The 55,976-nt window shown below is 71.3% G+C and carries 55 protein-coding genes (2 of these 55 running past the window's edge); 33 read left to right on the top strand and 22 right to left on the bottom strand.

The window, feature by feature from the left end; genetic code table 11:
- Together ACN28A_RS34490 and ACN28A_RS34485 are read left to right on the top strand one after the other, a co-directional pair.
- Positions 1-672, top strand: partial view of a FecCD family ABC transporter permease gene (locus ACN28A_RS34490; protein ID WP_421402671.1) — the 3' portion only. Its footprint begins 384 nt before the window's first position; 672 of the gene's 1,056 nt are visible here — the last part of the coding sequence; its start codon lies off the left edge, out of view; it ends in the stop codon at positions 670-672.
- 46 nt (positions 673-718) lie between these two features.
- Complete coding sequence (locus ACN28A_RS34485; protein ID WP_421402669.1) at positions 719-1,675, top strand: ABC transporter ATP-binding protein; 957 nt, start codon at positions 719-721, stop codon at positions 1,673-1,675.
- Here ACN28A_RS34485 and aztA read toward each other — a convergent pair.
- Positions 1,661-2,299, bottom strand: coding sequence for a zinc ABC transporter ATP-binding protein AztA (gene aztA, locus ACN28A_RS34480; protein WP_421402667.1), 639 nt, complete (start codon positions 2,297-2,299; stop codon positions 1,661-1,663). The genes ACN28A_RS34485 and aztA overlap by 15 nt on opposite strands.
- Positions 2,300-2,350: 51 nt before the next feature.
- Here aztA and aztB point away from each other — a divergent pair, with 51 nt between their 5' ends.
- The 11 genes from aztB (at position 2,351) to ACN28A_RS34425 (ending at position 15,027) form a co-directional block, all read left to right on the top strand.
- Entirely contained in the window at positions 2,351-3,223 is an 873-nt protein-coding gene (aztB, locus tag ACN28A_RS34475) for a zinc ABC transporter permease AztB (protein WP_421404809.1), read from the top strand.
- Positions 3,220-4,410, top strand: coding sequence for a hypothetical protein (locus ACN28A_RS34470; protein ID WP_421402666.1), 1,191 nt, complete (start codon positions 3,220-3,222; stop codon positions 4,408-4,410). The genes aztB and ACN28A_RS34470 overlap by 4 nt, the downstream gene beginning before the upstream one ends.
- Complete coding sequence (gene aztC, locus ACN28A_RS34465) at positions 4,407-5,321, top strand: zinc ABC transporter substrate-binding protein AztC (RefSeq protein ID WP_421402664.1); 915 nt, start codon at positions 4,407-4,409, stop codon at positions 5,319-5,321. The genes ACN28A_RS34470 and aztC overlap by 4 nt, the downstream gene beginning before the upstream one ends.
- 79 nt (positions 5,322-5,400) lie before the next feature.
- The gene (gene aztD / locus ACN28A_RS34460) at positions 5,401-6,582 is read left to right on the top strand and encodes a zinc metallochaperone AztD (protein WP_421402662.1); all 1,182 of its coding nucleotides are present in this window, start codon (positions 5,401-5,403) and stop codon (positions 6,580-6,582) included.
- Between the two features lie 417 nt (positions 6,583-6,999).
- Positions 7,000-7,476, top strand: a complete 477-nt coding sequence (locus tag ACN28A_RS34455; protein ID WP_421402660.1) for a Fur family transcriptional regulator — start codon at positions 7,000-7,002, stop codon at positions 7,474-7,476.
- Between the two features lie 204 nt (positions 7,477-7,680).
- Positions 7,681-8,871 (top strand): WxL protein peptidoglycan domain-containing protein, encoded by a 1,191-nt coding sequence (locus ACN28A_RS34450; RefSeq protein ID WP_421402658.1) that lies wholly within the window; start codon positions 7,681-7,683, stop codon positions 8,869-8,871.
- A 68-nt stretch (positions 8,872-8,939) separates the two neighbouring features.
- Positions 8,940-10,520 (top strand): TIGR03773 family transporter-associated surface protein, encoded by a 1,581-nt coding sequence (locus ACN28A_RS34445; protein ID WP_421402656.1) that lies wholly within the window; start codon positions 8,940-8,942, stop codon positions 10,518-10,520.
- Positions 10,521-10,635: 115 nt separating this feature from the next.
- Positions 10,636-12,273, top strand: a complete 1,638-nt coding sequence (locus tag ACN28A_RS34440) for an anchored repeat ABC transporter, substrate-binding protein (protein WP_421402654.1) — start codon at positions 10,636-10,638, stop codon at positions 12,271-12,273.
- Positions 12,274-12,395: 122 nt separating this feature from the next.
- Positions 12,396-13,355: a choice-of-anchor M domain-containing protein gene (locus ACN28A_RS34435; RefSeq protein ID WP_421404807.1), complete on the top strand. Its 960-nt coding sequence runs from the start codon at positions 12,396-12,398 to the stop codon at positions 13,353-13,355.
- A gap of 26 nt (positions 13,356-13,381) precedes the next feature.
- Complete coding sequence (locus ACN28A_RS34430) at positions 13,382-14,095, top strand: anchored repeat-type ABC transporter ATP-binding subunit (protein WP_421404805.1); 714 nt, start codon at positions 13,382-13,384, stop codon at positions 14,093-14,095.
- The gene (locus ACN28A_RS34425) at positions 14,095-15,027 is read left to right on the top strand and encodes an anchored repeat-type ABC transporter permease subunit (protein WP_421402652.1); all 933 of its coding nucleotides are present in this window, start codon (positions 14,095-14,097) and stop codon (positions 15,025-15,027) included. Before ACN28A_RS34430 ends, ACN28A_RS34425 begins: the two co-directional genes overlap by 1 nt.
- On the opposite strand, the gene ACN28A_RS34420 is transcribed toward ACN28A_RS34425, so the two are convergent.
- The 3 genes from ACN28A_RS34420 to ACN28A_RS34410 all read right to left on the bottom strand — a co-directional run bounded on the left by ACN28A_RS34420 (position 15,024) and on the right by ACN28A_RS34410 (position 18,300).
- Positions 15,024-15,836, bottom strand: a complete 813-nt coding sequence (locus ACN28A_RS34420) for a class I SAM-dependent methyltransferase (RefSeq protein WP_421404803.1) — start codon at positions 15,834-15,836, stop codon at positions 15,024-15,026. The genes ACN28A_RS34425 and ACN28A_RS34420 overlap by 4 nt on opposite strands.
- Positions 15,837-15,946: 110 nt before the next feature.
- Complete coding sequence (locus ACN28A_RS34415) at positions 15,947-16,675, bottom strand: class I SAM-dependent methyltransferase (RefSeq protein WP_421402650.1); 729 nt, start codon at positions 16,673-16,675, stop codon at positions 15,947-15,949.
- Between the two features lie 164 nt (positions 16,676-16,839).
- A complete protein-coding gene (locus ACN28A_RS34410) occupies positions 16,840-18,300 on the bottom strand; it encodes a choice-of-anchor M domain-containing protein (RefSeq protein ID WP_421402648.1) in 1,461 nt (486 codons plus the stop codon).
- Between the two features lie 204 nt (positions 18,301-18,504).
- Between ACN28A_RS34410 and ACN28A_RS34405 the strand changes: the two genes are divergently transcribed.
- The 11 genes from ACN28A_RS34405 to ACN28A_RS34355 all read left to right on the top strand — a co-directional run bounded on the left by ACN28A_RS34405 (position 18,505) and on the right by ACN28A_RS34355 (position 28,566).
- On the top strand, positions 18,505-19,158 hold the full coding sequence (locus ACN28A_RS34405; RefSeq protein ID WP_421402647.1) for a choice-of-anchor M domain-containing protein: 654 nt from the start codon (positions 18,505-18,507) through the stop codon (positions 19,156-19,158).
- A 32-nt stretch (positions 19,159-19,190) separates the two neighbouring features.
- Positions 19,191-19,838, top strand: coding sequence for a choice-of-anchor M domain-containing protein (locus ACN28A_RS34400; protein ID WP_421402645.1), 648 nt, complete (start codon positions 19,191-19,193; stop codon positions 19,836-19,838).
- Positions 19,839-20,044: 206 nt separating this feature from the next.
- The gene (locus ACN28A_RS34395; protein WP_421402643.1) at positions 20,045-20,437 is read left to right on the top strand and encodes an SCO5389 family protein; all 393 of its coding nucleotides are present in this window, start codon (positions 20,045-20,047) and stop codon (positions 20,435-20,437) included.
- The gene (locus ACN28A_RS34390; RefSeq protein ID WP_421402641.1) at positions 20,427-21,479 is read left to right on the top strand and encodes an LLM class flavin-dependent oxidoreductase; all 1,053 of its coding nucleotides are present in this window, start codon (positions 20,427-20,429) and stop codon (positions 21,477-21,479) included. Before ACN28A_RS34395 ends, ACN28A_RS34390 begins: the two co-directional genes overlap by 11 nt.
- Positions 21,480-21,651: 172 nt before the next feature.
- Positions 21,652-22,638 carry an ATP-binding protein gene (locus tag ACN28A_RS34385; protein ID WP_421402639.1) on the top strand — a complete coding sequence of 329 codons (987 nt, stop codon included), beginning with the start codon at positions 21,652-21,654 and terminating at the stop codon, positions 22,636-22,638.
- Positions 22,639-22,933: 295 nt separating this feature from the next.
- Complete coding sequence (locus ACN28A_RS34380; RefSeq protein WP_421402637.1) at positions 22,934-23,989, top strand: FecCD family ABC transporter permease; 1,056 nt, start codon at positions 22,934-22,936, stop codon at positions 23,987-23,989.
- 2 nt (positions 23,990-23,991) lie between these two features.
- Positions 23,992-24,771, top strand: coding sequence for an ABC transporter ATP-binding protein (locus ACN28A_RS34375; RefSeq protein WP_421402635.1), 780 nt, complete (start codon positions 23,992-23,994; stop codon positions 24,769-24,771).
- Positions 24,772-24,800: 29 nt separating this feature from the next.
- Positions 24,801-25,805, top strand: a complete 1,005-nt coding sequence (locus tag ACN28A_RS34370) for an ABC transporter substrate-binding protein (RefSeq protein WP_421402633.1) — start codon at positions 24,801-24,803, stop codon at positions 25,803-25,805.
- A 36-nt stretch (positions 25,806-25,841) separates the two neighbouring features.
- Complete coding sequence (locus ACN28A_RS34365) at positions 25,842-27,116, top strand: MFS transporter (protein WP_421402631.1); 1,275 nt, start codon at positions 25,842-25,844, stop codon at positions 27,114-27,116.
- A gap of 29 nt (positions 27,117-27,145) precedes the next feature.
- Entirely contained in the window at positions 27,146-27,325 is a 180-nt protein-coding gene (gene rpmF, locus ACN28A_RS34360; protein ID WP_421402629.1) for a 50S ribosomal protein L32, read from the top strand.
- Complete coding sequence (locus tag ACN28A_RS34355; RefSeq protein ID WP_421402628.1) at positions 27,322-28,566, top strand: GTP-binding protein; 1,245 nt, start codon at positions 27,322-27,324, stop codon at positions 28,564-28,566. Before rpmF ends, ACN28A_RS34355 begins: the two co-directional genes overlap by 4 nt.
- A gap of 622 nt (positions 28,567-29,188) precedes the next feature.
- Here the strand turns inward: ACN28A_RS34355 and ACN28A_RS34350 are convergent.
- A complete protein-coding gene (locus tag ACN28A_RS34350) occupies positions 29,189-29,449 on the bottom strand; it encodes a type B 50S ribosomal protein L31 (RefSeq protein WP_421402626.1) in 261 nt (86 codons plus the stop codon).
- A complete protein-coding gene (locus ACN28A_RS34345) occupies positions 29,446-30,750 on the bottom strand; it encodes a CobW family GTP-binding protein (protein WP_421404802.1) in 1,305 nt (434 codons plus the stop codon). Before ACN28A_RS34345 ends, ACN28A_RS34350 begins: the two co-directional genes overlap by 4 nt.
- A 137-nt stretch (positions 30,751-30,887) precedes the next feature.
- Here ACN28A_RS34345 and rpmB point away from each other — a divergent pair, with 137 nt between their 5' ends.
- From rpmB to ACN28A_RS34320, 5 genes are all read left to right on the top strand, one after another.
- Positions 30,888-31,124 (top strand): 50S ribosomal protein L28, encoded by a 237-nt coding sequence (gene rpmB, locus ACN28A_RS34340; RefSeq protein WP_107258086.1) that lies wholly within the window; start codon positions 30,888-30,890, stop codon positions 31,122-31,124.
- Positions 31,124-31,291, top strand: a complete 168-nt coding sequence (gene rpmG / locus ACN28A_RS34335) for a 50S ribosomal protein L33 (protein WP_107258087.1) — start codon at positions 31,124-31,126, stop codon at positions 31,289-31,291. Before rpmB ends, rpmG begins: the two co-directional genes overlap by 1 nt.
- 122 nt (positions 31,292-31,413) lie before the next feature.
- Entirely contained in the window at positions 31,414-32,106 is a 693-nt protein-coding gene (locus ACN28A_RS34330; protein ID WP_421402624.1) for a hypothetical protein, read from the top strand.
- Between the two features lie 203 nt (positions 32,107-32,309).
- The gene (locus ACN28A_RS34325) at positions 32,310-33,380 is read left to right on the top strand and encodes a permease (protein ID WP_421402622.1); all 1,071 of its coding nucleotides are present in this window, start codon (positions 32,310-32,312) and stop codon (positions 33,378-33,380) included.
- Between the two features lie 43 nt (positions 33,381-33,423).
- A complete protein-coding gene (locus ACN28A_RS34320; RefSeq protein ID WP_421402620.1) occupies positions 33,424-34,200 on the top strand; it encodes a TIGR03943 family putative permease subunit in 777 nt (258 codons plus the stop codon).
- 55 nt (positions 34,201-34,255) lie between these two features.
- On the opposite strand, the gene ACN28A_RS34315 is transcribed toward ACN28A_RS34320, so the two are convergent.
- Positions 34,256-35,392 carry a hypothetical protein gene (locus ACN28A_RS34315; protein ID WP_421402618.1) on the bottom strand — a complete coding sequence of 379 codons (1,137 nt, stop codon included), beginning with the start codon at positions 35,390-35,392 and terminating at the stop codon, positions 34,256-34,258.
- Between the two features lie 158 nt (positions 35,393-35,550).
- Between ACN28A_RS34315 and ACN28A_RS34310 the strand changes: the two genes are divergently transcribed.
- Positions 35,551-36,729: a hypothetical protein gene (locus ACN28A_RS34310; RefSeq protein ID WP_421402616.1), complete on the top strand. Its 1,179-nt coding sequence runs from the start codon at positions 35,551-35,553 to the stop codon at positions 36,727-36,729.
- A gap of 117 nt (positions 36,730-36,846) precedes the next feature.
- Here the strand turns inward: ACN28A_RS34310 and ACN28A_RS34305 are convergent, their stop codons facing one another.
- The 5 genes from ACN28A_RS34305 to ACN28A_RS34285 all read right to left on the bottom strand — a co-directional run bounded on the left by ACN28A_RS34305 (position 36,847) and on the right by ACN28A_RS34285 (position 42,615).
- On the bottom strand, positions 36,847-37,239 hold the full coding sequence (locus tag ACN28A_RS34305) for a Fur family transcriptional regulator (protein WP_421402614.1): 393 nt from the start codon (positions 37,237-37,239) through the stop codon (positions 36,847-36,849).
- Between the two features lie 314 nt (positions 37,240-37,553).
- The gene (locus tag ACN28A_RS34300; RefSeq protein WP_421402612.1) at positions 37,554-38,180 is read right to left on the bottom strand and encodes a DUF1775 domain-containing protein; all 627 of its coding nucleotides are present in this window, start codon (positions 38,178-38,180) and stop codon (positions 37,554-37,556) included.
- On the bottom strand, positions 38,177-39,937 hold the full coding sequence (locus tag ACN28A_RS34295; RefSeq protein WP_421402610.1) for a copper resistance protein CopC: 1,761 nt from the start codon (positions 39,935-39,937) through the stop codon (positions 38,177-38,179). Before ACN28A_RS34295 ends, ACN28A_RS34300 begins: the two co-directional genes overlap by 4 nt.
- A 16-nt stretch (positions 39,938-39,953) precedes the next feature.
- Positions 39,954-40,661 (bottom strand): YcnI family protein, encoded by a 708-nt coding sequence (locus ACN28A_RS34290; RefSeq protein ID WP_421402608.1) that lies wholly within the window; start codon positions 40,659-40,661, stop codon positions 39,954-39,956.
- Between the two features lie 313 nt (positions 40,662-40,974).
- Complete coding sequence (locus ACN28A_RS34285; RefSeq protein WP_421402606.1) at positions 40,975-42,615, bottom strand: PepSY-associated TM helix domain-containing protein; 1,641 nt, start codon at positions 42,613-42,615, stop codon at positions 40,975-40,977.
- Positions 42,616-42,621: 6 nt separating this feature from the next.
- On the opposite strand from ACN28A_RS34285, the gene ACN28A_RS34280 reads away from it, so the two are divergent.
- Complete coding sequence (locus ACN28A_RS34280) at positions 42,622-43,074, top strand: DUF5134 domain-containing protein (RefSeq protein WP_421402604.1); 453 nt, start codon at positions 42,622-42,624, stop codon at positions 43,072-43,074.
- Between the two features lie 121 nt (positions 43,075-43,195).
- Here the strand turns inward: ACN28A_RS34280 and ACN28A_RS34275 are convergent, their stop codons facing one another.
- From ACN28A_RS34275 to ACN28A_RS34245, 7 genes are all read right to left on the bottom strand, one after another.
- The gene (locus tag ACN28A_RS34275; RefSeq protein WP_421402602.1) at positions 43,196-44,008 is read right to left on the bottom strand and encodes an ATP-binding cassette domain-containing protein; all 813 of its coding nucleotides are present in this window, start codon (positions 44,006-44,008) and stop codon (positions 43,196-43,198) included.
- A gap of 3 nt (positions 44,009-44,011) precedes the next feature.
- Positions 44,012-45,952: a dipeptide/oligopeptide/nickel ABC transporter permease/ATP-binding protein gene (locus ACN28A_RS34270; RefSeq protein ID WP_421402600.1), complete on the bottom strand. Its 1,941-nt coding sequence runs from the start codon at positions 45,950-45,952 to the stop codon at positions 44,012-44,014.
- Positions 45,949-46,965: an ABC transporter permease gene (locus ACN28A_RS34265; protein ID WP_421402598.1), complete on the bottom strand. Its 1,017-nt coding sequence runs from the start codon at positions 46,963-46,965 to the stop codon at positions 45,949-45,951. The genes ACN28A_RS34270 and ACN28A_RS34265 overlap by 4 nt, the downstream gene beginning before the upstream one ends.
- A 35-nt stretch (positions 46,966-47,000) precedes the next feature.
- Positions 47,001-48,452 carry an ABC transporter substrate-binding protein gene (locus ACN28A_RS34260; RefSeq protein ID WP_421402596.1) on the bottom strand — a complete coding sequence of 484 codons (1,452 nt, stop codon included), beginning with the start codon at positions 48,450-48,452 and terminating at the stop codon, positions 47,001-47,003.
- Between the two features lie 486 nt (positions 48,453-48,938).
- Entirely contained in the window at positions 48,939-49,730 is a 792-nt protein-coding gene (locus tag ACN28A_RS34255) for an ABC transporter substrate-binding protein (RefSeq protein WP_421402594.1), read from the bottom strand.
- On the bottom strand, positions 49,651-50,538 hold the full coding sequence (locus tag ACN28A_RS34250; protein WP_421402592.1) for a metal ABC transporter permease: 888 nt from the start codon (positions 50,536-50,538) through the stop codon (positions 49,651-49,653). The genes ACN28A_RS34255 and ACN28A_RS34250 overlap by 80 nt, the downstream gene beginning before the upstream one ends.
- A gap of 3 nt (positions 50,539-50,541) precedes the next feature.
- Entirely contained in the window at positions 50,542-51,201 is a 660-nt protein-coding gene (locus ACN28A_RS34245) for a metal ABC transporter ATP-binding protein (RefSeq protein ID WP_421402590.1), read from the bottom strand.
- A 449-nt stretch (positions 51,202-51,650) separates the two neighbouring features.
- Between ACN28A_RS34245 and ACN28A_RS34240 the strand changes: the two genes are divergently transcribed.
- Both ACN28A_RS34240 and ACN28A_RS34235 read left to right on the top strand, forming a co-directional pair.
- Positions 51,651-52,370 (top strand): DJ-1/PfpI family protein, encoded by a 720-nt coding sequence (locus tag ACN28A_RS34240; RefSeq protein WP_421402588.1) that lies wholly within the window; start codon positions 51,651-51,653, stop codon positions 52,368-52,370.
- Between the two features lie 199 nt (positions 52,371-52,569).
- On the top strand, positions 52,570-53,214 hold the full coding sequence (locus ACN28A_RS34235) for a DJ-1/PfpI family protein (protein ID WP_421402586.1): 645 nt from the start codon (positions 52,570-52,572) through the stop codon (positions 53,212-53,214).
- A gap of 46 nt (positions 53,215-53,260) precedes the next feature.
- On the opposite strand, the gene ACN28A_RS34230 is transcribed toward ACN28A_RS34235, so the two are convergent.
- The 3 genes in view from ACN28A_RS34230 to ACN28A_RS34220 are tightly spaced (at most 38 nt apart) and all read right to left on the bottom strand, a layout consistent with a single transcriptional unit that may run on beyond the window.
- On the bottom strand, positions 53,261-55,303 hold the full coding sequence (locus tag ACN28A_RS34230; protein ID WP_421402584.1) for a cytochrome c oxidase assembly protein: 2,043 nt from the start codon (positions 55,301-55,303) through the stop codon (positions 53,261-53,263).
- Positions 55,300-55,884: a copper resistance protein CopC gene (locus ACN28A_RS34225; protein WP_421402582.1), complete on the bottom strand. Its 585-nt coding sequence runs from the start codon at positions 55,882-55,884 to the stop codon at positions 55,300-55,302. The genes ACN28A_RS34230 and ACN28A_RS34225 overlap by 4 nt, the downstream gene beginning before the upstream one ends.
- Before the next feature lie 38 nt (positions 55,885-55,922).
- Positions 55,923-55,976 carry the end of a Dyp-type peroxidase gene (locus ACN28A_RS34220; protein ID WP_421402580.1) on the bottom strand. It continues 1,170 nt past the right edge of the window, so the window shows 54 of its 1,224 coding nt (coding positions 1,171-1,224); its start codon lies beyond the right edge, outside the window; its stop codon occupies positions 55,923-55,925.

Here is a 55,976-nt window from a genome sequence, read left to right as displayed (position 1 = left end):
AGCGTCATGCTGATCGGCCTGGCCCCACTCGGCCTCGTCTCGGTGCCGGCCGGAGCCTTCGTCGGGGCGATCGCCGCCTTCGCCGCAGTCCTCGCCCTCGGCCGCACCAGCACGGTCCGGCTGATCCTGGCCGGCGTCGCCGTCGCCGCGCTCTGCGAAGCCGTCACCCAGTACCTCGTGCTCACCACACCGGACCGGGACGTCCGCTCGGCGCTGCACTGGACCCTCGGCGGGCTGGCCGGCACCGAGTGGCGGCACCTGCCGGTCGCCGCCGCCGTGACCGGGGCGGCGGGCGTCTGGTTCGTCACCAACATCACCCGGCTCAACGCGCTGACCCTCGGCGACGACACCGCCGCCAGCCTGGGCGTGGACGGCGACCGGGTACGCCGCCAGCTCGTCGTCGGCTGCGCCCTGGTCACCGCCAGCCTGGTCTCGGTCACCGGCGGCATCGGCTTCGTCGCCCTCATCGTCCCGCACACCATGCGGCTGCTCGTCGGCCCCGACCACCGGCGCCTGCTGCCGGTGGCCGCGCTCGCCGGTGCGGTCTTCCTGGTCTGGGTCGACCTGGCCGCCCGCGTCGTCAACGACCCCGACGAGGTGCCGATCAGTGTCATCACCGCGCTCCTGGGCGCCCCCTTCTTCCTCTACCTGCTCCGGAGGGCACGCTCGTGACCGGGACACGCTCGTGACCGGGCAGGCTCGTGACCGGGGCACGCTCGTGACAGCGACCGACCTCACGCCGGACCGTCCCGTGCCGGACCACCGCACGCCGGCCCGGCTCGAGCTGGACGGCGTCTGCTGGGGACCCCGTGGCCGGACGATCGTCCGCGACGTGCACCTCGCCGTCGAGCCCGGCGAGATCGTCGGGCTGCTCGGGCCCAACGGCAGCGGCAAGTCCAGCCTGCTCCGCTGCGTCTACCGGCGGAACCGCCCCACCGGCGGCACCGTCCTGGTCGACGGGGCGGACGTGTGGCGCCAGCCCGCCCGGCAGGTCGCCCGCCAGGTGGCCGTACTCACCCAGGACATCCCGACCGACCTCGAACACACCGTCACCGGCCTGGTCGCGCTGGGCCGGGTGCCGCACCAGTCCGCGCTCGGCGGTGTCGGCGCCGACCACCAGCGGATCGTCGCGGAGGCGCTGCGGCGGTGCAGCCTGGACGACCTCGCCGACCGGTCGGTGGCCACGCTCTCCGGCGGGGAACGCCAGCGGGTCCAGCTCGCCCGGGCACTGACCCAGCAACCACGGCTGCTGCTGCTCGACGAACCGACCAACCACCTGGATCTCGCCCACCAACTGGCGGTCCTGGACCTGGTCTGTGGCCTCGGTGTCACCGTCGTCGCCGCCCTGCACGACATCGAACTCGCCGCCGCGTACTGCGACCGGCTCGTCGTGCTGCACCAGGGCACGGTCGCCGCCGCCGGCCCGCCGGAGGACATCCTCACCGACCGGCTACTGCACGACGTCTACGGTGTCGCGGCCGAGGTCGGCGTCGACGACAACGGTCGACTGCGCCTGCGGCTACCGGAACCGGCGCACCGCCGAGGCAGGCGGTCCGGGCAGGAAGCTTCCGTCCCGGTCCCGAAGCTCTCCGGGCAGGAAGCTCCCGTCCAGGTCCCCAAGCGGTCCGGGCAAGAAGGTTCCGTCCAGGTGCCGGAGGTTTCAGGTGGTGAGTAGGGTGCCGCCGGTGACGCCCGCCAGTCGGACGGTGCGGTCGGCGAGGGTGGCCTCGGTGGCGTCGTGACTGGCGAAGATCACCGCCGCGCCGGCCTGGACCCGTTCGGCGAGCAGGTCGTGGACGTGTAGCCGGCTTGCCTCGTCGAGGGCGACGGTGGGCTCGTCCAGGACGTAGATGTCGGCGACCTGGACGAGCGTCTGCGCGAGAAGGGTGCGTTGACGCTGCCCGCCGGAGAGTTCGCGGAGCCGCCGGCGGGCGAGGGGGCCCAGGTCCAGCCGCTCCATGATCGCGGCCACTGCGGCGCGGTCACTACGGCTGAGGCGTCGCCACGGAGTGAACCGTCCGATCTGTACGCATTCGGCCACGGTCAGCGGAAGCGCGTCGATGCCGCTGGTGCGTTGCGGGAGCAGGGCCAGTCGACACCCGCTTTGCCGCCGGATGCTGCCGGAGGTCGGTGTCTCGACGGCGGCCAACAGGTGCAGCAGGGTGCTCTTGCCGGAGCCGTTCGCGCCGGTCACGGCAAGCATGGACGCGGCCTGCACACGCAGGTTCACGTCGTGCAGCACCGGGGTGCCGGCGTACCGGAATGCCACCTGCTCGGCGGTCAGGATCTCGATGCTCAACGCCGCCCCTTAAAGATATCGATTTTCAGTTGCATTATAGTGGGCCGGGTGATGGCGTCACTGCTCGAACCGTTCGCCGTGTCCTTCGTCGTCCGCGCACTGGTCGGCGGGGTGCTGCTGGCCGCCGTCTGCGCGCTGGTCGGGGTGTGGGTGATCGCCCGCGGGATGACATTCCTCGGCGAGGCGATGAGCCACGGCATGCTGCCCGGGGTCGCCATCGCGTCGATCCTCGGTGGCAGCCTCGTCGTCGGGGCCGCCGCGAGCGCGTTCGCCATGGCGCTCGGCGTCAACGCGCTGCGGCACAGCCGCGAGTTCGGGCGCGACACCAGCATCGGGCTGCTCTTCGTGGGGATGCTCTCGGTCGGGGTGATCGTCGTCTCGCACTCGCGGTCGTTCGCGACCGACCTGACCGCGTTCCTGTTCGGCGACGTACTGGCGATCCGCTGGCCCGACCTGCTGCTACTCGCCGCCGCCTTCGCCGTGGTCGCGGTGGCCTCCGCCATCTGCTACCGGCCGTTCCTGGCGCTCACCTTCGACCCTCGCAAGGCCCGGACCCTCGGCCTGCGCCCGGACATCGCCAACGCCGTGATGCTGACCCTGCTCACCATCACGATGGCGGTCGCCTTCAGCGTCGTCGGCACACTGCTCGCCTTCGGCATGCTGATCGCGCCCTCGGCGGCGGCGATGCTCGTCGCGCGCCGTCTCCCGGCGGTGATGCTCACCAGCTTCGTTATCGGCTCGGCCGCGACCGTGATCGGCCTGTGGATCTCCTGGTACGCGGCGACCGCCGCCGGAGCCACCATCGCCGCCGTCGCCGTACTGATGTTCTTCGCGATTCTCGGCACGCGCCGGATCACGGCAACGGTGCGACGCCATCGGCCGCCGGCACTCACCGCCAATCCCGCGACGGAAGGAAGTCAGTGATCATCAGCAGGGCCGGGCAGCTTCTCGGCGCGGTCAGCCTGGGCCTCACGCTCGCGATGTCCGCGTGCGGCTCGACCGGACAACCACAGGATGTCGAGGAGACGCCGCACGGCTACGTCGAAGGCGCCGAGGAGCTGTCCGAGGCGCAGTCGGCCATCGCGTACGCCCCCCGCGGTTCCCAGCGGTTGCGCCTGTTCGACCTGGGCACCGGGTCGGAGAAGGAGATCGGGCTGTCGGTCGGCGCCGAGCGGCTCACCGAGGACGGCCGCTTCGTCTACGTCGACGACGGCGACCACGCGTTGGAGGTCGTCGACTCCGGAGTGTGGACGGTCGACCACACCGACCACGTGCACTACTACCGGGCGGCGGCCCGGTCCGTCGGCACACTGTCGCTGGGCGCCCCGATCAGGACGATCGCCGGCTTCGCGGCCCACACCACGATCGGCACCGCCGACGGACAGGTGACGGTCCTGGACCGCCGGGAACTCGAAGCCGGCAAGCTGGTCAGGCTGGCCACGATCGACTCGACCAGTTCCACCGCGCTGGCCGTACCCTACGCGGACCAGCTCCTCGTCGCCGTCGGCGACGACCCGCGACAGCCGGCCAACCGGATCGTCGCGATGGACGCGCAGGGCCGCCCGACCGGCGCCCTGCAGACGCCCTGCGCGGCACCGCGCGGCTGGGCAGTCCTGCGCGGCGGCGCCGTCCTCGCGTGTGAGAACAGTCTCGTACGCGTCAAGCGGGAAGGCGACAAGCTCACCGCCAAGGTGCTGGCCTCCCCGCGTACCCCGGTGTCGCCGAACGGGTTCGGGTACCGCCCGCGCAGTAACGAGGCCGCGCTGGCGGACCGCACCGGCATCTGGTCGGTGAACGCGGCCAAGGCCAGCCTGCGGTACGTGCCGGCCACCGGTCGCGAACTGGTGGCCGTCGCGTCGCCCGCGGACGGCAGCACGGTGCTGGCGCTCGACGCCTCCGACGTGCTGATCAGCTACGACCTCGAAACCGGCAGGGTCCTCGCCGAAAAGCCGCTGCGCGCCGCCAGCCTGACGCTGGACGTCAACCGCGCCTACCTCGCCGATCCGCAGGCCCGGGTCATCCACGAGATCGACTACCGCGACGGGCTGCGCACCGCCCGCACACTACGGGTCGCCGAACAACCGGATCTTGCCGTGGAGGTCGGCCGATGAGGACACGAAAACTGATGACGGCGCTCGCCGTCACCGCCGGCCTGCTGGCCGGCGGCGCTGCCTGCACCTCGCCGGATCGCTCGCACATCGTGGTGACCACGAACATCCTCGGCGACATCGTCACCGAGATCGTCGGCGACCAGGCCGAGGTGCGGGTACTGATGAAACCGAACGCCGACCCGCACTCGTTCGCCATCTCGGCCCGGGAGGCGCACGCCATGCAAACGGCCGATCTCGTCGTCTACAACGGTCTGGGGCTCGAGGAAGGCGTCCTGCAACACGTCGAGGCGGCGAAGGACCAAGGCGTCGACACCGTCGAGGTAGGTGCGGGAATCGAACCGATGGAGTACCAGGACGGCGACGCCGCCGGAGGACCGGACCCGCACTTCTGGACGGATCCGGCCCGGGTGGTCACGGCGGTGCGGCTGCTCACCGACGAGATCATCGGGCACGTCGACGGGGTGGACGCCGGCGTGGTGCGGGAGCGTGCACACGCGTACGCGAGCAGGGTCGGCGAACTTGACGAGAGCCTGGCGCGGCGCTTCGCCGACATCCCGGCGGAACGCCGCGTCCTGGTCACCAACCACCACGTCTTCGGCTATCTGGCCGAACGCTTCGATTTCAAGGTCATCGGCGCGATCATCCCCAGCGGTACGACGCTCGCGTCGCCGAGCGCCTCCGACCTCGCCTCGCTGGTCACCGCCATCAAGGCACACCGGGTGCCGGCGATCTTCGCCGACACCTCGCAGCCGGCGCGGCTGGCCGAAGTGCTCGTCTCGGAGGCCGGCATCCAGGTCCAGGTGATCGCCCTGTACTCCGAGTCCCTCAGCGAGGCCGACGGCGATGCCCCGAGTTACCTGGAGATGATGCGCTTCAACACCGAGGCGATCATCCACGGCCTCTCCGGCTGACCACCCCCTGAGTCGAGTCCGGGAACCCTCCGGTACTCTCTAATGAAAATCGTTGTCAGTTTCATATTGGGAGGATGTAGTGACCCATCGCAGAACGCGTGGCCTGGTCGCCTTGGTGGCCGCCTCGCTGGCGCTCACCGCGTGCGCTTCCGGCGCGGGCGGTGAGAACGGATCGCCGGCCGAATCGTCCGCCGAGGCCGCACTGAAGGAGCCGGTGGCGATCACCTACGAGGGCGGCATCTACGTGCTCGACGGCGAGGCGCTGGAGGTGGTGCACAACGTCGCTCTGCCCGGCTTCAACCGGGTGAACCCGGCCGGCAACGACACCAACGTCGTCGTCTCCACCGAGTCCGGGTTCCGGATGCTCGACGCGGTCGTCGGCAAGATGACCGACGTCACCTACCCGGGCGCCAAACCCGGCCACGTGGTGCTGCACGGCGACCGCACCATCCTGTTCACCGACGGCAGCGGAGAGGTGAACAGCTTCGACCCGAAGGCGCTCGCGGACGGCAAGCCCCACGGACGGCAGTACAAGACCGCCCAACCACACCACGGCGTGGCCATCGAACTCGCCGACGGCACCCTCGTGGTGACCCTCGGCACCGAGGAGTCGCGCCCGGGCGCGATCGCGGTGGACAAGGATGGCAAGGAGATCGCCCGCAGCGAGGAATGCCCCGGCGTGCACGGCGAGGCGGTCGCGCGGGGTGAGGTCGTGGCCCTCGGCTGCCAGGACGGCGTGCTGCTGTTCAAGAACGGCGCCTTCGTCAAGGTCAAGAGCGATCGGGCGTACGGCGCCATCGCCACCCAGGTCGGCACGGAGAAGTCGCCGGTCCTCCTCGGCGACTACAAAATCGACCCCGACGCGGAACGGGAGTTCCCCGAGCAGTTCGCGCTCGTCGACACCGCCGCCCAGAAGATCCAGGTCGTGCCGATGCCGGCGGGCGCCAGCTACAGCTTCCGTTCGCTGGCCCGTGGTCCACAGGGCGAGGGGCTGATCCTCGGGACCGACGGCAAGCTGCACGTGGTCGATCCCACCTCCGGGAAGCTGACCAACTCGTGGCCGGTGGTCGCCGCGTGGAAGGAGCCGATGAACTGGCAGGAGCCACGCCCGGCGCTCTTCGCCCGGGGGAACGACGCGTACATCACCGAACCGGCCACCAGGACGGTGCACCGGCTCGACCTCGCCACCGGCAAGGTTGTCCGTTCGGTGACGCTCGATGCGATTCCGAACGAGATCAGCGGAACGCTGTCGGCGCACTGACGTCCCGGTTTCCGGCGGTGGAGATCGTCCTGCCGGCCCGGTGGCCCCCTTCGCCGCCGACGTCGCCGCCCCGACTGTTTCACCCGGCCGGGGCGGTGACCCGGACCAAGTTGGCCACACCCTTGAGATCAGGGGTACCGGCGGAGATCAGCTACCTCGGACGTTCTGACCCGTGGGGACGCCGGCCCCCCGGAGTCGGGACGACCGGCGCCCCGACGGTCTCCGGCAGATATCCAGCAGAACCAGTTGATCCTGGTTTTCATTACCGTATAGCCTGTGCGCCATGGTCCCCAACCCCTGCCTGGCGTGCTGGCGCGCAGGCGGCGCCCTCGGGTTGTCGGCCGACCGGTACGGCCGAGTGGCTGTGCCGGTCGCGGGCGAGAGCCGGGCAACCCAGTCGACTCACCTCGTGACGCCATGATGAGCATCCACCAGCGGCGCGGGCCGGACCAGCAGCGTGAGCTGATCGGTGAGCTGCGGGCGGCCGGCCTGGCGCCGACGGCCCAGCGCCGGCTGGTGCTCGACGCGCTGCACGGTCATGACCACCCGGCGAGCGCGATCGCGATCTACCAGCGGCTGCGCGCGGACGGCCAGGCGGTCGGGTTGACCACGGTGTACCGCACCCTGCACGCGCTGGCGGACGCGGGACGGGTGCACGTCTTCCACCGCGACGGTGAGCTGACGTATCGGCACTGCCGCGACGGGCCGCACCACCACCTGGTGTGCGAGGTGTGCGGGTTGGTCGTGGAGCGGTCCGGCGACACGGTGACCCGCTGGCTCCAGCAGGTACGCGCGGACGAGGACTTCGTGCCCAACCCGCAGCACAGCGACCTGTACGGGGTTTGTGGCACGTGCCTGCGCGCCGATCGTCGCGCACCGGGCGACGGGCGGTGATCGGCATGCCGGCATGGCGGCACGTGCGAAGCCACGTGGTGCGCCGGTGACCTCAGTGGACGCGGCGGCACCCAGATGAAAACGAAAACGATTGCGCTTATAGTCTTGCCTGTGCCGGGAGCCGGACCGGCGACCACAGGCGCCCCGACACCGGGCGACCCCGGCGCCGGCCACGCCCCTACCCGAACGGATCCGTCACCCACCATGCGTCTGTCCATCGTCATCGCCGTTGCCAGCACCGTCGGCGCAGCCGTGCTTGGCGTGGTACCGGCGGCCGCCGCGCCCGGACCGTCGCCGTCGCCGTCGTCGCCGTCGCCGAGCGGCAGCGCGCCCGCCCGGGCGGCGCCGGTGACCTGGGGGGTGACCCCGTCGAGTCCGACCGGGCCCAACGGGCGGGCGAGCTTCGGCTACAAACTCGATCCCGGTGCCACGGTGACGGACTACGTCGCGGTGACCAACCACTCCGCGCGGCCGCTCACCCTGCGGCTCTACGCCAGCGACGCGGTCACGACACCGCAGGGCGGCTTCGACCTGCTGCCCGGCGGACAGCGGTCGGTCGACGTGGGCTCCTGGGTCCGGCTCACCACTCCGACGCTGACGATCCCGTCGACGTCCCGGATGGACGTGCCGTTCACCCTGACCGTGCCGGAGAACGCCACCCCGGGCGACCACGTCGGCGGCATCGTGGCCTCGCTCGCCGCCAACGCCAGCGACGGGCAGGGCAACCAGGTCGCGGTCGACCACCGGGTCGGCGCACGGATCTACCTGCGCGTCACCGGCGAACTGCGGCCGGCGCTGGCCCTGGAGGGCCTTCGGGTAGACCACCGGGCGTCCGGCAACCCGTTCGCCGGGGGTGAGATCGTCGCCACGGCATCGATCCGGAACACCGGAAACGTGCGGCTCGCCGGAGCCCCGACGGTCGAGTCGGCCGGGCTTCTCGGCCTGGGCGGCCGCAGCGCGTCCGGCGCGGCGTTGCCGGAGATCCTGCCGGGGCATGCGATCCAGACCACCGTCCGGCTCCCCGGGGTGGCGCCGTTCCTCCGGCTCACGGTCACCACCACCGTCGTTCCGACAGCCGTCGAAAATCAGGTGCTCGATCCGCCGCCGGTCGCGGTGTCGGAGACGGTCACCGTGTGGGCCGTGCCGTGGCTTCAGTTGGTGCTCGGCGCACTCGTCGTCAGTGCGGTCTGTGTCCTGCTGGTGATCCGTCGCCGTCGGCGCCGCCGTGCCGCCCGGCGCCTGGCCCAGGCCGTCGCCGAGGCTCGCGAGCAGGGCCGCGCCGAAGCCGCCGCCGTGCTGGCGGGACAACCGGATGGCGCGGACTCACCACCGCAGCCGGACAGGCGTACGCCGGTTGCCGCATCCGAGCCGCTGGCCCCGGGCGCCGAACCGTGACCCGGACCAGACGTGCCGGCGAACCGGCCGCGACATGGACAAATCTTCGAGTGGAGCGAGGCAGGGAGATGAGAAGAAGACCAGTGGTACGTGTCGGCGTGGCCGGGCTCGCCCTGGCCGTACTGTCGCTGGCCGGCACTGCCGAACCGGTGGGCGCCGCGCCGACGCCGGTCGACCCGGCGGGGGCGGATCTGGTGTCCCTCTCCGTCGTCGACGGTGACCTCTCGATGCGGGTACGTGACGCCAGCCAGCTCGCCCGGGACGCGGTCGGGCACGATCCGGCCGACGTGCTGCTGAGCGCGGAGGGCGGCCTGACGGTACGGGTGCCGGACAACCCGCGGTTCTCGTTCCTCGGTACGCCCGGTCAGCCGGTCTGGTCACTGACCTCCGGGGATGTGGGTATGCCCGGGTTCGACACCACGAGGGTGGGCCGGGGTGCCGTCCGGGGCGACGCGGTGACGGTGTCGCTGGAGGCGGTGCAGGGACCCGGCCGGTTCACCGCCTACACGGTGTCCGGCCTGGGCACGGCCCGGCAACTGCTCGGCGCGGGCGCCGGGGAGGCGTCGCTGCCGGTCGCGACCCGTACTCCGGTGGTCTGGGCGTTCGACGCGGCCGGTGACTACCGGCTCACCCTCGGCTCGTCGGTGACGTTGACGACGGGCGAGACGGTGACGGCCGAGGTGACGTACCAGGTGACTGTCCCGGCGCTGCGGCCGGGACCCGCGCTGCCGCCGCCCGTCGCGGCGGCCCCGGTCGAGACCGTCCGGCAGTCGCCGCAGACCAAGGCCAAGGCGCCCGCGCCGCCGCGGGCCGCACCGCTGCCGACGCCCTCGGCCACCCAGCCGGTGGGCGCGAACGCCGTCACGGCGGCCGGCGAACGCAAGCTGATCTCCGATGGGCACGTCGACATGGGGCCACAACTCGTGGGTGGAAACTGGACGATTCGAATCAAGGACGACACGGTCAGCCCGGCGGTGTGGCGGGAACTGGCCGACGTGGTCCTCCAGGTCAAGGACAACGCGAAGACGAAGGTCCCGGCCGGGAAGGATTTCCTCGGCGAGGAGGGCGACGAGGTCTGGGTGCTACCGCAGGTGCAGCAACCCGGGATTGTCTGGCCGGGTTGGAACACCCAGCACGAGTCGGTGGTCTCAAGTACCCGGGGCAATGTGACGTGGGCTCTTGCCGGAGTCGACGGTCCGGGCCGGTTCACGCTCTTCACGACGGACTCGTTCGGCGGCGCTGACGTGCTGTTCGACTCCAGCAAGGCGCTGCCGCAGCGGCTGGCGATCCCGCTGAACACGCACGCACACGGCAGCTGGGCGTTCAGCGAGCCGGGCCTCTACCGGCTGAAGGTGCAGATGAGCGGCACCACCACGGACGGCAGGGTGGTCACCGACACCAGGACCCTGGCGATAGCGGTGGGCGACGACACCGATCCGGGTCCGGGCTTCGGTGGCGGCTCCGGTGACGGATCGGGTGATGAATCGGGCGACGGTTCCGGTGGCGACGGCAGGCTGCCGCGTACCGGTGAGTCCTGGATCCTTTCGGCGGTGGGTGGCGGGGTCCTCCTCGTGCTGGCCGGTGTGCTGCTGCTTCTCGCCGCACGACGTCGTGTCAGGACCGGCACAGGGGCGACCACCACACCGTAGCCACCTCCTTTCAAATCTGATAACCGTTCCCATTTCCGTGTTATCGTTCGGCGCGACGCGCGGCACGGTGGCGGGGACCGACCGGCGCCGCAGCGCCGAGCGAGGAGGTGCGCGGATGCCCGCTGCCGCCGTCACCCGGGCCCGCCCGCATGCTCGCCACACCGCTCCGCGCGCCCGGCTGCTGCCGGCGGTGGTGTCGCTGCTGGTCGCGGTGCTGACCGCCGGCTGCCGGTCGGAGGTGACGCTGAGCGCGCACGACGAGCGGCTCCAGGTCGTCACCACCACCGGCATCCTGCGCGATCTGGTCGGCCATGTCGGCGGGGACCGGGTACGGGTCAGCGCGCTGGTACCGGACGGCGCCGACCCGCACAGTTACGAGCCGACCCTGCGCAACGTCCGCAACGTCGTGTACGCCGACGTCGCGTTCAGCAACTATCTGCTCCTCGAGGAGCAGGCGATCATCAAGGCCCTGGACGCGAACCTGCGCGACGGCGTACCGAACGTCTCGCTGGCCGAGGGCGCGGTGAAGTACGCGGCGGAGATCATCCCGCTGGTCGAGGACGTCTCGCTGGACACCATCTGGCTCGGTATGCGGGTCCGGGGCACCGGCGCGGCGCACGGCGCCAACCGTTCCTCCGACGTGCTGCTGCACGCTACCGGGGTGGAGGGTCCCGGGAAGCTCGTCGCCTATCTGACCGAGTCGTTCGGCGAGCCGTCATTCTATGTCGACTCCACCGACGGGTTCGACCCGGGCAACGGCTATCGGGACGACACCGCGACCCTGCCACCGGACGCGCACACGCACATGAGCTGGGCGTTCACCGAGCCGGGCGTCTACCGGTTGACCATGCGGGCAGAGCTCGCGGTCACCCCGGACACCGCGCCCGTGCCGATGGGGGAGCAGGTCTTCACCTTCGCCGTCGGGGTGGACCCGCACTCGGTGCCGGGGCTGGCGGGTGCGGCGGTGCTGAACTCGGGGCACGCGGACATCAGCGTCGACCTCGACCAGCGTCGGCTCGATCTGTTGGCCGATCCGGAGGGCGGCGGCACGGTCAACCAGCGGGTGTACGACCCTGCCGGCACCGTGATCGAGGTGCCGAACAAGGCACTGCGGGAGGTGCCGGGCGACCGCAGGTACCGGTTCCTCGGGCGGCCGGGCACCCAGGTCCACCAGCTACCCCAGGCGGTACTCGGCAAGCACGTGCACGGCGAGATCGACCCGCACCTGTGGCAGAACGTCCGCAACGTCATCGCCTACGTGGAACTGATCCGGGACACGCTGATCGGAGTGGACCCGCAGGGCGCGGCGGCGTACCGCGGCAACGCCGCGACCTACGTCGGCGAGCTCGAACGACTCGACGCCTTCGTCCGGGACACCATCGCCCGGATCCCGCCACCGCGACGGCACCTGGTCACCACCCACGACGCGTTCGGCTATCTCGGCCAGGCGTACGGGATCGAGATCTCGGGTTTCGTCACCCCGAACCCGGCCACCGAGCCGAGCCTGGCCGACCGGCGCCGACTCACCGAGACGATCCGCAACCTCGACATCCCCGCCGTGTTCCTGGAACCGAACCTGGCGGCCCGCTCCGCCACGCTGACCGAGGTGGCCCGGGAGGAAGGGCTGCGGATCTGCCGGATCTACGGCGACACCTTCGACGACGAGGTCACCGACTACCTGCAGATGATGCGGTTCAACGCCGAATCGCTCCACGACTGCCTGGGCACGCCACGACGAGGGAGGAAGCAGTGACGGCAGGACGAGCCCGATCGCGCCGCTGGGCCGGTCGGCAGCGCCGGGACGCGGCGCCGAGGCCGACGCGCGGGCGGAGCGCCCGCGCGGCGACGAGCGTGCTGCGGTGCGTCGCGGTAACGATGCTCCTGCTGGCGGCGACGCCCAGCCCGGCGCTCGCCGAGCGGCCGGGTGCGGTCTCCGCCGAGCGGCCGGGTGCGGGACCTGTCGCACAGCCGAGTCCGGGTCTCCGACAGTCGATCGCGGCGGACCAACCGCTGGCCACCGGCCGGGTGACCCTGGCGACCGGACACGTGGACATCGGTCCTCGCTTCGTCGACGACAAGTGGACCCTCCTGGTGCACGACGGCACCCAGGCCCAGCCGGTGTGGCGCGATCCCAACGAGACCGTGTTCCGGGTCTCCGACGCGGCGTTGCAACCCGTGCCGGACGATCCGGCGTACGCCTTCCTCGGCATCGACGCCGGGAAGCGGGTGCACGTGGTGCCACAGGTCCAGGACCAGGAAGTGGTATGGCTCGGCTGGAACAGCCAGGATCCCCGGGTGATGCAGACCATCGACCGGGGGATCACGCTGAGCCTGCTCGGCGTGCGCGGGCCGGGCACCCTCACCACGTTCCTCCAGTCCGGCAACTTCGCCGCGCCGAAGGTGCTGTGGCGCTCGGCCGAGCCGGCGGCCCAGCCGATCTGGGTTGAGGTCAACACCCACACCCACGCCAACTGGGTCTTCAGCACCCCCGGTGTCTACCTGGTCTCGGTCCAGGTCTCCGCCGACCTGATCAGTGGCGAGAAGGTCTCCGCCACCCGGACGCTGCGCTTCGCGGTCGGCGACGCGGCCAGCGCGGACGAGGCGTTCGCCGCTGTGGCGGACGTCTCCGCACCCGCCGGGCAGGGCGCACCGGGCGACGGGGCAGCCGAGGCCGGCGACGCGTCCGGTGGTCCCGGTACGACGCTGGTCGCCGCGCTGGTCGGAGTCGCGGTCCTGCTCGCGGCCGCCCTCGTGGTGGTGCTGGTCCGCGGCGCCGGGGCGAGGCGCCGGGCCGAGCGTGAACGCGGCACGCCGACGCCGGACGGTCGGTCGTGAGAGCGCTGGAGATCGCGAACCTGGACGTGGACCTCGGCGGCCGGCCGGTGCTGCGGGACGTACGGCTGCATCTCGAACCGGGGGAGTTGGTGGGACTGCTCGGCCCCAACGGGGCGGGCAAGACCACCCTGCTCCGCGCCGTCCTGGCGCTGGTCCGCGCCAGGGCCGGCCGGGTGCTGGTGGAAGGGAAGCCGTCCCGGCCCGGCCGGGCGGGCATCGGGTACGTGCCGCAGCGTCACGAGTTCACCTGGGACTTCCCCATTTCGGTCGAGCAGGCGGTGTTGACCGGCCGGACCGGGCGGATCGGTCTGCTCCGCCGTCCCGGTGTCGCCGACTGGCGTGCCGTCGGCGAGGCGCTCGACCGGGTGCGACTCGCCGGGTTGCGCCGGCGCCCGGTCGGCGAGCTGTCCGGCGGGCAACGGCAACGTGTCCTGGTCGCCCGTGCTCTCGCGCTGGCGCCGCGCATCCTGCTGCTCGACGAGCCGTTCACCGGACTCGACATGCCCACCCAGGAACTGCTCGGCGACCTCTTCGCCAGCCTCGCCGCCGAGGGGAGGGCGGTGCTGATGACCACCCACGACCTGGTCGCGGCGATGGAGTCCTGCACCCGACTGGTCCTGCTCAACCGCACGGTCGTCGCCGACGGGCGACCCGACGAACTCCAGGACGTCGAGGTGTGGATGCGTACCTTCGGGGTCAGCGAGACCTCCCCGCTGTTGAAACTCGTGAGGGCGGCCTAGTGTCGATCACCGACTTTCTCACCGACCTGTTCAACCCCGACCTCGCCTTCCTGCCCAAGGCGCTGGCCATCGCGGTGATGTCCAGCATCGTCTGCGGCGTCGTCGGCTGCTACGTCGTACTCCGGGGGATGGCCTTCATCGGTGACGCCGTCGCGCACGCGGTCTTCCCCGGTCTCGCGGTCGCCTTCGTGCTACAGGGCAGCCTGGTCCTCGGCGGTGCCGTCGCCGGGATAGCGACCGCTCTGCTGATCGCGATCTTCGCGCAGAACCGGCGGCTCAAGGAGGACTCCCTGATCGGCGTCTTCCTCGTCGCCGCCTTCGCCCTCGGCATCGTGATCATCTCGCAGGCACCCGGGTACGCCGGATCGCTGCAACAGTTCCTCTTCGGCTCGATCACCGGGATCCCGGACCGGGACCTCTATCTGGTCGGCGGCACCGGCCTGGTAATTCTTGGGCTGGTCTTCGCGCTGCACAAGGAGTTCGTGGCGGTCTGCCTGGACCGGGAGATGGCCCGCTCGCTGGGCATGTCGGTCTTCTGGCTCGACATCGTCCTCTACGTGCTGGTCACCCTCGCCGTGGTGATCTCGCTACAGACCATCGGCAACATCCTCGTGCTGGCCCTGCTGATCACCCCTGCGGCGGCGGCCCGGCTGCTCACCGACCGGCTCGGTGTGATGATGCTGCTCGCCCCCGTGATCGGCGGCACGTCCGCCCTGGTCGGGCTCTACCTGTCGTGGAGCTACGACACCCCGGTCGGCGGCACGATCGTGCTGGTCGCCACCGCCGTCTTCCTCGCCGCCTGGCTATTCGCCCCGAGGCATGGCCTGCTGACCCGGCGCTGGCGCCGCCGTGCAGCGGTCGAGCATGCCGGCGCGACGGGAACGGACGACCGCTCCGATCTGCCGACCGTAGGGTCGCCGGTCATGAGTTAGCTATCGGAGGGTGCGGGCGCAGCTACGCCGAAGGCGAACCGGACGGTGGTGGTCAGGACGAGGCCGCCGCCGGCCGGGGCCAGCACCCGGGCCGCGTCGGCGAGCGCGGCGGGCAGCCGGTCGGCCGGAATGCGTTCCAGCAGTGCGCGGGCGCCGTGCGACCACGCCCACGCCGTCCAGTGGTCGACGTCGCGGAACCGGCTCTCGAACGGCACCTCGTCGATCGTGACCTGCTGGAAGCCGGCGGCCTCGAGCGACGCGGCGATCGACTCGGCGGTGCCGAACAGCGGCTCCTGGCCGGCCGTCGGTGGCCGACGGTGCTCCTCGGGGAGGTGCTGCGCCAACGTGCGCAGCGCCTCGTCGAAGCGAGCGTCGTGGGCGGCGAAGGTGGTGAGGCCGAGCCGTCCGCCGGGGCGGAGCAGCCGCCGGTAGGCGTGCAGCGCGTCGAGGGGTGCGGGGAGCATGAAGACCACGAGTCCGGCGAGTACCGCGTCGAAGCTGGCCTCCGGCAGCGGCGGGGCCTCGGCGTCGGCGACCTCGACGCGTACCTGGGACAGCCCGGCGGCGGCCACGTCGGCCCGGGTCAGCTCGACCATCGTCGGGGCCAGGTCGATGCCGACGATGCGGCCGGTCGGCCCGACGGCGTCGGCGGCCGGCAGCAGCACGGCACCCCGTCCGCAGCCCACGTCGAGCACCCGCTCACCCGGACGGAGGCCGGCCCGGCGCACCAGTTCCCGTCCCATCGGGCCGAAGAAGTCCACGCCGGTCCGGTCGTAACTCGGGGCGCCACGATCGAACACCCCGGCCATCTCCTGTTTGACACGGGCCGCCTTGTCCGCTTCGGTGCTGTCGTTCACGTCGGTCTCCTTCCAGGGGTGTTTGCAGCAGGTGAGCGCCCGCCGAGCGGTCGGTGTCCGGGTCAGCCGTGCGGGGTGGCCACGACGACGTCCAGCTTCCCGACGGTGGCGGTGAAGCCGGCATCGGCGAGTTCGTCGAGCAACTCCGTCGTGGAGACGACGTGCCAGGGGTACGCCACGACGATCTCGCGTTCGACGTTGCCGTCCTGGCCGAGGGTGCGGTACCTCATCGTCCAGGTGACGGTGTTGTTGCCGGCGGGGCGGGCCTCGCCGCCGCCCTGGTAGGTGCGGCCGCCGATGGCGATGTCCGCGAAGGGGGTCGGTGGGATGGTGGTCACCTCGGCGGGCGGCTGCAGGTTCACGATCAGCGGCGCGGAGGGTGTCAGGCGTTCGTGCAGGGCGGTCCAGAGCGTCCGGCGCTGCTCCGGGGCGAGGTGGCCGAGCATGTTCATCGCGAGTACCCCGCCGAGGCGGGCCGGAGGCGTCCAGTCCTGGATGCCGGCGGCGACCACGGTCACCCTCGGGCGCCGCGACTCGTTGTCGAGGAGTCGGGACAGCAGGACCGCGCGGAGGATCGGCGACGGCTCCACCGCGACGATCTCGGCGCCTGGCAGCGTCTCTGCCACGAGCAGGGTGCCCAGCCCGGTCCCGGCGCCGATGTCGAGGATCGGCCCCTGGTCCGGGACGGCGCGGTGCAGTGCCGCGACGACCGGCGTCCGGAACGCCTGCCAGGCGTCCCGGCTGAACACGTCGATGAACTCACCGGATTCCGCATAGAGGTCGGCTGTCATCGGTTGTCTGCCTTTCTGTCAGGGTGGTGATGGTCGCACCGGCCCGCCCCCTTCGAGCGTGTGCTCCGGTTCGCCGCGGGCAGCGTCGGGAAGCGTCTCGGCAGCCGTGGTCTGTGCACCCACGGCTGCCGAGACGGGTTTCCTCCAGGCGGTGTTCAGGTTCCTCAGATGGCGGTCAGGGTCAGCGTCGCGACGTACTGACCGGCGGCGGTGTCGGTCGGCAGTTCCAGGCTCAGCCCGGCGCCGAGCCGCGCGGTGCCCCGGCCGTCGCCGGCCGGTGCGGTGCCGAGCACACTGCTCGCGGCCAGGCCGTTCCCGGTAGCGAAGCCGGGCGTGACGTTCGGACCCGCGACGACTCCCTGACCCTGGGCCTGGGCCAGCACCGTCGGTGCCCAGCCGAGGTACTTCCCGCCGACCCGGTTCTGCCCGGCGGTGAAGTCACCGAGCTGACCGGCGACGTTCCAGCCGGGTGAGCCGGGCCGGGTGTCGGTGACCGTGATCGGGCGCAGGTCACCCGTGCTCTGCCACCGGTCACCGGCCGGGGAGAGCATGGCCGCCGGCAGGTTCACCGTACGGTCGTCGGGGTCGACGCTGACCACCAACGAGCCCTGCGCCCCGACGGTGACCCTGATCGTCTGCGACGCCGCCGGTGTGCCGGCGTCCTCGACGTTCAGGGTCACCGGAGCGCTCGCGGCCACCAGCACGTTCCCGTCCCGGTAGAGGCGGACCAGGTACTGGCAGTCGTCCAGTTGCGCCGTGGCGGTGAACGAGTACGCCGCCGCCACCTCGCTCGGGATCTCGGTGAAGTCCGCCGCCCCCGGGCACCTGCTGAACCAGCGGTACTGGTCCAGGTCGGTGACCGGATTCTGCACGGCGCTCAGGGTCACCGCCGCGCCCGGGGCGTAACCGGGCTGCAGCCCCTGCACGGACAGCTCGACCTCCGGGTCCGGGGCCGGCAGGTCGCCGACCACGAACCGGTACGGCACCGGGCCGGTGGAGATCGGCGTGCCGTCGGCCAGTGTCGCGTCGGCCTGGAAGGTCAGCGTGTAGCTGCCCAGGGCGCTGAAGACCCAGTTGGCGTGGGCGTGGGTGCTGATCGGCACGTCGATCGCGTCCGGCAGCCCGTCGTCGCTGCGAAACTTGATCAGCGGCTGACCGATCGGATCGGTCATGAAGACCGACACCCGGCCCGGCCCGGCCACCTCGACCAGACTCAGCCGCACCTTGTCGCCCTGGAACACGCCGGATCGCAGCGTGGTGGTGTTCCAGCCCGGCCACAGCAGGTTCGGCTCCTGGGTCATCGGCAGCATCCAGATCGTCGAGCCCGCCGGCCCGAGAAACGCGTACGCCGGCAGGTCCGGCACCTCGACGGCGGCCTCCGGCAGGACCTGGAAGGTCACGTCCGCCGGATCCCGGGTGACCGACGGTTCCACCGTGTCGTCGTGCACCTTGAGCACGAGTTCGCCGTCCTCGTAGTGCACGTCGACCGCATCGGTGTGGCCGGTGGACAGCACGACCTTCTCCTGCGCCAGTGCCGGTGTGGCACCGGGCAGCAGTAGGCCGCCGAGGCACACGACGGCGGCCCCGGCAGCAGCGGCGAGGCGCTTGGGATTTCTCGTCGTCATCCCTCCCTCTACTCCTTCTATGAAATGAAAACGGGTTTCAGATTCGCCGGGAAGTTAGCACGCCCTCGGAGGCATGTCGAGTGGGCGATCGACCGTCCCCGGAAGGGCTCGTGGTGCCGGCGGCGTACACGCTTGACAGTTTACTGAAAATGGTTACCGTTTGCTTTGGCTGCGGCGCGGTGCCGTGGCGTGAGGAGGATTCGCATGCGAGCCAGGATGACCGCGTTGACCGGCGTCACCGCGGCGATCACGGCCGGCCTGCTGGTCGGGGCCGTACCCGCCCAGGCGGCTGCCGTGAAGCTGTCCCAGGGGCACGTCGACGCGGTGGACGTGGCCTTCGAGGACGGTGAGTTCGAGATCTCCGTCCACGACGAGACCGTGGACCCCGACGTGGAGCGCGACCCGGCCGACGTGATCTTCGTCGCCAGGCCGGAGGCGGCGGTGGCCGTGCCGGACGACCCGGCGTACGCGTTCCTTGGCGCACCCGGCGCGACCGTCCACATTCTCCCCGAGGTCCAGGACGAGAACCTGCTCTGGGCCGGCCTGGCCACCGAGGAGATCGAGGCGGGCGTCTTCGTCGGCGACAGCGTCCGGATCCGGTTCACCCGGGTGACCGGTCCCGACGGGTTCAGCATCTTCGTCACCGACCCGGTCGGCGCGCCCGACGTGCTGGTCGACAGCGAGGACGGCCTGCCCGACGTGATCACCCGGCCGGTCGGCGGCCACATGCACGTCAACTGGGCCTTCGAGACGGCCGGCACCTACCGGGTCAAGGTCGACGTCACCGGCAGGCTGGCCGCGACGGGCGAGCGCGTCACCTCCGACCCGGTGTGGCTCACCTTCAAGGTCCAGAGCTAGGCCACGACCCGAGAAGCGGAACTGGAGCAGCGATGAGACTCGTACACCGGACCCTGGCCCTCGTGGCGGCCGCGACCGCCACCGTCCTCGGCCTGACCGCCACCCCGGCGGCCGCGGCCACTATCGAGGCCGGCCACCTCGACGTCCTCGACGTCGACTACACCGCCGGAGCCCTCACCCTCGACATCAGGTCGTACAGCCCTGCCAACGACGACCTCTCCCCGGCGGGTACGACGCTGCGACTGCGGTCGACCTCGGCCATCGCGGTGCCGAGCGGATCCGCCTGGAACTGCCTCGGTGCCGCCGGGTCGACCGCCTACGTCGCGCCGCAGGCCGAGAACCCCAACCTGATCTGGCCCGGATGGAACACCGAGGACGTGCCGGCGGCCCAGGGGCCGGTGCGGATGGAACTGGTCGGTGTGTCGTCCGTGCCGGCCGGCGGGCGGTTCGCCCTCTACACCACCAACTCCTTCGGTACGCCGACCTTCCGGCTCAACTCCAACAGCGCCGCCGGCTGCCCGATCTCCGCCTGGCCCGGCAACATCGGCGCCGGAATCCATGCGCACGGCAACTGGGCGTTCTCGGCGCTGGGCACCTACACCCTCTCGTTCCGGGCCACCGCGAACGGTGGCGCCGGAGTTGCCAGTCCGACCGTCAACTACACGGTCCAGGTCGGCTGAGAGCGGCGCCCTGACCGCCGCGTCCCCGACGGCCCGCTTCGGACAGTCGGGGGCGCGGCCTCCGCCGCACCCCGGCGAACGCATCCGGCGACCAACGGGGACGGCACGAGGGCTGGACGGGCGAATGGCGATCAGGCAAGGTAGAAATCGCGGTTAGTACATTCACCAACACCGACGGTGATGCTTCCGACCATTGAGGAGTCTGCATGTCCCTCGACGTACCCACTGCCCTGCTGGAACGGGCCGAGGCCGGCCCGGTCGACGACGCCGAGTTCGTCGCCTGCGTACGCGACTCGCTGCCCTACGCCTGGGCGGTGGTCAACGAGGTCGCTGGCGACCTCGACCGCGACGGCGGCGACTTCGCCGACCACGCCGTGCCGCCACCGAGCGAGGCCGAGCGGGGCCAACTGCTGCGGGCGCTGGCCAGCGACGCGATCCGGGGAGCGCTGGAGCGCCACTTCGGCGTGAAACTGGCCTTCCAGAACTGCCACCGGGTCGCCGCGTTCACACCGTCCGCCGTGGACGGCGACCGCTATCGTGCCTTCATCTCGACCCGGGGACAACTGCTCAACCAGTCACCCGAGCTGCGTGACTGCTGACCCGCCCCTCGGCGACGCGCGGCCGTTCCGGCCGCGCGTCGACCTCTTTCTGCTCGCCGGCCAGTTCGCCGGCGCCGACCACGCCGCCATCCTCGGGTACGCGGTGGACTACGCGATCACCGCCGAGGCGGCCGGATTCGACGGGGTGTGGCTGGCCGAGCACCACTTCATCTCGTACGGCGTCTGCCCCTCGGCGACGACGCTCGCCGGCTTCCTGCTCGGCCGAACCAGCCGGCTGCGGGTCGGCACGGCGGCGGCGATTCTGCCCAACCGCCACCCGGTCGCGCTCGCCGAGGAGGCGGTACTGCTCGACGCCGTCTCCGGCGGGCGGTTCGACCTCGGCGTGGCCCGTGGCGGTCCCTGGGTCGACCTGGAGGTCTTCGGCACCGGACTGGATCGGCACACCACCGGCTTCCCGGAATCGCTTGACCTGCTCCTCGACGCGCTCTCCGGACGGCCGACCGTCGCCGGGAGCGGTCCGGTGCACCGGTTCCGGCAGGTCGCCATGGTGCCCCGACCGAGCCGGCCGCTGCCGGTGTGGCTGGCCGCCACCACGTCGCCGACCGTGGACCTCGCCGCCACCCGAGGGCTCCCGCTGCTGCTCGGCATGCACGTCGACGACGCAGCCAAGGCCGCCACCCTCGACCGGTACGCACGGACTGCCACGGCCACCGGCCGGAACACCACGGCGGCGGAGCACGTCAGCGCCCACCTGGCGTACGTCGCCGACACCGTCGCCGAGGCCGAGAAGGAACTGCGCGACACGCTGCCCGGCTGGCTCGCCCGCACCCGGGAGTACGTCCGGATCGACGGCAGCCCATCCGCGCACCGCGACCTGGACGCCTACGTCGAGCACCTGCTCGCGATCCATCCGGTCGGCCCACCCGACCGCTGCGTGTCGCGGCTGACCGCCACTCTCGCCGCCACCGGCGCCCGGCGCCTGATGCTGGCCGTCGAGGCCGCCGGGCACCCTGACCGCACGCTGGCGTCCATCCGGCGCCTCGGTGCGGAGGTTCTGCCGCACCTCGCCGTCTCCAACTGAGATCCGGGCCCGCCGGAACCTGCCGGCGTAGCCGCCTCGGGCGGCCCGGACGGCTGTACCGCTTTCGGGGAACATCTGTCCCACGTCGTGGCGGCTTTGTGGAAACGACTACCAAGTCCGCTAAGGTGTGGCCGGAACCACAGGAAACGTACCCATTCCCGGAGGATCAGCCGTGAAGATCGCATTTGTCGGCAAGGGAGGCAGCGGAAAAACCACGCTCGCCGCCCTGCTCGCTCGCCACCTCGCGGCGCAGGCGCCGGCCGGCACTCCGCTGCTCGCGATCGACGCGGACATCAACCAACACCTGGCCGTGGCGCTCGGCGCCGCGGAGGACGAGGCGATCACGCTGCCCGCACTGGGCGACCACCTGACCGAGATCAAGGAATACCTGCGGGGGACGAACCCCCGGATCTCCTCGGCCGCGACGATGGTCAAGACCACCCCACCCGGTCGCGGCTCCCGACTGCTGCGAGTCGCCGAGACCAACCCGGTCTACGACACCCTGGCACGCGAGGTCGGCGGCGTCCGGCTCGCGGTGACCGGGCCGTTCACCAGCGAGGACCTCGGGGTGGCCTGCTACCACTCCAAGGTCGGCGCGGTGGAACTGATCCTCAACCACCTGGTCGACGGCCCCGGCGAATACGCGATCGTCGACATGACCGCCGGTGCCGACTCGTTCGCCTCCGGCCTCTTCACCCGCTTCGACGCCACCTTCCTGGTCTGCGAGCCGACCCAACGCAGCGTCGGCGTCTACCGGCAGTACGTCGGCTACGCCGCCGACTACGGCGTCCGGGTGCACGTGGTCGGCAACAAGGTCGAGGACGCCTCCGACGTCGAGTTCCTGCACGAGCACGTCGGCGACGACCTGCTCACCTGGCTCGGCCGCTCCGGTTACGTCAAGGAGGCCGAACGGGGCACGCTGCGCCCGATCGACACGCTCGAACCGGCGAACCTGGCGGCGCTGGAGACGATGCGCGGCGCCGTGGACGCGGCGGAGCAGGACTGGGCCACGTACACCCGGCAGGCGGTGCACTTCCACCTCCGCAACGCCACCGCCTGGGCCAACGACCGGACCGGCGAGGATCTGGCGGCACAGGTCGACCCGGACTTCGTCCTCGGCCCCGAGGCACTGCGTTCCCCGCTGCTCCAACAGGCCTGACTTCCGCGACGACCGGGCGGCGGGCGGGTACGAGCGCCGCGTGCTCCTCCGCCATCACATGTGTCCTGGTCGATCGATTCGCGGGCGCGCAGGTTGCGGCGGAGCCGGCCGGCTCGACGTTGCGATCGAGCTGGTCGGGCGCCCGCTGGCGGCCGGCTCGATCGTGCTAGCCTCCGACATGAAAGCGAGAATCACTTTCATGTAACTGGGGGACTTCGTTGTGTCGACGCAGCCACTTCGGGACCGGGTGGACAGCCCTGACCCGGTGGATGCCCGCGCCGCGCCACACCGTGGAATGCGGCGTACGTCCGGGCCGGCGAAGCGGAGTCTGGTACTGCTCGTCAGTCTGCTGCTGAGCGCCCTGCTCGTTTCCGTGCCGTTGGTCATCGGTATCGGCGCGGCGGTTGTGCCGCCCGCGGACACGATCCGGTACCTCTGGGCGGGGCTGACCGCTGGCACCATCAGCGGCGACGACGTGACCCGCTATCAGATCGTCTGGCAGATCCGTACGCCTCGGGTGCTGCTCGCGGCGTTGGTCGGTGCGGGTCTGGGCGTGGTCGGGGTCGCGGTGCAGTCGTTGGTACGCAACGCGCTCGCCGATCCGTTCGTGCTCGGTGTCTCCTCGGGCGCGTCGGTCGGGGCGGTCGGTGTCACCGTCTCCGGCGGGCTCGCGTTCGCCGGTGTGTACGCGGTCTCCGCGGGTGCCTTCGTCGGCGCCCTCGTCGCCACCGCGCTGGTGTTCCTCGCCTCCTACAGCCGGGCCGGGCTCACGCCGCTGCGGCTGGTGCTGACCGGTGTGGTGATGTCGTTCGGCTTCCAGTCGGTCATGGCGATGATCGTCTACTTCTCGCCGGACAGCGAGGCGACGAGCACGTTGTTGTTCTGGTCGATGGGCGGCTTCGGGGCGGCCACCTGGGGCGTACTGCCGCCGGTCGCCGTCGCGGTGCTCGCCGGAACACTCCTGCTGCACCACCGGAGCCGAACGCTCGACGTCATGACCTTCGGAGACGAGACCGCCGCCAGTCTCGGCGTCGACAGCACCCGGGCCCGTACCGGCCTGTTCGTCGTCACCTCGCTGGTCACCGGCGCGATGGTCGCGGTCAGCGGGGCGATCGCCTTCGTGGGTCTGGTGTTGCCGCACCTGGTCCGCATCCTGGTGGGCGCCTCTCACGCCCGGGTCCTGGTCGTGACGCCGCTGGCCGGAGCGCTGTTCATGATCTGGGTCGATCTGCTCGCCCGAACCGTCGTCGCTCCCCGGGAGCTTCCGCTGGGCGTGATCACGGCACTGGTCGGGGTTCCGGCGTTCATCGCGCTGATGCGCCGGCGGGGTTACCTGTTCGGTGGCCGGTGACGATGGATCTGCGACTGGACGCCGTCACGGTCGCGGTCGACGGTCATCTGCTCGTCCGCGACCTGTCCTTGACCGTCGACCGGGGGCAGACGGTGGGGTTGGTCGGACCGAACGGCTCCGGCAAGTCCACCGCGCTGCGCTGTGTCTACCGGGCGTTACGGCCGAGCCGGGGCGTGGTGTGCGTCGGTGGCGACGACCTCGCCACCGTGCCACCGCGGAGGAGCGCCCGGTCGATCGCCGCACTGACCCAGGACGGTGGTAGCGACCTAGACTTCACCGTCGCGGAGGTCGTCGCGCTGGGCCGTACCCCGCACCTGCGCGGCAATCGGCCGCTCAGTGGCCGGGAGCGGGAACTGTGCGAGCAGGCGATGGCGCGGCTTGACATCGCCCATCTCGCCGACCGGGGCGTCCTCAGCCTCTCCGGCGGCGAGCGTCAACGGGTGCTCGTGGCCCGGGCGCTGGTGCAGGAGCCCGAGATCCTGGTCCTCGACGAACCGACCAACCACCTGGACATCCGACATCAGATCGAGCTGCTCTCCCTGCTCAAGGGCGTCTCGCTGACGGTCCTGGTGGTCCTGCACGACCTGAACCTCGCCGCCGCCACCTGTGACCGGATCGGCGTGCTCTCCGGCGGGCGGCTCGTCGCCGCCGGCACACCCGCGGAGGTCCTCACCGCCGACCTCGTGTGGAACGTCTTCGGAGTGGCCGCCACCGTCGTCACCCATCCCCTGACCGGCGACCCGCAACTGCTGTACTCCCTCGCGCCGCCCCACACCACGTAGTCAACTCCGACAGGTAAGTAGGTCCATCGATGTCCATCCCTCACCAGCGCTCCGCGACCATCCGCGGCACCGCGACTGCCCTTGTCGTCGTCGCGTTGTTGTCCGCCTGCGGAGCCACCGTCGACGACTCCGCCGCCCCCGACCGGAAGGTGGTCGTGCAACGCTGCGGCGAGGAGATCGAATACACCACCCCCCGCCGGGCCGTCGTCTACGAGGGCGGCAGTGCCGACAAGATGTTCGCGCTCGGCCTCACCGACCATGTCCACGGGTACGTCATGCCGCCGGCCAATCCACCCGTCACCGAGTCACCCTGGGCACAGGAGTACGCGAAGGTGGAATTCCTCAGCGACGACCTACTCAACCGGGAGCTGGTCGTGGACGCCAAGGCCGACTTCGTGGTCGCCGGTTGGGGTTCCGGATTCAGCGACAAGCGGGGAATCACCCCGGAGATTCTCGACGGCCTCGGCATCCAGAGCTTCATGCACACCGAATCCTGCTTCAACTACCCGGGCTTCCCGCAGCGGACGACCCCGTTCGACGGCCTCTACACCGACCTCGAGCGCCTCGGCCGGATCTTTGGGGTCGAGGCACGGGCAACCGAGACCGTCCAAGGCTTGCGGCAGCGCGTCGAGGCGGTGAAGGCACAGACGACCGGCACGGACCGGACGCCGGTGTTCCTGTACGACTCGGGCACCGACCAGCCCTTCACCGCCGGCCGTCAGGTACCGCCGACCGACATCATCTCGTTCGCCGGCGCCCGGAACATCTTCGCGCAACTCGACGCACGCTGGACCCAGGTGAGCTGGGAAGCCGTCGTCCAGGGCCAGCCGGAGATCATCGTCATCCTCGACTACGGAGACAAGCCAGCCCAGGAGAAAATCAACTTCCTGAAGACCTTCCCCACCACCAGGAACCTGCCCGCCGTGGTCAACAACCGGTTCTTCGTCCTCGACTACAACGAGGGAATCAGCGGACCACGCAACGTCGACGGTCTCGAGAAGTTCGCTGCCTACCTCCGAAACCTCCAGCCCTGACCTCGGCGACGAATCGGCAGAGGAGGAAACCCGCCCGTGACCGCAGCGCCCCGCCTTCCCGAGAACGCCGTCAGTCAGCCGTCCATCCTGCGGGATCAGGCGTTTCTCCGGCTGTGGTCGGGCACCACCGCCTCCGGGTTGGCGACCTGGGCACTGCCGTTCGTGCTCGGCCTCGCGGTACTCGACCATGAACTCTCCCCGGCCGGGCTCGGGCTGCTGCTGGCCGCCCGCACGGTGGGATTCCTCGCCGCGGTCGCCGTCGGCGGGGTGATCGCCGACCGCTACTCCCGCCGCAGGGTGGTGCTGTTCTCCGGGCTGGCCGCCGCTGCCGCGACGCCGGTGATCGCGGCAGGAACGGGCTGGTCGATGCCGTTGACAGCCGTCGCGGCGGCGGTCGCCGGGGCCGGACAGGGCGCATGCCGGCCGGCGTTCCAGGCACTGACCGCCGAGGTCGTCGACGAAAGACGACGCCAGCAGGCCAACGCCGCCATGACCCTCTCCGTCCGGGTCACCACGCTGGTCGCACCCGCCCTGACCGCGCTGCTGGCCACCGTCCTCGACACCAATGCCCTGCTACTCGGGATCGCCCTTCTCTGGCTGGCCACGGCCCTGCTACCGCCGGCGGGGGCACCCGCACCACCCACCGGACAGGACCATGGCACCTTCTTCGCCGAGTTCGCCGACGGAGTGCGCGAAGCCCGCCGACACCCCTGGTTTCTCGCCGGTCTGGGCGCGCTGACCGCCGTCATCGCCACCGGCTACTCCGCCACCGGGGTCGCCCTACCGCTGATCAGCCGAGACCGGTACGGCACCGAGGCCGTCCTGGCCGGGGCGGCCACCGCGTACACCATCGGCGCACTCGCCGGTGCGCTGTTGATCGCACGGTGGCGCCCGCGAAGCCAGGGCTGGGCCGCGCTCGCCGGCCTGGCCTGCTACGGCTTCGCCCCACTCGGCCTCATGCTGCCCGTGCACCCCCTCCTCGTGATCGCCGCGTACGCACTCGCCGGCATCGGGATCGAACTGTTCAACGTGCCGTGGTTCACCGCCACCCAACGCGAGGTGGAACCCCGCAAACTAGCCCGGGTTTCCTCGCTGGACTTCCTCACCTCCTACGGACTCGCCCCGCTCGGGCTCGCCCTTATCGCCCCCGCGATCCACACCTTCGGCGCGACCGCCGTACTCGGCACCACCGCGCTCGTCTGCTTCCTTGCCCCCGCACTCGCCGCAACCGTCCCCAGCGCCCGGCGTTTCGCCAACTCTCACCCTCACCGTCATCCGGCCCGTAATGACAACGAAAATCAGATCGGATAGCCTGGGCTTTCACGATGAGAGGATCGCCAGTGGCTGTACCAAAGCGGAGGATGTCCCGGTCGAACACCCGGCACCGACGCGCGCAGTGGAAGGCGAGCCTGCCGCCGTTGACCCCGTGCCCCTGCTCGCGCAAGGAGATGGTGCTGCCGCACCACGCCTGCGTGCACTGCGGGCTCTACCGGGGGCGCCAGGTGGTGGAGCAGCCGTGACCGGTCGGCTGCCGGTGACGGTGCTCTCCGGTTTCCTCGGTGCCGGCAAGACCAGCCTGCTCAACCATGTGCTGGCGAACCGGGAGGGACTGCGGGTCGCCGTCATCGTCAACGACATGAGCGAGGTCAACATCGACGCCGCGCTGGTCCGCGACGGCGGTGCGCTGTCGCGGACCGAGGAGCGGCTGGTCGAACTGACCAACGGCTGCATCTGCTGTACCCTCCGCGACGATCTGCTCGACGAGGTGGCCCGGCTGGCCCGGCAGGATCGCTTCGACTATCTGCTCATCGAGTCCAGCGGCATCTCCGAGCCGATGCCGGTCGCGGCGACCTTCGCCTTCGGGGTCGAGGACGGGCAGGTGCTCGACGACATCGCCCGGCTGGACACCACGGTCACCGTCGTCGACGCGGCCAGTCTGTTCGATCGGATCGAGGCGGGAGAGACGCTGGAGCAGCGCGGGCTGGCCGCGTACGACGGCGACGACCGCAGCGTCTCCGACCTGTTGGTCGATCAGATCGAGTTCGCCGACGTCCTGGTGGTGAACAAGACCGACCTGGTCGCGGCCGACGACCTCGCGGTGGTGGAGGCGTTGTTGACCCGGCTCAACCCGGCGGCCCGGCAGGTCCGCGCCGTACACGGACGGGTGCCCCCGGCGGAGATCCTGCACACCAACCGCTTCGACCTGGAGCGGGCGGAAACCGCACCCGGCTGGGTGGCCGAACTGAACGGCGGCCACGTCCCGGAGACCGAGGAGTACGGCATCTCCAGCATCGTGTTCCGCGACCACCGGCCGTTGCATCCGCAGCGGCTGTGGGACCTGCTCGGCGACGGGCTCGACCGGTTCGGCGTACTGCGGTCCAAGGGCTTCCTGTGGTTGGCCAGCCGCCCGGACGTGCAGGCGCTCTGGTCCCAGGCCGGCCCGTCCGGGCGCTGCGACCCGGCCGGCGTGCCGGTCGTGGTCTCCGCAGAGTGGCCGGAGGATCCGGCAGAACGGGCCGACCTCGAAGCCCGCTGGCATCCGGTCTTCGGCGACCGGCAACAGGAACTCGTCCTGATCGGCGTCGGGCTGGACGCCGACGGGCTGCGTACGGCGCTGGAGGGCTGCCTGCTCACCGAGGCCGAGATCGCGGCCGGCGAGGACGCCTGGCGAGACCTACCCGACCCTTTCCCGGCCTGGGACCTCGCCGACCTCGACCATCACGAGCACCCGGCGCCGGTCGGCGCCGCTGGCCCTCACTGACCATGCCCGGCGGGACGCTCCGGCGGAACGGCAACCGGGCGCTGCTGGCCTTCCGGGTCGCCGGGGAGGCGCCGTGACCACCTCTCCGTCGGGTCCCGGGGGCGTCGTGGTGGTGCTCTCTGCGACGGGCAGCGGTGCCGGGCATTACGCTCCCGCGCGGCGGTGGGATCGGTCGTTGCCGGCGGCGCTGACCTGCTCGACGTGCTCCGCGAGGTGGTCCGGGGCAGCAGAGGTGCCGTTCTCGTCCGGGGGCAGTGCCTGGGAGCCTGCCACCGAGCGCCGCTGGTTTTCTTGGTGCACAACGGGAGCCGCCCGGACGGCAGGGGCAGGCGCGGTTCGCTCGTCGGTCCGGTGGAGCGGGCGGAGCAGGTGGCCGAGGTTGTCAACCTGGTTCGGCAGGCTGACCGGCGGCCGGACTGACGACACCAGCCCGCGGTCGCGAGAGGGACCGCGGGCCGGTGGCGACCACCGGTCAGCGACGATGGCCGACGTACACGCTTCGTGCCTCGAGTGATTCCAGGTCGATTCGACGGCCCAGCCAGGTACCAGATGCGATCGTTCTCGGCCGCACCGACCAGGTGGCCTACCCGCGCCGCCCGGTCGATGCGTACCGTGCTGGTCGTCAGTGCTGCTTGGCGCCGTGTCGGGCGTACTTGGCGCGGAACTTCTCCACCCGGCCCTCGGTGTCGACAAAGCGCTGCCGGCCGGTCCAGAACGGGTGGCTGGCAGAGGAGATCTGCACGTCGATGACGGGGTAGGCGTTGCCGTCGGTCCACTCGACCGTCTGGTCGCTGGTGGCGGTGGAGCGGGTGAGGAAAGCGAAGTCGGCGGCGCGGTCGCGGTAGACGACGGGCCGGTACTCCGGGTGGATGCCGGGCTTCATGCGGGTTCTCCTTCGGTGTCGGTCGGGTTCTGGTCGGCTGAGTCAAGGTCGGGGAGGGGAAAGCAGCCGGCGAACGGGTCGGGGTAGCGGCGCCAGGTTTCCTCGCCGTCGGCGAGTTCGGCGTCGCTGAGCAGGCAGCGGTTGAGGGTGCGGTGCAGGTCGGCCGGGTCGAGGTCCAGGCCGATGAAGACCAGGTGCTGGTGGCGGTCGCCGTAGTAGGGGTCCCAGTCGAGGGTGGCGGCGAGCTGCCGGTGGACCGGCTGGTGCTCCCAGTGCTCCTCGGGCAGGGCGGTCAGCCAGTGCCCGAGGCTGCCGAGGCCGAGCCCGCCGCCCGCGAAGTCCCAGGCGACGGCGGTGTCGGGCTGGCTGGCCAGCCAGAGGTGGCCACGGGAGCGGATCGCCTCGGCCCCGAGGTCTTCCAGCGCGTCGTGCAGCCGCTCCGGGTGGAACGGGCGGCGGGCCCGGTAGACCACCGACACCACGCCGCAGTCCGGGTGCGGCTCGTGTACGCCGAGGAGGTGGCCCTGCAGGCCGCGGGTCAGCACGCCCGGGGTCTCCGGGTGGTGCCGGCCGGTGCCGCGCAGCTGCTGCCCCAGGGTGAACGCGTCGACGAGGTCGCCGTCGACGCGCACCTGCGTCGCCCACGGCACCATCCGCGCCAGCAGTACCGAGAGGCGATCGGTGTCGTACGCCCCCTCCGGGGACCGTCCCCACAGGACGACGGTGTCGGCGTACTCGAGTTGACGGACGATCACGTCGGCGAGCCCTCGGTCGTCGTTGTCGGCGGCGTGGATGTCGAGGGTCCTGAGGTCGTCGGTGCTGGCCAGTCCGTCGAGCAGGTGCTCGGCGTCGGCCACGGTGACGTACGAGTCGATCCGGAGCAGGTCGGTGATCGGGGCGCCGTCGACCAGGCAGTGCTGGCAGGCGGCGGCGACCGCCTCCGGCTCGACCACCTCGGGCAGCATCAGCACCAGGTCGCGGCCGGGATGGGTGTGGACCAGGCGGGCCAGGGTGGGCAGCACGTCCTCGCGCAGCGTGCAGGAGACGCAGCCGTGGGCCAGCGTGATCCGCTCTTCCTCCAACACACCCGTGCCGTCGCGGACCGTCCGGCGTACCACGCCGTCGCGCACGGCCGTCAGGTCGTGCCGGACCAGCAGCAGCGAGGGGTCCGCCGCGAGCAGTGTCCGGGCGACCGCGTACGTCGCGGACGGCCAGAAGCCGCTGAGCACGGTCAACGACGGGCGGCTGCCGGCCGCCGGTGTGCTGGTGTCGGCCGGGGCGAGTGGTGACGTCGACATCACGATCCTCACAGGTAAACGAAAACGATTGCCATTATAGTATGGCGGCCGGCGGCGATCCGGGTCCCGGGTCGTCGCGGTCGATCCGCGACAGAGTCGTCGAGCCGCAGAAGTCGTCCATCCGTAGCAGAGGAGATGCCATGTCCCGACGATGTGAGGTCACCGGCGCCGAGCCCAGCTTCGGCAACGCCGTGTCCCACTCCCACCGGCGCACCCGCCGCCGGTGGAACCCGAACCTCCAGCGGCACCGCTACTGGCTGCCCTCGGAGAAGCGCTGGATCACCCTCAGGCTCACCGCCAAGGCGCTGCGCACCGTCGACCGCAAGGGCATCGAGAAGGTCGTGGCCGAGCTGCGCGTCCGGGGAGCGAAGCTCTGATGGCCCGGCAGACCGACATCCGACCGGTGGTCAAGCTGCGCAGCACCGCCGGCACCGGCTACACGTACGTCACCCGCAAGAACCGCCGCAACGACCCCGACCGGCTGGTCCTGCGCAAGTACGACCCGATCGTCCGCCGGCACGTCGACTTCCGTGAGGAGCGCTGACCCGGTCGCGACGGCACCGGGGATCCAGCCGTATCGGCGGCGTACCCGAGGGTGACATGCTCTACCCCATCTGCGGGGCCGGCCAGGGGCGGTGGCCGCCCCGCCAGACTCGAAGGAGAGGGATGAGCAACCGAACCAAGCTGCGCTCCGGGCCGCGCGGGTCCACGCCGGCCGTTCCGACATCCGCCGGTCGCCGGCTGGCCATGCTCGCCTTGGCTTTCGCGCTCGGGGCGCTTCTCGCCGGCCCGATCGGTGCCGTGACGGCGGGCGGCGACGAGGCGCCGATGGGCGACGAAGTGGCGCGGCTACGCGCAGCAGAGGCACGGCGCGACGCCGCGCAGATCGTCGACCTCACTGCCCAGGCCAGGCAGGTGCAGCAAAGCCTCGTACCTGTACTCGACGGTTTCGCCGTGGCGGTGCCGGTGGCGGGCGCGGTGCCCGGTCCGCTCGCGGCCCGGACCGTCGTGACCGACTGGCAGACGGCGACCGGCGCGGCCGTCGAGGGCTTCGCCGATCCACCGTCAGCCGGCACGGGTGTCAACATCGCCCGTTCCGGCCTGGCGGCGGCGGTGCGGGCCCTCGACCTTGCCGTCGACACGTACGCGGCCGCGCTGGCCGCGCCGGACGCCGGACGACCGCCGCTGTTGGATCTGGCCGGGCGGCAGCGGGACGTGGCGGTCGCCACCTGGTCGACGGCGGCTACCCAGCTCGACGTACTCAACGTCGATGCCGGACACGGACACGCCCATGTCTTCCTGCCCGCGGTGCCGGGGCAGGGCGCGTTGACGTCCGACGGCGCGCCGGAAGGCAGGTAGTACGTGGCCGCTGCACTGATCGGGCTACGGCGTCGGAAGCCGCCTGGAAACTGGGGCCGCGGAGTGTGGTGAGGGATGCCGTGCCTCGGGTTAGAGTGACTGGCCCAGTTCTTCCGGGAGAGGCAGGTCGCTCCGTGACGGTACCGGACCGAGTAGACGCTCGGCGTGCCCCGTCGGAAGATGACGTCGACTCGGGCGTGTCCGTGAGCGAAGCGGATCCGGGCAGGGCACCGGCGGGCGACCGCGGCCAGCATGTCGACGCCGACGATGACGACCAGTCGGCTGAGTCCGGCCAGCCGGCCCGCTCCTGGCGGCGCCCGTTCGGGGATCGGGTCGGCTCGGTCGAGGTTCTCGCGCTGTTGCTGATCCTGCTGATCATGTTTCGGGAACCGGTGGCATCGCTGATTTCCACCCCCCGAATGCAGACCTGGACCACGGTCTTCGTCTCGGTGATGGTGCAGGCGGTGCCGTTCCTGGTCTTCGGGGTGGCGCTCTCCGCGGTGATCGCCGTCTTCGTGCCCCGGTCGTTCTGGGCGCGGGCGCTGCCCCGACATCCGGCGCTGGCCGTACCGGTGGCGAGCGCGGCCGGAGTGGTGCTGCCCGGCTGCGAGTGTGGTGCGGTGCCGATCGCCGGTTCGCTGATCCGGCGGGGCGTCACTCCGGCCGCCGCGCTGGCGTTCCTGCTCGCCGCTCCGGCGATCAACCCGATCGTGCTGGCCGCCACCGCGGTCGCCTTTCCGAACAACCCGGAGATGGTGGTCGGTCGGGCGGTGGCCAGCCTGGCCGTCGCGATGATCATGGGCTGGCTCTGGCTGCGGCTGGGCCGGGCGGACTGGATCCGGCTGCCGCGCCGGCCCGAGCTGGACGACCTGTCGAAGGCCCGGGCGTTCTGGGCGGCGGTACGGCACGACATCGTCCACGCCGGCGGCTTCCTGGTCCTCGGCGCGATGGCCGCGGCCTGCATCAACGTGCTGGTGCCCGAGCGTTGGCTGCAGACCCTGGCCGACAATCCGGTGCTGTCGGTGCTCGCGCTCGCGATACTGGCGGTGCTGCTGTCGATCTGTTCCGAGGCCGACGCCTTCGTGGCCGCCTCGCTGTCGCAGTTCTCGCTTACGGCCCGGCTGGCCTTCCTGGTGGTCGGTCCGATGGTCGACCTGAAGTTGATCTCGATGCAGACCGGCGTCTTCGGTCGCCGGTTCGCGGCCCGGTTCGCGCCGACGACGTTCGTCGTCGCCGTGCTGGTCGCGGTGGGAGTGGGGGCGGTGCTGCTGTGACCGGAATTCGCGTGCGGAGCACTGGTCGGGCCGGAGGTTTCCGGTGAACCGGCAGGCGCAGGCGGTTGTCCTGCTGCTGCTCGGCGGGTCGGTGCTCAAGGCCAGCCTCACCGACGTCTACCTGCGGTACGTCAAGGAGGGGCTGCGGCCGTTCCTGATCGCCGCCGGTGCGGTACTGGTGGTCGCCGCGGTGATGACGCTGCTGCACGATTTGGTGCGGCGTCCTGGCGTGGCAGGCGGGGCGGGTGACCACGACCATGGACAGGCTGGCGGTGGAGACGGAGTTGGAGACGGACCGGCCGACGACGGGCACGGGCACCACGAACCCCGGGTGGGCTGGCTGCTGATCCTGCCCGCACTCGGGCTGCTGCTGCTGTCGCCACCGGCACTCGGATCGTATGCGGCCGGGCAGTCCGGGACGGTGCTGGCCAATCAGGAAGTCGAGATCTATCCACCGTTGCCGGCGGGTGACCCGGTCCAGATCGGCCTGCTCGACTACGCCGGACGGGCCATCTTCGACGAGGGCGACACGCTCCGCGACCGGCGGGTGCAGCTCACCGGCTTCATCGCGTCCGGACCAGACGGTGAACCGATCCTGGCCCGGATGATTCTGTCCTGCTGTGCTGCCGACGGCCGGCCGATCAAGCTCGGCATGTCCGGGGACGTGCCGGCCGGCCTGCCGCCGGACAGTTGGGTCGAGGTGATCGGGCGGTACACCACGCAGGTCGGCAAGGATCCGGTGAACGAGGTGGAGATCCCCTACGTCCAGGTCGAGTCATGGCAGCGGATCGACCCGCCGAAGCAACCGTACGAGCAGTGACGTTCGTTCGGGCATTCCCGGGGTTGGTCCTCGTCAAGATGGACCGGCACCGGACCTAGATCGACCTCATGTCGAGGGTGTGCCAGACGGTCTCCTTGCCGACGCCGGTCGACCACCAGAGAAAGCCGCCGCGGGACTGCACCGTGCCGACGCCGCGCGCGATCTCGACAGTGCGCCGTCGGGTGATGTCATAGAGGTAGAGGACGCGACTGCTCTGCTCGGGATTGTCGGCGTTGCCCTCGGTCAGCACCTCGAAGCGATCCAGTGCGGCCACGTCGACGACGGACGGCAGCGCGGTGTCCGGCGAAACGACCTGACGGTCGCCGCCGTCCGGCCGCATCAGGACACTCTGCGGCTGTCCTTGCAGAGGCACGACGAGCAACCGGCACCAGCTCGGGCTACAGGTGACCACCTCGTCCGGGATGGCGGCGACCTGCGTCGTCCGCCGCTCCACCACGTTGTGCAACCGGATCGGCCCACCGCTGCCGATGCTGATCAGGTAGGGCCAGCGGGAGAGTTCCCAGTCGCCGGGCTGCGCCTTGACGGTCACCGGGCCACCGTCGATGGATACCGCACGTAGTTCCGTGTCGGTGCCCTGGTCAGGTGAGGCAGCGGCCCAGTGCAGCCATCCGTCGGCGATGGCGAGGTCGTACTCGGATCCGAGGTACAGGAACTGGCCGGTGTCAGCGGTCAACCGCCGGGCCGGCCGATCTCCGGCGAGGTCGGCGCTCCACAGCTCGGTATGCGCACGGCCACTGGCGTCGATGGTCGACTCGGCCCAGACGATCGTGCCCTTCTCGACGGCGATGGCGGCGAACTCCGGCCCGTCCACGTTCGGGAGGCGGCGCAGTTCGCGCAGTTGCCCACCCGGGGCGCGGTAGAGCAGCCGCAGGTGGGCGCCGCCTGGCTCGGGCGCCGTGCCGATCGAGGCCGTCGCGTCGAGAAAAAGCGTCGGATAGTACACCGTGCCATCAGGCAAACTGGCGTTGATGCTGGCGCGCTGGGCGTTCGGCCAGACCTCTGCCGCGTGGGGCGGCAGCGAGGCGGTGGGCCCGGCCTCGGGCGGTGGCGGTCGCCAGAGCAGCACGCCGGCAGCCGCGACCGCGACGACCAGGGCGGCCGACCCGCTGACCCGGCGGCTGCCCACCCGCCGTCCGGCGAGCGTGCTGGGCCGGGCAGCGACACGGCTCATCTCGAACATCCCATCTGGCCGTCCACCCGTACAGTATCGCGATCGAGTTCTCCGACGAGTTCTCCGATCGGGCACGATGGCGGCGGAGAGCGGTCGCAGCACGAGGACGCTGGTAGCCGGGCCGGGACCAGGTGGGTCTGGGACGACGGACCACCGGGATGCGGCATCCGCGGGGCCGATTACAGTGTCGGTCACCCGTACCGGATGGCCCGGTGCGGCCCCGTGCCCGTCGCCGGGAGGTGGGCTTGTCGAGCAGACCGGTTGTCGGCGCGCCCCGACGGGCGAGAACGCTGCTGAGCCTGACCGTTGCCGTGGCGGCGATCTGCGTGCTGCTGCTGGTTCCGCCCAGTGACCGACAATCCGCCGTCGCACCGGTGTCAGCGGTGCTCGCCTGGCCGGGCGTGCAGCGCGGAAGCGTTCCCGCCGACCTGCCTGACGGCACCTCCTACACCCCGGCCTGGTTTCTCGGCGCCCGAACGTCGATCGGCACCGCGCGGAGTCGTGACGGCGCCTACCTGCGGCTGCTGGTCCATCAGGCTGACGGGTCGCTGCGGCAGCTGCGACGTCTGCCGACCCGCGACGCCCCGTCGATCGCGGCGGTCACGGTCAGCGGCGAGGTGGTGGTCTGGGCCGAAGGCCGCGGGAATCGCAGTCCGCAACTGTGGGCGGTCAACCTCCGCGACGGACGACCGCCGTGGCTGGTGACCGTCGACACCGGCGAGGCCCGCTTCTACCAGTCGGAGTACGACCTGGTGATCGCGGACGGCCGGGTGCGCTGGGTAGCCACCGCCGACAACGACGTGACCGAGGTGCGGTCGGTGGCGCTCACCGGCGGCCGGGTGCAGATCACGGTGGAGACGGGTACGTGGCAACTGTCGGCGTGGCCGTGGCTGGTCGACGGCGCTACCTCCGTTTCCGGCTCGACCAAACTGAGAAACGTCGTCACCCGCCGCGACGTCGCGGTGTCGCCGAGCCACAGGGCGGTGACAAACTGCAGTCCACGCTGGTGTCGGGTCGTCTCGTTGACCGGAGACGGCTACCGCATCGATCTGATGAACCCTGACGGCACGGACCGCCGTAGAGTCGCCGAGGGCTCGGTGGAGACCGCCGTCACCGACGTCGGCGCGCTCGACCGCTTCGACGTGTACGCGGAACTCGGCGGCAACGGGGACCTGACCGGCAGTGTGCGGCTCTTGGTCTACGACATCGCCCGCCGGAGACCGGTCGAGGTCAGTCCCGCCGCCGCCGACGTCGTCTATCGCGGCGGGGTGCTGTGGTGGTCGACCGGTAACCAGGAGCTGTTCCTGCGACACAGCCTGGACCTGCGTACCGTCTGACCGCGGCTGCGGAGCGACGCCGTCCGGAGGTCGGGGAACGGTCAGATCCCGTAGCTGCGTCCTGCGCTGCTGTGTCGTCCGTGCCGATGCCCCGCGAGGTCCGGGTAGGCGGTGGGATCAGCGCGCGCAGGTGGTGCAGGTGCCGAAGATCTCGAGGGTGTGACCGACGTCGGTGAAGCCGTGCTGGCTGGCCACCCGGTCGGCCCAACGCTCGACCGCCGGGCCGGCCACCTCCACCGTGCGTCCGCAGTTGCGGCAGACGAGGTGGTGGTGGTGCCTGCCCTGGCTGCATCGACGGAACAGCTGCTCGCCGCCTGGTAGCCGGGTGGAGTCGATCTCCCCGGCGTCGACCAGCAGTTGGAGCGTCCGGTAGACGGTGGTGAGCCCGACCCGCGCCTCACGGGCGATCAGCATCTGGTGCAACTGCTGCGCGGTGTGGAAGCCCTCGACCTCACGCAGCAGGGCCAGCACCTCGGCCCGCTGCCGAGTGTTCCGGGTCACATTTGGCATCGTCTGGTTCACTGTACCGCCGTCTCCGCGAATGTCTCCACTGGCCGTGCCGCCAACCCTGGCCGCCTGGCACCCCGTCGATGACGCCAAATGGCGGGCGCATCCATTATGCGTCGTTGAGAAACTCGACGGTCCGCCGCATCTGGGGACGGGGCCAGACCCGGCATAGCGGAGTGAAGTGCCGTTACCGGACGTGAACGCCGACGAAGCTGATCCTCGGCGATGGGCAGCGAGTCTGGCGGCAGCAGGGTGGGCTGTTGCCGAATTCGGCCGACGGCGCCGCTGGCCCACGGCCCGGAGCGGATGACGGCCTGCTACACCCGCCGGGCGAGCCCGAACCCGGCTGCCGCAGCGGCGAGGACAAAGGCGGCGAGTACGGCCAGCGCCTGGCCCAGGGTGGCGCCGCCGCCCTGTTCCTGCGCCGCGCCGCCAGCGGCCACGGCCGGTGCGGGGGCAGTGGTCGTGTCGGGTGGGTTCGCCAGGACGGCGTTGGTGGCGATCAGCCGTGGGGCGGGGTGCTCGCTGTCGGCGGTGATGTCGATCCAGTCGTACGAGCCGCCGTCGGCGCACCGCTGCAGTACCGGAAAGAGCAACGTGTCGCCCGCTCGGGCGGTGATCCGGGTGGTCACGCCAACCTGGGCGGTCTCCAGGCCGGGGCCGGTGAACGTGACGCGGTCGTCGGCGACTGCGGCGGACCAGCGGTTCGGCGTGACGGTGGCGGTCGCGGTGACCCCGTCCGGTAGGGCGACGACCAGTTGCGTGGTGGGGGAGTTGTCGCAGCTGTGGTCGAAGCTGAGCGTGAGGGTGGTGGTGCCGTCGCCGTTCGGCTGCGCCTCGGCGATCTCGACGTGGGCGGCGGCGGGCGCGGCACCCAGTGCCAGGTATGCGACCGTGGCTACCGCCGCCGCGCCGACCGTCCGGGTCCACCGTCGCGCGTTCATCCGACGTCCACGGTGAACCGGGCGACCGGATTGTCGTACTTGGAGGTGCGTACGCTGACCTGCATCACCCAGGAGCCGGCCAGGGGCAGGTCGACGACCGCCTGGTACCGGCCGGGGCCGGTGCGCGCCAGCTTCCGCTCCAGCGGGCCGAGGTTCATCGCGGGCAGCAGCACCGTCAGCTTCGGATCGGCGACCGGGACGACGGGCTGACCGGCGGCGTCGAAGAGATCGAGTTCCATCGAGTTCACTCCTACCGTGCCCGGGGTGAGCCGGGCGACCGCCCGTCCGGGCCCCAGCGGCGACGCCAGCACGGGTGGGCTGTCCCCGGCGTCCGCTGCCGCGGGCCGGGGGGCGGTGTCGGGGGTGGGGCTCTGCGTGACCAGGAATCCGGTCGCGGCGACGACGACGACGAGCAGTGACGCCTCGAGCCGGACGGCGCGGCGCAGCAGCCGCCACGCGGCCGGGGGGCCGTCGTCGTGGTCGGCGGCCGTGACGCGGGGGACCAGGCGGAACCGGTTGTGTGCGGCGATGGCGAGGACCACTGCGGTCAGTCCGACCTTGGTGAGTAGCGCCAGGCCGTACGAGGTGCTCCACAGTGCTTCCCACGACCGCAGGATCCGCCAGCCGGTCAGCAGGCCGGCGACGCCGAGCAGACCGACGAGGACGGCGGCGGAGCGGGAGAACGCCGAAACGGTCCGCGCCGCCGCGTCGGCGGGCAGGTCGGCCGATCGGGTGAGTGTCCAGGGCAGCGCGGTCAGCCCGCCCAGCCACACGCCGGCAGTGGCCACGTGCAGGATGTCGGCCGGGACGACCAGCCACGCCGGGCCGTACGTGCGGGTGTGCCCGACCAGGGCGATCGCCCCCCAGGCGAGGGCGACGCCGGCGAACGCCACGGCGGTCAGCGCCGCGCGCCGGCTGGTGCGCACAGCCTCGGCGGCATCGCCGGATGTCGAGGGCCCGGCGGCGGCCGAGGTTGCCCACAGTCCGGCGCTCAGGCCGAGGACGACCAGCAGGGAGCTCAGTCCCTCCGTCGAGGTGAGGCCGGCCGCCCACAGGGAGATGTCGGCCAGGCCGGTCATGCCCCGGCCGTCCTGCCAGGCCGGGACGGTCGGCACCAGAACCAGCCGCGCCAGCACGGTCACGGCCGCCGACCAGGCGGCGAACCGCAGCAGCCGGCGCCGCAGGACCGGTGCGTCGGCGCGCAGCAGGACGAGCAGGAAGACCAGCAGCCCCGCGCTGACGAGCAGGCCGAGGTAGGCGGCACCCTCGGCCGCCTGACGCAGCACGTTCAGCGCGGGACCCGGACGGCTTTCCGGTAACTGCACGGCCGAGGCGCTCGGCGCACCGACGGCGAAGGTGAATCCGCCGGAGATGGGGTGACTGTCGGCTGAAACCACCCGGAACGCCACGATGTAGGTGCCGCCAGGAAGTTCCGGCGGTACGGCCAGGAGCACCTTCGTGTCCACTGACCGGCTGTCGCTGGAGAGCTCGTCACCGGCCGCGTCGAGCAGCCGGACTCCGCCCGCGCGTACCGTCACCGGCTCGTTGAAGGTCAGCGTGACCTCGGCAGGGGCGCTCGTCAGCACGGCCCCGTCCGCCGGGTCGGTGCCGAGCAGGACCGCGTGGGCGGCTGCCGGCGCCGCCGGTACGGCGGCCGCCAGCAGGCCGAGCAGACCGGCGAACGCGGTGGACGCAGCCCACCGCGCCCACCGAGCGGACTTCGACCGCCACGCCGCCGCCGTGTCGGACGCCCCCATCTGCACCGCCGGCCTGTCAGGCGGACTTGCGGGTACGCAGCAGCGCCAGCCCGCCGGCCACCAGACCCAGCGCGCCGAGCACCAGGCCGATCCAGCCGACCACACCATTGCCACCGCCGCCGGACTCGTCGCTGGACCGGGCCACCGGCTGCACGGCGGCGTCAGCGTCACCGGTGTCGGCCTTAGCGGTCAGCACGAAACTCGGCGCCGGGTGCTCCAACTCGTCGGCGTCCTGACCAGCGGCGGGCATCTCCACCCACGGCGTCTCACCCTGCTGGCAGCTCTGCACGGCCGGGAACGCCAGCGTCTCGCCGGGGGCGTTGGGCAACTTCAGCGACAGCTCGAACGTGTCCCGCAGGTCGTCCGGCAGCGGCGTCTTCGCGGTGTAGACGACCTCGGCGACCCGCTGGGTGAGCTCGTTGCCGTGGCTGTCCTTCACGGGCGGGTTCAGGTCCGCCATGACCTTCTGCACCGCCCAGTTCGGGTTCACCGTCGGGGTGACCGACACGATCTTCTCGGGGATCTTGATGGAGACCTTCGTCGTGGCGGAGCCGTCGCAGCCGTGTGGCACGCCGAACGTCAGCACGGTGTACGAGTCGGCGATGGTGACCGACGGGGTCACCGTGACATGCGCGGCGGCCGGTGAACCGCTGAGCGCCATCCCGGCGACGACGAAGAGCCCGAGCGCGCCGATCCTCACGACCTGGCGACGTGTGACACCCATAGCTGGACAACCTTTCCGGAGACAGTGCCACGACCGACGCCGCAGCACACCGCGATTCAGTAGTCCGCCACTGCCCGACGTTAGTTCCCGACCGTGCCCAGGCTCCCACGATCTGGGATAGGGCCTGAGTGTTGCGCTCTCGCGCCGACGAGAACCACCGACCGCACCGCGGTGCCGGCGGGCGGGCGCCGCAGAGTGCCGGGAGGTGGCGGCAGAGCCGAAGGTCTGCGCGAACAACTGCTCAGCGATACAGGTCGCCCGATCACCGTTGATGGTTGCCGAAACGCTGGACCGGCCGGTGTGCTGGGCGGGGTCAGACGGTGCCGAAGAAGCTCCTGAGTGCGGGAAGCCTGCGAATCAGGAGCTGGTCCAGGGCGAGGATGATCAGCAGGGACAGCCCGAACAGGGGCAGGAAGACGCCGAGTACGGCCATCGCGCCGAACAGGGTCCAGTTGCCCCAGACCGGGAGTTTCGCGCGGGGCGCGGCAAGGCCGGAGGCGGTGGTGCGGCGGGTCCACCACATCATCGGGCCGGTGACGCACATGAAGATCACAGCGAGGCAGAAGAGCGTGGAGAGGATCGTGTTGGCGGTGCCGAGGCGCCGCCCTTCGTGCAGGGCGATCCCCTGCGAGACCACCTTCGCCGCAGCGCTGTAGTCGTGGTAGCCGTACTCGCCGACCACGTCGCCGCTGTACTGGTCCACGTGGATGGTCGTTTCCTTGCTCACGTCGGATTCGGCGGGGTTGCCGACGTTGTACCACTGGCTGCTCATCACGCTGAACACGCCTTTTTCGCCCTCGGGATACATGACCAGGTACGGTCCGGGAGCGCCCTGGGCCTGAGCCGCGGTGACCGCCTTGTCGATCGAGATCGGTGTGCCGCTGCCGGTGCTGGTCCCTTGGGGGGCGTTTCCGGATGCCCATCCGGCGGGAGCCGACTGGCCGTCGGTCTCCTCGATCTGCTGCCGGATGGTGGACTCGGCGCCGGGGTCCTCGCCCCAGAGCGCGGAGCCACCCTGGGCGGTGACCTGCTGGGCCTTGGCGCCCCAGAAACCGGTCCACGGCAGGCCGGAGAGGACGAGCAGCAGGATGCCGAGGCCGACGGGGAGTCCGACGATGGCGTGCAAACTCCGGAGCCGGGCGCCGCGCTTGCCTTTGGCCTGTGCGCCGCCGCGGGCGCGGCGGCCGAGGAAGAAGATGATGAACCCGGTGATCGTCAGCACGATCGCCCAGGACGCGCCGAGCTCGACGATGCGGTCACCGACGCCGTCCTCGCCGATGAGCAGATCGCCGTGGATGCGCTCGGCCCAGGTGGAGATGAGCTGGTCCTGACGGAGCTCCCCGGTGACCGTGGAGGTGTACGGGTTGACGTAGATGTTGGTGCTGCTGCCGTCCTCGAGTCCGGCGACGAAGAGGGTCGCCCGCTCACCGGTGCCGTCCTGGACGGACAGGATCGGGCGATCCGGGAACTCCGCGCGGACGGCGGCCTCCTGGGCGGACAGCGCCGCCCGCTCAGCGCCGTCGGCCACCGGCACCTTCAGCACTCCGGGGTGGGCGAGGGAGTCCACCTCGGCCCGGAACATGTAGGTCATGCCGGTGACGGCGAGGCAGAAGAGCACGGGTATGACGATGAGCGATCCATAGAAGTGCCAGCGCCAGAACGCGGCGAACCAGTTGGTCTTCTTGGTTCTGGCCGGCGACGACGGCGATTCGGCGGGGGGCGCCGGGGTGGCTTCGGTGGCGGTCATCGAGGTTCGCCTCTTTCGATCGTCGTCGTTCTCTTTCCAGATCACGTGGTCTAGGTTGTAGTCGTGCTCGAGGCGCCATGGGTTCCCGCATTGACGATTGTCTTTTTGGTGACCGGCCTGGTCTGCGTCGGCGACCTCTTCATCCGCCGCCGTGGAACCCCCACTGACCAGGCATTTTCCGACGATGAGCTGATCGCCATCAACCACGGCGTGATGAGCGTGGCGATGATCCTGATGGCCTGGGTGATGGTCGAGGGCGTGGTCGCCTGGGCACAGGTCGCCATCTTCGCGATCCTCGCGCTCTCGCTGCTGCCCGCTTTCCTGCGGGCGCGCGGCGCGGTGGAGCGCGTCGATCTGCTCGGCCACGCGGCGATGGACGTGGCGATGATCTGGATGCTCGCGGCGATGCCGACGCTGATGTCGGAGATGGCTATCGGCGGCGGGGGCTCGGGACACTCGCACGGCGGGGGCGACTCCGCGTCGGCGCCCACGGCGACGCCGATGTGGGCGGACATCGTGAACGTCGGGTTCGTGGTGCTCGCCGCGGGCACGGCGCTGTGGTGGCTGTACCGCGCCGCGACGGCGGCCGGCCATCGGCTGCACCGGGCGAGCTACGCGACCATGGCCGCTGGCATGGGAACGATGCTGCTGCTGATGAACGGTTGACGCGCCTCCTGATCGAGTGATGGCCGCCGGCGTTGAGGCCGCTCGCATCGGCGAGGCCGGCCTGCGCGGCGGGCGGCCCCGCGCACCGTGTGGTTAACCGCGTGTCCGACCGTCCCGTACGTCACGCTCCCGGAGCGACTGACCCCGTCGCATGCCCGACCGGGATGTTGATGGTGGGGGTTGCCGCGAGAAGGGCGCGTGTGTAGGGGTGGCGGGGGCCGCTGGTGATGGGCTGGGACGGGCCCTGCTCGACTATCCGGCCGTGGCACATGACCGCGATTCGGTCCGCGAGTTGTCGGACGACGGCGAGGTCGTGGGAGATGAACAGGCAGGCCAGGCCGAGCTGCTGTCGTAGGTCGAGGAGAAGGTTGAGGATCTTCGCCTGGACCGATACGTCCAGGGCGGTGACGGGCTCGTCGCAGACGAGCAGGCGCGGTCCGAGGGCCAGCGCGCGGGCGATCGCGACGCGCTGCTGCTGTCCGCCGGACAACTGTCGGGGCCGCCGCGCGCCGACCTGGCAGTCGAGGCCGACGAGATCCAGCAGTTCGTCGGCGCGCGCGGACCGTGTCCGGGCGTCGCCGATGCGGTGGATGCGTAGCGGCTCGGTGAGGGCCTGCCGGACCGTCTGGCGAGGGTTGAGGGTGAGGTACGGGTCCTGGAACACCATCTGGACGTGACGCCGGTGCTCCCGCAGCGCTCGGCCTCGCAACCTGTGGACGTCGACTCCGGTGTACCGGACCACTCCGGATTCGGGTCGGTGGAGGCCGGTGACGACTCGGGCGAGAGTCGTCTTGCCGCAGCCGGACTCGCCGACGAGTCCGACGATCTCCCCCGACTCGACGCGCAGGCTGACGTCCTCGACAACGTTCGTCCGCCCCCGGCGTCCGTTCCGGCGGTGGGCGTACCCCGCGGTGACCTGCTCGATCTCCAGCATCGTTCAGACCCCCTTTTGTCCGGAGGCGGCTTCGTCCACCGCGAGGGTGTCGCCGGGCGGATGAGGGCAGGCTGCCCGGTGCGTCGGGTCCAGCGTCAGCAGCGCCGGCTGCGCGTGGCGACACTCGGCGACGGCGATCGGGCAGCGGGGGGCGAACGCACAGCCGTCGCTGTCGTCCGGGCCGCCGCCGGAGCGTCCGGGCATGGTGCGAAATCGGGTGCCGGGCGGTGTGTCGGGACGTGGTACGGCGTCGAGCAGGCCTCGGGTGTATGGATGCGCCGGGTTGTTGATGATGGCGGTGAGTGGTCCGAATTCCACGATCCGGCCGGCGTACATGACGGCGACCGTGTCGGCGAGCCGGGTGACGACGGCGAGGTCGTGACTGACGATGATCATGGACATGTGCAGTTCGGTGCGGAGCCGGGCGAGTAGGTCGAGCAGTTGCGCCTGCACGGTGACGTCGAGCGCGGACGTCGGTTCGTCCGCGACGAGCAGTTCCGGCTCGCCGGCGAGGGCGATGGCGAGCTGTGCGCGTTGCCGCATCCCGCCGGAGAGTTGGTGAGGAAACTGACCGGCGACCCCGGCGGGATCGGGCAGCCCGGCCAGTCGCAGCAGCTCCTCCGTGACGCGGCGGGTGGCAGCGCGACGGCCGCTGCGCCCGGCGTTGCGGACGGCCTCGTCGACGTGCGCGCCGATTGTCCGTAACGGGTTGAGCGCGGCGAGACTGTCCTGGAATACCACCCCCACGCGGCGTCCGTTGATGTCGCGCCGTTCCTTGTGCGCGAGTCCGACGAGCTGACGGGCGTCGGTTCCGGCCGCTGCCAGGGTCGCCGAGCCGGTGACGACCGCGCTGGGGTCGAGCAGGCCGAGGGGCGCCAAGGCGGAGGTGGTCTTGCCGCTGCCGGTCTCGCCGACGATGGCCAGGACGTGTCCCCGGGGCAGGTCGTAGGAGACGTCGGCGACGACCCGGCGGCGGCCGTCGCTGTGCGGGTAGCTGACGGACAGGTCCCGTACCCGAAGCAGCGGACCGGCCTCGCCGGGCGCCGTCGCCGACGGCTCGCCGGGCGAGCGCCCGGCTGTCGCACGGCGTAGCCGGGTCGGGAGTACCCAGCGCAGGATCGAGGGTCGTTCGTCGCCTGCGGCGAGGCGTTCGCCGAGGAGGTTGCTGGCGAACACGACGGCGGTGATCGCGATTCCGGGTGGGTAGGCGAGCCACCAGGCGGAGGCGAGGTGGGGGCGGCCTTCGATGAGCATCTGGCCCCATTCGGCGTGTGGTGGGGGGATGCCGAGGCCGAGGAAGCTGAGGGTGGCGATGCCGAGGACGATGGCGCCGACGTCGGTGCTGGCGTAGACCAGGCATGGTGCGACGGCTGGTGGGAGCAGGTGCCGGCCGATGATGCGGGTGGGTCCGGCGCCGAGCAGTCGCAGGGCGTCGAGGTGTGGGCTGTCGCGCAGGCTGGCGACGCGGGCGCGGGCGATGCGGGCGTACGGGGCCCAGGCCCAGAGCGACATCGCGATGATGAGGTTGTCGATTCCGGGGCCGCGTACGCCGATGACGGCGAGGGCGACGAGCATGCCGGGGAGGGAGACGGCCAGGTCGACGATCCGGGAGATGATCCGGTCGACCGGACCGCCGAGGTAGCCGGCGACGGTGCCGGTGAGGACGCCGACGGTCAGCGAGATCGTCAGGACGGCTGCGGTGACGGTGAGGGAGATCCGGGCGCCGTGCAGGAGTCGGCTGAGTTGGTCGCGGCCGAGTTGGTCGGTGCCGAGCGGGTGCTCGGCAGACGGTGGCAGCAGGCTTGCCGCCAGGTCGGTGGCGGTCGGGTCGGCCGGGGCGAGCAGCGGCGCCAGCAGCCCCGCGACGGTGAACGCGAGCAGCGGCAGCGCGACCAGCGTGGTCCGCACGGTCGCCGTCGGGATGCGCCGGTGGCGGGTGCTCATGCCGTCTCCGTCCCACGGCGCGCGGAGGTGTCCCCGGTACCGGTGCGGACCGGCCGGGCCCACGGCAGCCGGGGCGGGCGGCGCTGGCGGTCGGTGTCGCGGCGGACTCGGGGGTCGATGAGGATTTGTGCCACGTCGGCGAGCCGGTTGGCCAGGATGAACCCGCCGCCCAGGATGAGCGTACTGGCCTGCAGTGCCGGTATGTCGCGGCCGGCGGCGGCCTTGACGAAGTAGGCGCCGAGGCCGGGCCAGCCGAAGATCTGCTCCACCACGACGGTGCCGACCAGCAGGGTGCCGACGGTGAATCCGGCTACGGACAGGATCGGTCCGGCGGCGTTCGGCAGGCCGTCGCGGAGCACGATCGACGCCGGTCGGCTGCCGCGGGCCAGCGCGGCGAGCACGTACGGCTGGTCGAGGGCCTCGCGGAGTGTCACGGCCACCACCCGGCTCAGCACTCCGGCGGCCGGCAGGCCGAGCACCGCCAACGGCATCACCCAGGTCGCCGGACCCGCCATCCCGGAGGTCGGCACCAGACTCATCCGCAGGGCCAGCACCAGCACGAGGAGATAGCTGAGCCAGAACGCCGGCACCGAGGTGGCCAGCAGTGCTCCGGTGCGCAGCGCTCCACGCAGCAGGCCACGCTCCAACACCGCCCCGGCGACCCCGACGAGCACACCGACGATCAGCGCTACCACGGCGGAGCCGGCGACCAGCCACAGCGTGACACCCATCCGATCCGCGATCTCCGGGCCGATCGGTGTGTTCGTCCGCAGCGACAGTCCGAAGTCACCCGTCGCGGCGTCGGCGAGCCAGCGCAGATACCGCAGCGGGGCGGGGGCGTCCAGGCCGAGTTCGGTGCGGACGGCGTCGACCTGCTCGGGGGTGGCGGGACGGCCGGCCCGGGTCGCCGCCAGCATCGCCGCCGGGTCACCGCGCGCGAGCAGTACGAGCGCGAAGGTACCGGCGGACACCGCGACGAGTACACCGACGGTGTCGACGAGCCACCGCGCCACGTACCCTCCGGCGGAACGCAGCCGTTGCGGCGCCCTCACCCGACGGTGACCCCGATCAGTTCGAGGTCGACGTCGCTGGGCGGAACCGTGAAGCCGTCCACCCCGGCGCGCACCGCCCACAGCCGTGGCCGGTAGACCAACGGCACGAACCCGGCGTCGGCGGCGACGGCGTCGTACAGGCTTTGGTAGGCCGCTGCCCGGGCGCCAGGATCACCGGCGAACAGCGCCTTGTCGACCAGGCCCTCGATGGCGGGCGTCGTCCACAGCGGCGCCCGCGCCTCGTCGGTGAACAGGGACACGATCGAGCTGGACGGGTCGTACGGCGCGCCGAGGGTTTCGAAGAACGTGATGTCGTACCGGCCCTCGGCCCGCTCGTCGTAGTAGACGGCGGCGTCGACCGGGACGATCTCGACGGCGATACCCACCTCCTTCAAGGCGGCGGCGATCGCCGCGGCCATTGTGCGCGGGTCGAGTTGTCCCTCGGCCGGGGTCGCGGGAACGAGGAGCCGCAGCGAGAGCCGCTTACCGTCCTTGACCCGGCCCTCGCCGTCGCGGACGTAACCGGCCGCGTCGAGCACGCTGCCGGCGGCGCCCTTGTCGAAGCCGACCGGCAGGTCGTTGCCGGAGTCTGGCACTCCTGGCGGGAAGACCCGCCGGGCGGGCTCGGCGTGGTTCAGGAACAGCGCCTTGGCCATCGCGGCGGTGTCGATCGCCTTGCTGACGGCCTGGCGTACGGCCTTGTCGCCGGCCGGGCCGTCGGGGTTGAACCCGAGCATGATGGAGACGTCCGGGGCGCCGGTGAGGAGTTCGACGTCGTCGCGGCCGTCGAGGGACTTCGCCTCGACCGGGGTGATCGGGGCCAGGTAGGGGCCGCCGATCAGGTCGATCTCGTTGTTGGTGAGGGCGTCGACCCGGGCCTGCGAGTCCGGAATGACCTTGAACTCGAGGCGTTCCAGTCGTGGTTTCTCGCCCCAGTAGTCACCGTTGCGTTCCAGTACCGCACCGGTGGCCGTGTTGGACGCCAACTTCCACGCTCCGGTGCCGACCGGGGTTTGGAACTTCCCGTCGGCGGATGCCGACTTCGGGCTGAGCAGCCGGACGGGGCGGACGATCGACAACTCCTGCAGCAGCGGCTCGTACGGCTCGGACAGGGTCAGCCGGACGGTGTCCGGATCCGGCGCCTCCACGGTGGAGACGACCTGCGACGCCCGGAAGAACGAGAAGCGTTTGTTGCCCACCCAGCGGTCGAAGTTCCACTTGACGGCGGCGGCATCCAGTGGTGTGCCGTCGGTGAAGCGGACGCCGTCACGCAGGTCGAAGGTCACCTGCTTGCCACCCTCGGCGACGGTCCAGGACTCCGCCAGACCGGGCCCCAGCCGCCCGTCCTTGCCATAGCTGACCAGCGGCTCGTAGATCGCGTCGAGCAGCAGGAAGTTGCCGGTGAACGCGTGCGGGTCCAGCGCACCCGACTCCGCACTCAGACCCACCCGAAGCACAGTGGACGACGCGGTGCCGCCGGAGCCGGGACTGCAGGTGGTGACGAACGCTACCGACGCGGCGAGGCAGGCGACAAGGGGACGTGATCGCGGCACAGACTCTCCAGGTGGGGCGGTGGCTGGCGGTACGGCGGGCTGCGGGGGACGTTGCCCCATGAGTAGTCGGTTCCCTCAGCCGGATGGTTCCCGACGACTTCCGATGGCGCACGGTTAGCACAGGATCAGCCTCCTGCCGCGTCGCCACCGGCCAGCCGGTCCGCCTGGAAGGTGTCCCTGCGGTAGCCGTGGCGTAGTTCGCCAGTGACGCCCTCCGGGCCGTCGGTGACATCGGCGAGTGCGGCGCCGAATCCGGATTCGCCCGGGCGCGAGGCCGTCGGCGTGTGCGCGGAGTAGAGGCGTGCACGGCGGCACCCTCGCAGAGCGGAGGTGCGGGGTGGCTGGGGCCGGGGGAGCAGCCCCCGGCCCCAGCCGGGGAGGTTAGCTGGCGAGCACCGCGCCGAGTCGTTCGGCATTGGTGCGGAAGACGGCGAGCAGGTCGAGGTCTGCGCCGGGGTAGTTGACGATGTCGACCCGCTTGGCGCCGGGGATCTCCGGGTTGGCGCCGGGCAGGTGTGCGTTTGCCAGTACCACCGCAGGCTTCTTCGCGGTCAGTTCGGCGAGCTGGCCGGCGCTGACCGGCTGCGGCCCGTACGTGCCGACGACCTGGAACCCGACGATCTCGGCCCAGTACGCCATGAAGAGGTGGGAAACCGCGGTCTTCGGTGGGATGGGCGCGACGTCTTTCAACCCGGAGCTGAAGTTGGCGTACTCCCGGTCGAACGTGGTCAGCCAGGCGGCGGCCTTGTCGGCGGTGCCGAACAGACCACCGAGCCGGGTCACCTCGGACCGGATCTTCGCCGGAGTGTTCTCCAGCTCGACCGGTACCAGTTGCCCCTTGCCGCCGGCGGCGTCCTTGAGCTTCGCGGCGAAGCCGTCGAACTCGGCGAAGAGCACGTAGTCGGCGCCGGCGACGGCGGCCAGGTCGCTCGGCTTCGGGTCGTAGTCCGGCGGGTGCTGCACGTTGGCCGGCGCCACCACGGTGATGTCGGTGACGCCGGCGGCCTTGGCCAGCGACCCGACCCAGGAGGTGGAGGCGACCACCTTCGGTCCGCCGGCAGCGGGCGCGGCGGCCTCGCCGCTCGGCTCGTCGTCAGTGCCGCCACACCCGGTCGTCAGCAGCGCGAGCGTCAGCGCCGACGCGGTCAGCGCCGCGAGACGAGTAAATCGCATCCAGTACTCCTTGGGGAATCAGATAGGTGAGCAGGGTCAGGGTGCCGGCCACCAGCACGAGGACCGGTCCCGGCGGTTGGTCGAGCAGCAGCGCCACGACGAAGCCGGCGGTGTTGCCGAGTACGCCGAGCACGACGGCCCAGACCGCCATCGACCGCAGTGAGCGGCCGAGGTTGCGGGCGCCGAGGGCGGGCAGGATGGTCAGCGCGTCGACCAGCAGCGCGCCGGTGAGCCGGATCGACGCGCCGATCGACACCGCCACCACGACGAGCAGGACCAGCATGAGCGGACCGGCGGCGACGCCGGAGCAGAGCGCGAGTTCCCGGTCGAACAGCAGCAGCGCGAGCTGGCGGCGGTAGCGCCAGAACAGGACGTGCACGACCACCACCAGCACCGCGATGATCGCGATGTCGGTGTCGCGGGTGGCCAGGATCGAGCCCCAGAGCAGCTCGAACGCGCCGGTGGCGTTCACCCCGGACAGCGACAGCACCAGCAGCGCGCCGGCGATGGCGAACGTCATCAACAGGCCCATCGCGCCCGGCAGCCCGGTCGGCCGGCGGGCCAGTGGCGCGACCCCGGCGCCGGCGACGGCACAGGCGAACAGACCGCACAGCACCGGGTCGAGGCCGACCAGCAGGCCGACGGCGATGCCGAGCAGCGCCACGTGCATCATCGCGAACCGGACCGCGATGATGTCCAGGCCGACGATGAACACCCCGACGATCGGCAGGCCGACGGCGGCGATGAGCAGCCCGATCGCGGAGCGCTGTACGGCGGGCAACTCGAGCAGGTCGACGAGCTGGTCCACGCCTCAGACCACCCGCAGCCGGCCGGCGGCCATCTCGGCGACGCGGTCGCAGGCGCGGGACATGGCCCGGTCGTGCGAGACCACGACGACGGTGACCGGTAGGCCGGCGAGCAGGGTGGCGACCTGTTCCTGCCCGTCGAAGTCGAGCGCGGCGGTGGGTTCGTCGGCGAACAGCACCCGAGCACCGGCGGCGACGGCGCCGAGCGCGCGGGCGAGGAAGGCCCGTTGTAGTTGCCCCCCGGAGAGGGTGTGCAGGGGACGGCGGCCGAGACCCGCGGTGCCGAGCCGGTCGGCCGCGTCGCGGGCGGCTTCCGGGTGTCCGCCGCTGTCGAGCAGTTCGTCGACGAGTAGCGGGAAGCGGCCCGGGGCGAGTCGCTGCGGTACCCAGGCGATGTCGTGGCGTCGGGCGGCCCAGTCCGCCCGGGTCCGGGCGACGGTGCCGCCGACCCGGACGTCGCCGCCCGCCAGGGGATGCAGGCCCAGCGCGGCGCGTAGCAGGGTGGTCTTGCCGGAGCCGTTCGCTCCGGTCAGTGCCACATGCTCGCCGGCGGCGACGTCGAGGTCGATGTCCCGCACGACGGTACGGCGGCCGTAGCGGCAGGTGACGCCGGCAAAGGTGACTGGTGCGGCGGCGGTCATCCGGCCCGCTGCCCCAGACGGCACCGGAGCGACCGTCGCGCCTGTTCAGGTGACCGGCGGCGCGCGGGGGCAACCGCGCACCGCCGGCCCGTCCGGCCCGACTTCCGGACGACCATGGGTTCGTCCGACGCCGGCGTTGATCGCAGACTGTTGCTCCGCACGACCACTAGTCGTACCCGGGCGGCGATCGGTTCCCGGAGACTGTCCAGGACGCCCGGTCATCCGATTCATCCCCCGAAGGCGTCGGCCTCATTCCGGGTTCCGGGGCTTGCGGATCTGCCAGATGGTGTCGAACGGCCAGCAGGACAACCAGTGCCGCCACGCGGCCTGGTCGAGATGGGAAGGGATGACGATGCCGGGCTCGGGCACCGGTTCGAGCAGCGAATTGATGGTGCCGGAACTTTTCCGTATCGGTGGGCGACTATCTCTGCGAGTCGACGTGACGCAGCCACCACCACGATGAGGAGCAGCTGATGGATCGCCGGAACGTTCTTCGAGCCACGGTCGCGGCCGGAGCCGTCGCGGGTGGTGCGGTACTGGCGCAGGGAAGCGCCTCGGCGGCGCCGTCCTTCACCCCGGCCCGACCGTTGCGGGTGCAGGTCGTCACGTTCGGCGGGGTCGAGGAGCTGGACTTCATCGCCCCGATCGAGGTGTTCGGCATGGCGAAGGGCCTTGGCGGCGGGGTGATCACCACCAGCATGGTGGCCGTGGACGGTGACGATCCGGTCGTCGCGTTCCACGGCAGTCAGGTCGGACCGATCGAGCGGTGGGCACCACGTGAGGCGGACGTGTTGCTCGTACCCGGTGGCGGTTACCGCCGGGCCGACGCACCGGGGGTGTTGTACGAGATCCAGCGGGGTGTGGTCCCGGCCGCGATCACCGCCGCCCGACGGCGTGGGCTGACGATCGCGGGGGTCTGTACCGGCACCATGCTGCTCTCGGCGGCCGGTCTGACCGCCGGCCGGCCGTGCATCACGCACCATCGGGCGGTCGAGGACCTGCGTGCGCAGGGCGGTGTGGTCACCGAGGCGCGGGTCGTCGACGACGGCGATCTGGTCACCGCCGGCGGGATCACCTCCGGCCTCGACCTGGCGCTCTGGCTCGTCGAGCGGTTCCTCGGCGCCGACCTCGCCGTCCAGGTCGAGCAGGTGTTGGAGTACGAGCGGCGCGGCACCGTCTGGCGGCGCCGATGACACTCGCCGACCGGCAGCAGGACCGAGCCCAGCGGGGCGACCAGAGAAGGGGTCTTCGATGACGCGGTGGGACGAGGGGCGACGGACGGTACTGCGGGCCGCCGTGGCAGGTGGCCTCGGCGTGACGCTGGGATCCGCCGGACTGGCCACCCCCGCCGGAGCAGGGGAGCCTGCCGGCGGCACCGGCCCAGGACGACGGTTGCGAATCGCGATCCTGCTCTACGACGGATTCACCGCACTGGACGCCGTCGGCCCGTACGAGGTGCTGTGCCGGGTGCCCAACGCCTCGGTGGTGACCGTCGCCAAGCGTCCCGGTCCGGTGCGCACCGACACGAAGGTGTTGGCGTTGACCGCCGACCGGTCGCTGCGGCAGGTGCCGGCGGCGGACGTGCTGGTGGTGCCCGGGGCCGGCGACCGTGGCGTGCTCGGCGCGATGGACGACGCCGAGACGCTGGAGTGGATCCGCCGGATCCACCGGGGCTCGACCTGGACGACCTCGGTGTGCACGGGCTCGCTGCTGCTCGCCGCGGCGGGCCTGCTGCGGGGCGTGCGCGCCACCACGTACTGGGCGTCGCGGAGTTATCTGGAGTCGCAGTTCGGAGCGGTCGTCGTACCGGAGCGGGTGGTCGAGGCCGGTAAGATCATTACGGCCGCCGGAGTGTCCGCCGGGATCGACATGGCCCTGCACCTCGCCGCCCGGCTGGCCGACGAACAGGTCGCCCAGGCACTGCAACTCGCCGTCGAATACGACCCGCAGCCGCCCTACGACACCGGCAGCCCGGAGAAGGCCGGACCCGAACTTCAACAGTTGGCGTTGAAACTGCTCGCCGACGCGGCGGGGTAGCGCGTCAGCGAGCCATGCAGCAGCCCGATCACGCGGCGAACCGCCCCTAATGCGGCTCCCGGCCGGTGCCTCCGTTCCGGCCGGGAGCACCGCCGCTTCGGGCGGCGGCGTGCAGGAAGGCGTTGTAGCGGGCGAGGTCGTCCTCTTCGCCGGTGGCGTCGGCGCGGTCGGCAGCGCGATCGAGTCGGGCCTGTTCGCGCTGGTCGGCGCGGATCCACTGGCGGAGCAGGATGATCATGACGATGGCAGCGGGGAGTTCGCCGAACGCCCAGGCGATGCCGGCGCCGAGGCGCTGGTCGGCCAGCAGCGAGGATGCCCAGTCGGGGTGCACGGCGGTGTACCAGTCCGGAGCGAGAATGGTGGTCGACTGCATCAGGATCAGGCCGAAGAAGCCGTGCGCCATCATGGCCGCGAAGTGGATGATCACCAGCAGGGGTGGCGCGAGTCGTGGCCGTCCCGGGTCGACGCCGATGAGTACCCAGAAGAGCAGGTATCCGGCGACGACGAAGTGGGTGAGCATGGCCAGGTGGCCGAGGTGGTAGCGCATCAGGGTGCCGAGCAGGTCGCTGAAGTACAGGCCGAAGAGGCTGGCCGTGTAGATGCCGAGGGCGACCAGTGGGCGGGTGAGCAGGCGGAGTGGTCGGCTGTGGATGAGCAGGAGCAGCCATTCCCGGGCACCGCGCATCTGCCGGTCGGCGGGCCGGCGCAGGGCCCGTAGCGCGAGGGTGATCGGGGCGCCGCAGACGAGGAGGATCGGTACCGCCATCGACAGCACCATGTGTTGGACCATGTGCGCGCTGAACAGGACGTAGGCGTAGCGGGCGAGGCCGAGGTTGGTGACGGCGGCGAGCAGCAGTATTCCGGCCAGCCAGCTCGCCGTGCGCGACGGCGGCCAGCGGTGGCCGGCGCGGTGCAGCCGCCACACGCCGGCCAGGTAGCCGGCGATGGCGAGGGTGCAGGCGGTGAGGAAGAACAGGTCGGGCAGCGGGTCGCCGAGCAGCCGGGCCGGGGCGGGTGGGGCGGGTGGGGTGAAGCCGAGCAGTTCGACCAGTGGGTCGGCCTCGACCGGGTCGGTCGGAATCGGGGTGGGACTGCGCGACAGCGCGACCGCCAGGCCGAAGGTGGCGGCGAAGAGCAGCAGTTCCCCGGCGGCGAGCCGGGTGAACGCTCCGCGTCGTCCGGCGTGCAGCGCGGGCAGGGTACGGCGGCGGTGTGCGGCGCCGAGCGCGCCGAGTAGCAGCAGGGCGGCGAGCTTGCCGAGGATCAGCCAGCCGTAGCGGGACTGCCAGAGCTGGTCGAAGGCGCCGAGGCGTACCCAGGCGTTGGTCAGGCCGCTGACCGCGACGGCGACGCAGCAGGCCAGGGCGAGCCGGCTGTACCGGGCGGCCGCGTCGGCGAGCAGCCTGTGCCGGCGGATCATCAGCAGGGCGGCGAGCCCGCCGACCCAGATCGTGGCGGCGAGGATGTGCAGGGCGAGGCTGGTCACCGCGATCTGGTGGTTGCCGGCCCCGGCGGCGTGCCCGGTGAACGCGGGCGGCAGCACTCCGACGAGGGCCAGTGCGGCGGTGGTGGCGGCGGTTGTTCGGGACACCCCGACCCAGGACAGCGCTGCCACCAGCCCGGCGAGGCCGGCCTGGAGCAGCAGGGCCTGTCCCTGGGAGATCGAGGTGGCGAAGCTGACCACGGTGGCGACGCCGAGGTGCGACGGCGGGGCGCCGAGCAGGTCCGAGACGGTCAGCACGATCAGGACGAGGGCGGTGGCCGTCCAGCCGGCGGCCAGCGCGGCGACCCGGCGCAGCAGCAGGTAACCGGGCGCGGAGACGCTGGGGCCGTCGCCGGGCAGCAGAAATGCGGCGGTCACCGCAAGCCCGACGGTGAGGGTGGCCAGTACGTCGAGCAGCAGCCGGACCACCGGCAGGCCGTAGCTGGTGACCGGTCCCGGGTCGGGCAGGCCGGTCACCGTGGTGGCGTTCAGACCGTTTCCGACGGCGAGCGCGAGCAGCAGCACGCCGAGGCCGGCGAGCGCCACACCGGCGGGTAGCCACCGGCGCCGCTGTGCGATGTCCTGTCGTCGTTGTTGCGTGCTCACCGGTCGGAAGTCCGGCGCTGTCGGCGTACCAGGAGATACCCGGCGGCGACGAGGACGGCGCCGAGCGCCGTGGCACCGGCCCACCACCAGCCGGTGCCGGAGCCGGTCTCCTCGGGTGCTGCCGTGACCGGCGTGGCGTCGGCGGCGCCGGTCGCCGACCCGCTGCCCGCGGGGGCGGGAGCCGGCTCCTGCCCGGGCGGCAGCGTGACGGTGAACCGGAACTGTCCCTGGATCGGATGCCCGTCGGCGGAGACGACCCGGTACGCGACCCGGTAGCTTCCGGACCGCACCGGCTCGACGGGCAGGTGCACCTGCTTGTCCACCACGCGGGGTTGGCCGGCGCCGTGCCGGGTGCCGTCGGGTCCGGTGACGACGACGGTGCTGAAGTTGCCCCGGACGAGTTCGTTGAAGGTGAGGGTGATCTCGTCGAGTGGTGTGCTGACGGTCGAGTCCGCCCGGGGATCGCTGCCGAGCAGTTTTGCGTGTGCCGCCGCCGGGCCGACGCCGAACAGCCCGCCCGCCATGGCGGCGGCGAGGATGAGTACGGCCAGCGTCGCCGTCCTCCGTCCGATGCGGCGCATCGGTCGTCCGTCCTGGTGGTTTCTAGTCATCGTGTCGTTCATCCGAGTATCTGTGCGCCGATCCAGCCGTCGGGTTCGCAGCCGGGTGGGAT

This window comes from Plantactinospora sp. WMMB782, from assembly GCF_049179135.1.
GTDB lineage: Bacteria > Actinomycetota > Actinomycetes > Mycobacteriales > Micromonosporaceae > Plantactinospora.
The sequence above is the reverse complement of the archived record's forward strand: the minus strand, read 5'-3'. Positions and strand labels throughout refer to the sequence as shown.

Excerpts from the sequence above, each read along its gene's own strand:
- aztB (WP_421404809.1), top strand. The coding sequence starts at position 2,351 with ATGGCGTCACTGCTCGAACCGTTCGCCGTGTCCTTCGTCGTCCGCGCA.
- aztC (WP_421402664.1), top strand. The coding sequence starts at position 4,407 with ATGAGGACACGAAAACTGATGACGGCGCTCGCCGTCACCGCCGGCCTG.
- ACN28A_RS34455 (WP_421402660.1), top strand. The coding sequence starts at position 7,000 with ATGATGAGCATCCACCAGCGGCGCGGGCCGGACCAGCAGCGTGAGCTG.
- ACN28A_RS34450 (WP_421402658.1), top strand. The coding sequence starts at position 7,681 with ATGCGTCTGTCCATCGTCATCGCCGTTGCCAGCACCGTCGGCGCAGCC.
- ACN28A_RS34445 (WP_421402656.1), top strand. The coding sequence starts at position 8,940 with ATGAGAAGAAGACCAGTGGTACGTGTCGGCGTGGCCGGGCTCGCCCTG.
- ACN28A_RS34440 (WP_421402654.1), top strand. The coding sequence starts at position 10,636 with ATGCCCGCTGCCGCCGTCACCCGGGCCCGCCCGCATGCTCGCCACACC.
- ACN28A_RS34435 (WP_421404807.1), top strand. The coding sequence starts at position 12,396 with ATGCTCCTGCTGGCGGCGACGCCCAGCCCGGCGCTCGCCGAGCGGCCG.
- ACN28A_RS34420 (WP_421404803.1), bottom strand. The coding sequence starts at position 15,836 with ATGGCCGGGGTGTTCGATCGTGGCGCCCCGAGTTACGACCGGACCGGC.
- ACN28A_RS34415 (WP_421402650.1), bottom strand. The coding sequence starts at position 16,675 with ATGACAGCCGACCTCTATGCGGAATCCGGTGAGTTCATCGACGTGTTC.
- ACN28A_RS34410 (WP_421402648.1), bottom strand. The coding sequence starts at position 18,300 with ATGACGACGAGAAATCCCAAGCGCCTCGCCGCTGCTGCCGGGGCCGCC.
- ACN28A_RS34405 (WP_421402647.1), top strand. The coding sequence starts at position 18,505 with ATGCGAGCCAGGATGACCGCGTTGACCGGCGTCACCGCGGCGATCACG.
- ACN28A_RS34400 (WP_421402645.1), top strand. The coding sequence starts at position 19,191 with ATGAGACTCGTACACCGGACCCTGGCCCTCGTGGCGGCCGCGACCGCC.
- ACN28A_RS34395 (WP_421402643.1), top strand. The coding sequence starts at position 20,045 with ATGTCCCTCGACGTACCCACTGCCCTGCTGGAACGGGCCGAGGCCGGC.
- ACN28A_RS34380 (WP_421402637.1), top strand. The coding sequence starts at position 22,934 with ATGCGGCGTACGTCCGGGCCGGCGAAGCGGAGTCTGGTACTGCTCGTC.
- ACN28A_RS34375 (WP_421402635.1), top strand. The coding sequence starts at position 23,992 with ATGGATCTGCGACTGGACGCCGTCACGGTCGCGGTCGACGGTCATCTG.
- ACN28A_RS34370 (WP_421402633.1), top strand. The coding sequence starts at position 24,801 with ATGTCCATCCCTCACCAGCGCTCCGCGACCATCCGCGGCACCGCGACT.
- ACN28A_RS34350 (WP_421402626.1), bottom strand. The coding sequence starts at position 29,449 with ATGAAGCCCGGCATCCACCCGGAGTACCGGCCCGTCGTCTACCGCGAC.
- rpmB (WP_107258086.1), top strand. The coding sequence starts at position 30,888 with ATGTCCCGACGATGTGAGGTCACCGGCGCCGAGCCCAGCTTCGGCAAC.
- rpmG (WP_107258087.1), top strand. The coding sequence starts at position 31,124 with ATGGCCCGGCAGACCGACATCCGACCGGTGGTCAAGCTGCGCAGCACC.
- ACN28A_RS34330 (WP_421402624.1), top strand. The coding sequence starts at position 31,414 with ATGAGCAACCGAACCAAGCTGCGCTCCGGGCCGCGCGGGTCCACGCCG.
- ACN28A_RS34315 (WP_421402618.1), bottom strand. The coding sequence starts at position 35,392 with ATGAGCCGTGTCGCTGCCCGGCCCAGCACGCTCGCCGGACGGCGGGTG.
- ACN28A_RS34310 (WP_421402616.1), top strand. The coding sequence starts at position 35,551 with ATGCGGCATCCGCGGGGCCGATTACAGTGTCGGTCACCCGTACCGGAT.
- ACN28A_RS34305 (WP_421402614.1), bottom strand. The coding sequence starts at position 37,239 with ATGCCAAATGTGACCCGGAACACTCGGCAGCGGGCCGAGGTGCTGGCC.
- ACN28A_RS34300 (WP_421402612.1), bottom strand. The coding sequence starts at position 38,180 with ATGAACGCGCGACGGTGGACCCGGACGGTCGGCGCGGCGGCGGTAGCC.
- ACN28A_RS34295 (WP_421402610.1), bottom strand. The coding sequence starts at position 39,937 with ATGGGGGCGTCCGACACGGCGGCGGCGTGGCGGTCGAAGTCCGCTCGG.
- ACN28A_RS34290 (WP_421402608.1), bottom strand. The coding sequence starts at position 40,661 with ATGGGTGTCACACGTCGCCAGGTCGTGAGGATCGGCGCGCTCGGGCTC.
- ACN28A_RS34280 (WP_421402604.1), top strand. The coding sequence starts at position 42,622 with ATGAGCGTGGCGATGATCCTGATGGCCTGGGTGATGGTCGAGGGCGTG.
- ACN28A_RS34275 (WP_421402602.1), bottom strand. The coding sequence starts at position 44,008 with ATGCTGGAGATCGAGCAGGTCACCGCGGGGTACGCCCACCGCCGGAAC.
- ACN28A_RS34270 (WP_421402600.1), bottom strand. The coding sequence starts at position 45,952 with ATGAGCACCCGCCACCGGCGCATCCCGACGGCGACCGTGCGGACCACG.
- ACN28A_RS34255 (WP_421402594.1), bottom strand. The coding sequence starts at position 49,730 with ATGCGATTTACTCGTCTCGCGGCGCTGACCGCGTCGGCGCTGACGCTC.
- ACN28A_RS34240 (WP_421402588.1), top strand. The coding sequence starts at position 51,651 with ATGGATCGCCGGAACGTTCTTCGAGCCACGGTCGCGGCCGGAGCCGTC.
- ACN28A_RS34225 (WP_421402582.1), bottom strand. The coding sequence starts at position 55,884 with ATGCGCCGCATCGGACGGAGGACGGCGACGCTGGCCGTACTCATCCTC.